Below are 57,671 nucleotides of genomic sequence, written 5' to 3'. Positions count from 1 at the left end.
CGGCACCCTGCTCACTCCCGACAACACCTTCACGTACTACAAGGAGCCGCTGAACCTCCGGCTGCCGCACTGCACGGTGGAGACCCTCCCCCTGGCGCGCCGGCTGGTGAAGTACCCGCTCTCGATGAACGTCGAGGACTTCGGGACCGCCTTCGTCCTCAACGCCGAGTGCAGCGACGAGCAGTGGCGTACCGATCCGATGGGCGTGATGCACCACGTCCTCACCCTGGTGGCGCAGGACCCCAAGCGGCGGATCGAGGAGATCCCCGCCCTGTCGGCCGAGGCCGAGCGCGAGCTGCACGCCCTGGTCCACCCGGACGCGGGTGGCGAGCCGTTCGAGGTGCCGCCGTCCCTGGCCGCCTGGTTCGAGCGGACGGCACGAGCGCACCCGCGGCGCGTCGCCGTCCGCGACGGCGGCGCGGAGCTGACGTACGCCGAACTCGACGAGTGGGCGACCCGCGTGGCCGCGCGGCTCACCGCCGCCACCGACGGCACCCACGTCGGCATCGCGATGCGGCGCGGCGCCGGCCTGATCGCCGTCATCCTGGGCACGCTCAAGGCCCGCAAGGTCTACGTCCCGCTCGACCCGCACTCCCCCGCCTCCCGGATCACCTCGATCCTGGAGAGCTTCCCGGACGGGCTGCCGATCGTGGTGGACGAGGCGTACTGGCCCTCGCCCGCAGCCCGCTTCCTGGACGCGGCCGAGCTGCTCGCGCCGGCCTCCGCCGCCGGCGCCGCCGGTGAGACCGCCGCCGGCCCGGTGGCCCAGGACGACCCGGACGCCTGCGCATACGTCATCTTCACCTCCGGTTCCACGGGCCGCCCCAAGGGCGTCCAGGTGACCCATCGCAACGTGATGCGTCTGATGCGCTCCTGCGAGGGCCACTTCGGCTTCGGTCCCGAGGACACCTGGAGCCTGTTCCATTCGTACGCCTTCGACTTCTCCGTCTGGGAGATCTTCGGCGCGCTGCTGTACGGAGGCCGACTGGCCATCGTCCCGGAGGACTGCGCCAAGTCTCCGGACCAGTTCCGGGAGTTCCTCGTCCGGGAGCGGGTCACGGTCCTCAACCAGACCCCCTCCGCCTTCGGCCAGCTGACGAAGGTGCTCGCCCCGGGCGACGGCGAACGGCTCGCCGTGCGCCACGTGGTCTTCGGCGGCGAGGCCCTGCGGTACGCCTCGCTGAACGCCTGGTACGACGTGATGGGCGAGCGGGCCCGGCTGGTGAACATGTACGGCATCACCGAGACGACCGTGCACGTCACATACCACCCGATCACCCCCGAGAGCGCCCGTACGGAGACCCTGTCGGCGATCGGCCGGCCGCTGCCGGACCTGACGGTCACGATCGTCGACCCGGACGGCAACGTCTGCCCGCCGGGCGTCCCGGGTGAGATGGTCGTCGGCGGCGCGGGCGTCTCGCTCGGCTACCTCGGCCTGCCGGAGCTCACCGCCGAACGGTTCCCCGTCCTCGGCGGGAAGACGGTCTACCGCAGCGGAGACCTCGGCATGGTCCGGCCCGACGGCACGCTCGTCCACCTCGGCCGGATCGACAAGCAGGTGCAGCTACGCGGCTTCCGCATCGAACTCGGCGAGATCGAGACGGCGCTGCTCTCGGTGCCCGGCGTGCGCGAGTGCGCCGTCCGCCTCGACGAACGCGACCCCGACCACCCCCGCCTGCTCGCCTTCGCGGCCGGCGTCAGCCTGCCGGAGACCCGCGCGATCACGCAGCTGCTGCGGGACCGGCTGCCCTCGTACATGGTGCCCGCACAGATCGTCCGCGTCACGGCGCTCCCCCTCACCATCAACGGCAAGGTCGACGACTCGGCGCTGCCGTGGCCCGCGCTCCCCGGACCGGCCGAGCGGGGCACGCCCGCCGTGCCCACCGGGGCCGGCAGCGACACGGAGGCCGCGGTCCGCGCCGTGTGGGGCCAGGTGCTCCCCGGGATCGAGATCGGCCCGGAGGACAACTTCTTCGACATCGGCGGTTCCTCCATGCACGTCGTCGAGGTCCACCGGCTGCTCCAGGAGCAACTGGCCGTGCCCGGCTTGGAAATGATCGAGCTCTACACCCACACCACGGTGCGCCGGCTCGCGGCGCACATCGACGCCGTCCGAGGGGGCAACTGATGGACCAGACCACTCGACCGACGCCTGGAGCGACGAGTGAGGCCGTGGCCGTCGTCGGCATGGCGGGCCGGTTCCCCGGCGCCGCGTCGACGGACGAGCTGTGGCAGGGCCTGCTGGACGGTGTCGAGTCCAGCCGCCGGTTCTCCGACGAGGAGATGGCCGAGGCGGGCGTGCCCCCCGAGCAGATCACCTCTTCCAGCCGCGTCCCGCGAGGCGCGGACCTCGCCGACGCGGACCTCTTCGACGCCGGTTTCTTCGGCGTCACCCAGCGCGACGCCCGTCTGATGGACCCCCAGCACCGCGTCTTCCTGACCTGCGCCTGGCAGGCTCTGGAGGACGCGGGCCTGGCCCCGCACCACACCAGTGGCCCGGTGGGCGTCTTCGCGAGCACGAGCCTGAGCACGTATCTGCTCGCCAACGTGCTGCGCTCGGCGGAGTACGCGGACGCCGCCCTCTCGTACCCGGTGATGCTGGGCAACGACAAGGACTTCCTGGCCACCCGCGTCTCGTACAAGCTCGACCTGCGCGGCCCCAGCATGACCGTGCAGACCGCCTGCTCCAGCTCGCTGACCGCCGTCCACCTGGCCTGCCAGGCGCTGGCACGTGGTGAGATGCGTGCCGCGCTCGTGGGCGGCGTGAGCATCACCTTCCCGCAGACCTCGGGGTACGAGTACCAGGAGGGCGGGATCCTCTCCCGCGACGGCCACTGCCGCGTCTTCGACGCCCGGTCGGCCGGCACGATCAAGGGGAACGGCTGCGGTGTCGTCGTCCTCAAGCGGCTCGCCGACGCCTTGGAGGACGGCGACCGCGTCTACGCCGTGATCCGGGGCACGGCCGTCAACAACGACGGCTCGGACAAGATCGGCTTCACCGCGCCCGGCCCCCAGGGCCAGCGTGCGGTGATCCGCGCGGCCCTCGAGGCCTCGGGGCTCCCCGCCTCGCACGTCGGATACGTCGAGACCCACGGCACGGGAACGGCCGTCGGAGATCCGCTCGAACTCCACGCGCTGACCGCCGCCTACCGCGAGGCCGGCGGCCCCGCTCCCGGCTGCGCCATCGGCAGCCTCAAGGCCAACGTCGGGCATCTCGACGCGGCCGCCGGGGTGACGGGCCTGATCAAGGCCGCGCTCGCGCTCTACCACCAGAAGGTGCCGCGGCAGATCAACTACGACACGCCCAACCCGCATCTGCGGCTCGACGAGCAGCCCTACCAGGTGCCCACCGAATCCCTCGCGTACCCGCCGGCCGCTCCGCTGCGTGCGGCGGCGGTCAGCTCCTTCGGACTGGGCGGCACGAACGCGCACGCCGTGCTCGCGGCCCCGCCCGTCCGGGAGGAACCGCCCGCCGGGCAGCCCGGGGTCCGCTACCCGGTCGTCCTTTCCGCCCGGGACGCCGAGGCGCTGGCCGACCAGGTCCGCGGTCTGCGCGCGCTCCTGGACGGCACCGAGCCGCCGGCCGTCCGGGACATCGCGTACACGCTGCTGACGGGCCGGGCCCTGCTGCCCGTACGGCACGTGTTCGAAGCAGCCACCCATGACGAGCTGCGCGAAGGCCTCGACGCGTACCTCGCCGGCGCGCACCCCGGATCCGAACTGCCCGAGGGCGGCTGGACCCACGGCACGGCCCTCAAGGTCTCCTTGCCGGGCTACCCCCTCCGGCCGGAGCGCCACTGGATCGAGCCCGACACCCGGGCCGGTGCGGTGGCCGCGGCCCCCGCCGGCACCCCCGCGGCGGAGGCCGCCGGGACCGGCGCCGTGGAGGCGGCCGACGACCAGGTGCTCGAGCGTGTGGTCGCGCTGCTCGAACAGGGTCTGGGGATGGACCAGATCGCCCCGGACGACGACTTCTACGAGCTGGGCGGGGACTCCATGCTCGCCGTGGAGATCGTCACCGCCCTGCGCGACATGTTCGGGATCGAAGTGGGCGTCGACGACTTCGCCCACCTGCGCACACCCGACGAGATGGCGGCCCACGTCCGCGCGGCGCTCTCCGGCACGACGGCCGCGCACAGCGGAATCACGGCCGTCCGCGAGGGTACGGGCACGCCCGTCTACCTCGTCCCGCCGGCGGGCGGCACCAACTTCCTGTACTTCCGGCTGGCCGACCGGACCGCGCCGGGCGCGCCGCTGCGCGCGCTGTCCTTCCCCGGCGGCGCGGCCCGCCCCGGCACCCTGCGCGAGCTGGCGGCGCTCTACGTCGAGTGGATCCGGCGGGAGCAGCCGCAGGGCCCGTACCGCCTGGGGGGCTACTCCTTCGGCGGGAACGTGGCCTTCGAGATGGCGCTCCAGCTCCAGCGGGCCGGCGAACGCGTCGAGCTGCTGGTCATGCTCGACGCCCACGTGCCCGAGACCTACGTGGGCGGGCACCTGGACGCGGAGGAGTTCAAGGAGGTCTTCCCCGTACTGTTCGAGACCGCCGCCGTACGCGGCGTGGACCCGCGGATGCTGCGCGAGCAGGGCTTCCTCGACGTGTGGCAGCACAACCACTCCCTGCTGAAGGGCTACTACCCGGACGGCCGCTTCGACGGGGACCTCGTGCTGCTTCAGGCGGAGGAGCCGGAAGGGGAGGCGCTGCTCGACGCGCTGCGCATGAACCCGCGCGACAAGTCCCTGTGGAGCGCCCACATCACCGGGCGACTGGTGGTCGAAAAGGTCCCCGGCGACCACTTCTCCATGTTCGACGAGGGTGACCGGATCGCCCGGCTCGGGGCCGCGCTCGGCACGGCCCTCGCCCGCTGCCACCAGGAAGGCTGACCACGATGCTGAGTTACGGCTCCTACGTGGACGGGCAGGACCGGCCGGGCACCCGGTGGGTGTACACCGTGCGCGCCTCGGCCATGCTGCGTGACTTCTTCGGGTCCGTGCGGACCAAGCGCGGCCTGGAGCAGGGGCGGATCGCCCCCGAGGACGCGCCCCAGGACGTGATCGGGCGCTGCGCGGTCGCCGATGAGCACGAGGTGGGGGCAGCGCTGCAGTCGGCCGCGCGGGCGGCCGCCGAGTGGTCGGCCGCCCCGCTCGCGACCCGGCTGCGGCTGGTCGAGGTCTTCCACGACCTGGTGCGCGAGAAGTACGACGAGATCGTCGACCTGATGATCGCGGAGGGGCATCCCTCGGCACTGGCCCGCTGGGAGGCTTCCGGAATCCTCGCCAACACCGCCCCGGAGACACGTGAGTTCCTCGCGTCCCAGATGGAGCACCGGGTCGGCACCGCGCAGCGCGAGCTGACGGTGCGCCGCGTCGCCGACGGGGTGGTCTGCCTGAACCCGCCGCAGAACGCGACGGTCGCCAACGTGCTACTGGGCGTGTGGGCACTGGCGGCCGGAAACGCGCTGGTCGTCCGGGCCCCGCGCAGTGCGCCGCTGGGGGTGATGCACATCCTGCGGGAGCTCATCGCGCCGGCCCTGGAGGCCGTCGGCGCTCCCGCCGCGGCGCTCTCGGTGCTCTGCTCCGACGCGCCCTCCACCATGCGGACGTGGCTGGAGAGCCCGCTCGTCGCCGACGTCATGTACTTCGGCGGAAGCCGGCAGGGGATCGAATTCGGCGCCCGGTGCGTGGCCGCAGGCAAGAAGCCGGTCCTCGAACTCGCCGGCAACGACATCTGCGTGGTCTGGCACGACGCGGACCTCGACCTGGCCGCCGAGGCACTCACCGAGGCGTTCTACGGCTCCGGGCAGATCTGCATGGTGCCCAATGTGGCGGTGGTGCACCCGGCGGTCGCGGACGAGTTGCTGGAGAAGCTCGCCGCGCGGGCCGCCACCATCCGGCCGGGATTCCCCGAGGAGCCGGGAACGCTGCTCTCGCCCGTGCTGCGGCCCGACCTCTTCAAGGCCGTGCTGGACCAGGCCCTGGAGGGCGGCGCGCACCTGGTGTGCGGCGGGCGCCGACTGGACGTCACCGGCGCGCAGGACGAGGTGGGCGGGCTGTTCCTGGAGCCCACCGTCGTCCGTGTCGACGGCCTCAAGGGGGCCCGCGACCTGGAAGCCGTACGCCACGAGACCTTCTTCCCGCTGCTGCCGGTCGTCGTCCCGGAGCAGCAGGAGGCGCGGGGGCTGCTGGAAGCCGTGGTGGAGTTCGTCAACACCAACGAATACGGGCTGCGCAACTCGCTGTGGACCGGCGACCAGCAGGTGATCGACCGCTTCCTGGCCGGGGTGCGGGGTGGCGGGCTGCTCAAGGTGAACGACTCGCACATCGGGTTCCTCCCGGTCCTGCCCACCCACGGCGGCACGGGCCTGACCGGCGGCCCGGGCGGCGAGGCCAACTACCCGATACTGCGCACCTCCCACCTGCAAGGCGTCAGCGTGGCGCGCGGAGTGCGGCCCGCCGACGCGGTGTTCGCCGATCTCACGAGGAAGGCATCGGCCTGATGCGCACGATGGACCGTGCACGCGAGGCATGCGAGAAGTACCTCCCGGGGCTGGCCGGGGAGCTCCGGGACGTGCCCTTGGCGGCACTCGAGGCGCCGGGCGGGCCGGGTCTCGCCGCCTTCCGCCGCGCCGGCGGACCCGGGCTGCTCATTCCGGCTACGTACGGGGGCGGGGGCGCGAGCGCCCTGGACGCCGTGCGGGTCGGGAGGGCGCTGGGAGCGGTCTCCCCCTCGCTCGGGGTCGCCGCCGCGATGCACAACTTCTCGGTGGCCAGCCTGGTCGCCCTGGTCGCCTCGGAGGACGCGAGCGGCCTGGAGTGGATGCTGATCGAGGCCATCGCCCGCGACCGGCTGCTGGTCGCGTCCGGGTTCGCCGAGGGCCGCACCGGCGCCGGCATCCTGGACTCGTCCGTCACGGCCGTGCCGGTGGAGGGCGGCTTCCTGGTCAACGGCGTCAAGAAGCCGTGCAGTCTGACCCACTCGATGGACCTGCTGACCGCCGGGGTGGCGCTGCCGGCCGCCGACGGGCAGGGCGGCACGGAGCTGGGGGTGGCGCTGGTTCCGGCCACGTCCCCCGGCATCACCCGCAAGCAGTTCTGGGGCGCCCCCTTCCTCGCCGGCGCGGAGAGCGACGAGATCCGCCTGGAGGACGTCCACGTGCCGCAGGAGCTGATGCTGCGGCCCCAGGTCGAACTGGGTTCGGGCCTGGACACGCTGCAGACGGTGGGTTTCGTCTGGTTCGAGCTGCTGGTCACCTCGGCGTACACCGGGGCCGTGGCCCGGCTCGCGGAGGCGGCGGTGGCCGCCGGGCGCGGCAGTGCCACCGACCGGGCCGCCCTGGTCACCGGCGTGGAGGCGGCCGCGGGCCTGGCCGAGAACGTCGCCCGGCAGGTCGACGCGGGCCCTGTGGGCAACGACGAGCTGGCCGCGTCCCTCACGGCGCGGTACGCCGTCCAGGACCTGCTGGTGGACGTCGCGGACCGAGCCGCCGAGGTGCTCGGCGGGATGGCGTTCGCCTCCTCTCCTGACATCGGGAGCCTGCTGGCCGTCAGCCGCGCGCTGGCCTTCCACCCTCCGTCCCGTACGGCTTCCGCGCAGGCGCTGCTCGACCACGGCGACGGTGCTCCCCTGCGGGTCCGGTGAGCGGCGTGAGCGCGGCTCCGCGGGCCCACCGCGCAGGGCAGAACGTGGTCGCCGGGTACAAGGCGCACCTGAGCCGGGGGCGCGGCAAGCTCGGCGAGATGTTCGGCGGCCACGTCGAGGTCTCTTCGACCGGTTGCAGGGTCCGTACGGCCGACGGCCAGGAGTTCCTCAACGCCGGCGGGTACGGGGTCTTCCTCACCGGCGCCTGCCATCCCCGGGTCGTCGCCGCGGTCGAGCGGCAGATCCGGACGCTGCCGCTGGCCACGCGGCTGCTGCTTGAGCCGTCGGCGGCGCGGGCCGCGGCCGCACTGGCCGCGGTCTGCCCGGCGGGGCTCGAGCGGGTGCACTTCACCGGTTCGGGCGCGGAGGCGGTGGAGGCGGCGCTGAAGATGGCCCGCAGCCTCGGCCACCGCCGGGTGATCGCCACGCACGGCGGCTACCACGGCAAGACCCTCGGCGCGCTGTCGGTCACCGGGAAACCCCTCTACCAGGACCCGTTCCGGCCCCTGCTGCCACTGGTCTCCCACGTTCCGTACGGCGACCCGGCCGCACTGGCCGCGGAGATCGGACCGGACGGCTCGGACGCCGTGGTGATCCTGGAACCGGTGCAGGGCGAGGCGGGTGTCGTCATCCCGCCGGACGGCTATCTCAAGGAGGTGGCGGACGTCTGCCGGGCCACGGGGGCCCTGTTCGTGCTCGACGAGATCCAGACCGGGATGGGCCGACTCGGGGCCTGGTGGGGAGCGGACCGCGAGGCCGTCTCCCCCGACATCCTGCTGGCCGGCAAGTCGCTGAGCGGCGGCGTGATCCCGGTGGCGGCGGCGATCGCCACGGAGAAGGCGTTCGCGGTCTTCGACCGTGATCCGTTCATCCACACGTCGACGTTCTCGGCCGCCCCGGTCGCCATGGCCGCCGCCGAGGCGGCGATCGACGTGATCCGGGACGAGGGGTTGACCGAGCGGGCGGCGGAGCTGGGCCGCGTGTTCCTCGGCCGGCTGCGGAGCTCCGTGGCCGAGCACTGCGGGCACCTGGTCCGCGAGGTCCGCGGGGTGGGGCTGCTCATCGGGGTGGAGTTCCACGACGCGGGCACCGCCGGGGAGTTCCTGCTGGAGCTGCTCGACCGCCACGTCATCGTCAATCACTCGCTCAACGCGCACACGGTCGTGCGCTTCACCCCGCCCGCGGTGCTCGGTGACGCGGAGGCGGACGAGCTGTCCGAGGCGGTCGACGGGGCCGCCCGCGCGCTCGGCGGGCGCTTCCCGCGGACCGATGACACGAACAAGGAGCAGCTGAGTTGCGATCGGTAGAACTGGACCACCGCAGCGCCGCCGTCGACGCACGGGCGGCGTACGAGCTGGTGCGCGACTTCGGGCGCTACTCCGAACTGGTCGCCATCGTGCGGAAGGTGGAGGTGCACCCGGCGGCCGACCGTGCGGTGATCGGCAGCGACTGGGAGGTGGACTTCCGCAACGGGGTGCTGTCCTGGTCCGAGGAGGACACCTTCGACGACAGCGCCATGGTCATCTCCTTCCGGCAGACCTCCGGCGATTTCGAGGTGTTCGAGGGCCGGTGGGAGGTCGCGCCAGCGGGCCCGGACGCCCCCGGATGCGTGGTGCGGTTCCAGGCCACGTTCGACTTCGGCCTGCCGAGCCTGTCCGGGATCATCGACCCGGTGGCCGAACGGGTGCTGCGCGAGACCATCGCGGCCATCCTGGAGGCCCTGCTGGGCAGGGAGGGCGCGTAGTGGACGCCGCCAACCGCTTCGAATCGCGTACGACGTACCGGCTGCTGCGCGGCGAGTACCTGGCCGGCCTGCTCATCAGCGCCTGGCTGCTGATCGCCCACTGGGACGAGGTGCGCTGGCCGGTGGCCGTCGGCCTGTTCCTGTACATCGACCTGATCGGGTACATACCGGGTGCTCTGGCCCACCGCAGGGCGAGGGGCGGTCCCGTCCCGCGTGTGTACTACGTCTTGTACAACACGATGCACAGCTGGCTCACCGCCGGCGCGGTCGTGGGTCTGTGGGCATGGCTGTTCGGCTGGGAATGGGCGCTGCTCGCCGTTCCGCTGCACCTGTGCGGGGACCGCGGCCTGCTGGGCAACTTCCTCAAGCCGTTCTCCGTCCCCTTCGAACCGGCACCCCATCCGGCGTTCACCGCGTTCGAGGCGTCCCTGGACCCGAACGGACAGGCCCCCTCGTCCCCGGTCCGGGCGGCACGGGGCGGACAGCCCCGGCAGCCTGCCGGGAGCCGCGGATGAGCGCGGGGCCCGTCTCGGCGGCCGACCGGGACGCGGCCCGGGCCCTGGACCTGCTGCGCGCCCACGCCGATCACCCCAGCGCGATGCTCGCCCTCAACCGGGACACCCGCCGGTACACGGGCCGCAACGCCGACGGACTCGTCGCCTACACGCGGCGGGGGCGTCGCGACGTGGTGCAGTTCGCGGCTCCGTTCGCCGAGCCCGGTGAGCGAGGCGGGCTGCTGGACGAGTTCCTGCTGCACCTGGCGGCCGGTCCCGGACCCGCGCCCCGGCTGACGGCGGCGCAGGTCGGGCGGGCGGACGTGGAGCTCTACGCGGAGCGCGGGTTCACCGTGAACCAGGTGGGCAGCACGTACGGGATCGATCTCGGTCGCTTCACCCTGCGGGGCCGGCAGCTGGCGAAGGTCCGGCAGAACGTCAACCGGGCCCGGCGTGACGGTGTGACCGTCGTGGAGACGGATCCCGGCGATCCCGGAGACCGGCACGAGCTCGACGCCATCGACTCCGAGTGGCTTGCGGCGAAGGGCCGCCACGTGAAGGAGCTGTCGTTCCTGATCGGCGAACGGGGCGGCCCCGGCGCCCCGTTGCGCCGCACGTTCCTCGCCCGGCACGAAGGCCGGACCGTCGGCTACATCACCTACTCCCCTGTGTGGGGTAGCCGGCCGGGATGGTTGTACGACCTGACGCGCCGCTCGCCGCGGGCCCCGGTCGGGACCGTGGAGCTGGTCAACCTGACCGCCCTGGGCCGCTTCCGGGAGGAGGGCGCGCCCTGGTTGCACCTGGGGCTGACCCCCTTCGCCGGCTTCGAGGACCGGCACGAGCCGGCGTGCGCGAGCCGGGGGCTGGCGCGGGCGTTGCGACTGGTCGGGGAGCACGGGCGGCTGATCTATCCGGCGCGGTCACAGGAGGCGTTCAAGCTCAAGTGGGCGCCGCACGTGATCGAGCCGGAGTACATCGCCTTCCAGACCGGGGTGCGGCTGTCCAGCGTCTGGCACCTGCTCAGAACCGCCGGTGCCGTCTGACGTCCGCGAGGGCCGCGAAGCGCCGCGAAGCAAACCACCAGAGGATCCAGAAGAAAGAGGAGGCACTCCCATGACCCCCGCCGCCACCCCCACCCCGGTCGAAGCCGACTGGGACCGCGCCCCGAGCGTGCTCGAAGGCGCCCGGACGCTGGAACTGACCACCGAGGACTGCAACCTGCCGTATTGGCTTCGCCATGTCGCGGGCACCATGCTGCGGCGGCTCTCCGACGGCTCGGTACCCGACGAGGGACCGACCGCGGCGGTCCGCGAGCCGGGCCCGCTGCGCAACGCCCTCGTCGACGAGTTCACCTTCCGCCACCTGGCGGAGGAGAAGGCCGCCCGTGCGCTGTCCTTCCTGGTCTTCCACGCCTCCGGCACCGATGACTTGGAGTTCTTCGCGACGCAGCTGATCGACGAGGCCCGGCACGCCCGTGTCTTCCGTGAGCACCTGCTGCGCGTGGGCCTCTCCGCCGCGCAGATCGAGGCCGAGGTCGCCCGCACTTCCTCGACGACCGCGGCCGCGGTACTGGACCCGCTGGAGGAGTTCGGCCTCCAGGTCCTGCGCGACCAGGGCGACTTCCACGGCGGCGTCCTGGTGCTGACCGTCCTCGTGGAGGGCGTCCTCGCGCCGGCCGCCGAGCTCAGCGAGCGCAAATGGCGCCCGCTCGACCCCTCGGCGGCGCTGGTGGAACGCGGGGCGAACATGGACGAGATCCGGCATCTCGCGGTCGGCAGTTCGGTCGTACGCCGCTACCTGACGGAGCACCCGGAGCAGCGCCCCCGTTTGCTCGATCTGGTCGCGGAGGGCCGCCGCCTGTGGGAGAAGCTCCCCATGGAGGAGGTGCTGTTCCGCCGTGAGTCGTTCTTCCAGGAGGGCCTCGCCCAGCATGCCGAGTTCATCGGCGACTACGAGATCTGGCCCGGCCGGCGGCTGATCGACACCGGTATCGAGGAGCGGATGGAAGCGGCCGGGCGTTGGTCGCAGGAGACTCAGGAGGCCCGCCTGGCGTACATGCTCCTGTCGGACTCCCCCCGATGAGCGGGGCCCGCTGGGAGGTGCCGCTGCCGGCCTACGGCGACGACGGCCCGCGGCGGATCGTCACCCGGGTCACCGAGCCGGCCGGGGCACCCCGCGCGGTGGTGCTGATCTGGCCGGCCATGGCGGTCGACGCCTCGTACTACGCCCCGTTCTGCGCCGAGCTGGCGGAGCTGGGCATCGCCTCCGTCGCAGCCGACCTGCGCGGACAGGGCGAGAGCGGGCCGCGGCCGGACCGCACGTCCCGCTACGGATACGACGAACTCGCCGCACGGGACTGGCCTCGGACCGTGGCAGCGGTACGGGAGCGCTTCGGCGGCGTTCCCCTCTACCTCCTGGGGCACAGCATCGGCGGCCAGGTCTCCGTCCTGTACGCGGCCCGGGAGCCGAAGGGCGTCGACGGTCTGATCTTCGTGGCTGCCGGGTCGGTGGACTTCCGCGGCTTCCCGGGCCTGAGCGGGCTGCGCGTACTGCTGAGCACGCAGCTCGCCTCCGTGATCGCCCGGTTGTGGGGCTACTTCCCGGGACACCGGCTCGGGTTCGCGGGCCGGCAGCCGGCGCGGCTGATCAGGGACTGGGCCAGGATCGCCCGTACCGGCCGGTTCCAGCCCTCAGGCTCCGACATCGTGTACGCGGAGCGGTTGGCGTCGGTGCGCCTTCCCGTACTCGCCGTCTCCGTCACCGGGGACTCCCTCGCTCCGCCGGCGGCAGTGGACCGCCTGTGCGCCGCACTGCCCTCGGCAGTCGTGGAGCGATGGCATTTCGAACCGGACGAGGGGGTTCGGGTCGACCACGTACGCTGGGCCCGCAAGGGGGCACCGGTGGCGGCGCGGATCCGCGCATGGGTCGACGGACTCTGATCGCCGGGGACGGTGGGGAGTGGACCGGGCGGCGGGCGCGCTGGTGCTGTGTACGGAATCCGCGGGCGTTCCGCGGGCCCTGGCCTCCGTGCGGGCCGCCCTCGCGGAGGCCGGGCAAACACGGGCCGCCCGGCTGCGCCCCGGCGGCGTGCCGGTACGGGCGGGCGGCCGATGGGCCGCCCGGCGGGGGACGGCCGGCGGGTCGATTGCGGGACCGCGGCAACCGCCGGCGCCCCGGCGCTCCTTGGATTCGAAGGCGGGGAAGTGGTTCAATACGACGCATCCGCACAGAACGAGTCGGATCGTTCAGCTGGCTCGATCTTCGGCAGCAGCTGGGCCTCGGCTCCGAAAGACGTGAGAAATCCATGGGACAGAACAGGAACCTACATCAGGTGTCGGACCGCTCCGGCACCCACATGCGAGATTTGGACGCGCGTGAGCGAATCCTCTCCGCGACCCTGCGGATACTGGCTCAGGTCGGCTATTCCAAGCTCACCATCGGCGGAGTCGCCGTGGAGGCACGTGTCGGCAAGGCGACGATCTACCGTTCCTGGCCCAGCAAACCGGCCCTGGTACTCGATGCCGTGCGTGAGGAGCTGCCCGCGATACCGAACGAGGACACGGGCGACAGCGCAGCCGAACTGGTCGCCGTGGCCCGCGCTCTGGCGGACCTGTACTCCTCGCAGAAGATCCGAGTGGCGCTGCCGGCCCTGATGGCGGATGTCGCGGACGACTCGGGCCTGCGCAACTTCCTCACCCACAACCTGATCGAAGGCCGCAAGGCCTCCTCGCAGCAGGTCCTCGCGCGCGCCGTCGAACGCGGAACCCTCCCCCCGGACACGGACATCTCCCTGGTCCTCGACTCGTGGGCAGGAGCCATCCTCTTCCGCAGCCTGTTCTTCGAGGAGACCGTCGACGAGCACACCGTCCGACGGATGGTCGCCGCCACGATCGCCTCACCCCCGCGACTCCCCGAGAACTGAGACGGTGTCCTACGTGGTGAGGCGGACGAGCCGCTCATGGCGCCACAGGGCCGCGGCGAGTCCGAGGAAGGCCGGGTAGTTGCGGGGATCGCGTTCGTAGCGGGGGCTGAGGCGGCGGTATCCGGACAGCCAGGGCATCGTCCGCTCGACGACCCGGCGGCGCCGTCCCGATCGCTTGCCGGGCTCGATGCCCTTGCGGCGATGCGCACGCCGATGCGCTTGCCCCGGAGTCATCTGCCCAGGTCAGCACGATCGTGAGTTTTGTCCGCATGCAGGCGCTGAGGCTTGGGGTGCCGGTCGCGGTGGGGGTCGTGCCTCGTGTGGTGACCCTCCACCATCGGCTTCAGTCCTTCGCTGTCGCGGGTGTCGGCCGCGGTGACGCCGACGAGAAAGGGCAGTCCGTTCGCATCCGGCGGGACGTGCGTCTCGGAACCCGGCTTGCCCCGGTCCACGGGACTCGGACCGGTGCGGTAGCCCCCTTTTTCAGCCCTCACGTGGGTGGTGTCGAGCACGACGCGGGTCACGTCGAGGAGGCCGGCGTCGTCGAGACGGTGCAGAACGGCCTCGTGCGGACGGCCCCAGGCACCGGCTCCGGACCAGATCGGGAACCGCCGGTGGGCGGTCGGCTTCGAGATGCCGAAGCACGGCGGCAGCGCGCGCCGGACGCACCTGGACACCGACACGTGGATGATCACGGCGAACAGCGCCTCATCAGGTGCGTCCCGCGTTCCGCCGCCCTGCGGCCGCACCTTCGACGGCGGGATCAGCGGTTTCGCGATCTCCCACGACCCGTCCGGAACGATCCGATTCCACGCACCCCGCTCCCTACCGAGCTCGACGACGCCTCACCACATAGGACGCGGCCTTGGATCGATGCGGTCATGCGTCGCGATGGTTGCGGAACCACTGCGTCACTTCCTCGGCGTGGGTGTCCGGTGGGAAGACCGGGTAGAAGACGTGCTCGATGGTGGCGCCGCGCAGTACGAGGGTCAGGCGGCGGTACATCCTCTGCCCGTTGGCCTCGAACGTCGGGAGCTCCAGCGCGTCTGCGAGCGTGAGCCGGGGGTCGGAGAGCATCGGGTAGGGCAGATGCAGGCGCTCCACGAGCGCCTGCTGGTAGTCGGCCCGGTCCGAGGACAGGGCAAGGACGCGAGCGACGCCTTCGGCTCGCAGTGCGTCCAGGTTGTCGCGGAAGCTGCACGCCTCCTGGCTGCACCCGCGGGCGCCCGGGATGTCGTTCCAGCCCTCCGGGATGTCGGCGGCCGGGTCTCCGGTCAGCGGGTAGAAGAAGAGCACCCAGCGGCCCTCGGAGACCGCGTCCAGGCGTATGTCGTCACCGTCCGTGCCGGTGAACGACAGAGCGGGGAGCACACGGCCCGGAAGGTGGGCGGCGGCGCCGTCGTCCACCGGGGCCGGCAGGCCGGAAGGCAGGGGGTCGGCCTTGGGCAGCGTCATGTCGGGCTCCTCGAATGGCTCGGTGATGGAGGGGAAACCTCGCCGGGCCGCCGCGTCCCGGCGGCGGATCAGCTCTTCCCGGCTGTGGGCCAGCCGGGCGACGAGGAGGTCGAGCGCCTCGATCTTCCGCTGGTAGGCGGCCAGGGACTCCGCGCAGTGGTCGCCTTCCTCGTGACCCGCGCGCAGGCACGTGAGAAACGGCCTGGTCTCCAGGGGAGTGAGGCCGAGCGCCCCGAGGCTGCGGATCTCCTCCGCCAGCCGGACGTCCTCCGCGGTGTAGTCGCGGTAGCCGTTGGCCGCACGGCCGGGGTGGAGCAGACCGCAGTCCTCGTAATAGCGCAACGCCTTGATCGTCACGCCGGCGGCCGCGGCCGCCTCGCCTGCACGCATGTGCACCTCCTCGTCGCAACAGAACGCTAAACCCGGCCCTTGGGGGACGGGTCAAGCCGGCCCTGCATACCGACGCCCACCACTCATCCGCTGGAACGCTCAGCGCGTCAGCTCGCCCGCTCATCCGTCACGACGAGAACGGTTCGCTATCGGCAAAGTCGCGCATGGTGCTCCTCTCCCCTCTCGGTCCAAGCGGTCGCCGTGCCGGCAGGGTTCGTCGGTTTTCGTGGCCGATGGAGCAATCGCCCTCTTCCATGTCCCAGGCCGGGAGATGCAACCGGCAGCAGGTGCCGCCCCAGCATGCCCGGCGGGGAGGTCAAGCCGCCGCCGGGCCGGACCCTGCCACCGCGGTTCACCGCCGTCGCCCCCGCCCTCGACGTCGAGGGCGACGACTCCTGGCGGGAAGGTCTCGCTGTGCTGAGTCCTTGTTCACCTGATCGAGGGGGACGCCCGCCACACCGGCCACGCCGGCCTGCTCCGGGAGCACATCGACGGATGCCGTCGGCATGCGGCGCGGCACGCATGCGGGGCCGCCCGCCCCGCCGAGTTCTGGCGGGGCGGGCGGCCCGGTCGAGCCGGGGTGGCCGTATCGACCCTCCCGTCAGTTCGTGACCACGAGCTTGGTCGGGAACCCGACAGCCTTGCCGCGCTTGTAGAGGTCCTTGATGTCCTCCGGCTTGAGCTTGATGCAGCCGGCGGACTTGTAGTCCCCGTTCCCGTCCCAGCGGGTGGCTTCGGTGCTGCCACGGCCGCCGTTCCTGGTCATCTCGCTGTGGATGAAGAGCTCGGTCCGCGGGGTGCGTCCGTCCTTGCACTTCGTGTCGTTGAGCTGGAAGGCGTACCCCTTGATCAGGCTCCCGTTGTACGTCTTGTGCCACTTCTTGATCGTGTACGACTTGGTCGGCAGCCAGCCCTTCTCTCTGGCGCACTCGTTCTTCGTGACGCCGGAGCCGGCCCGGTACTTCTTGATCACCTTGTCCGGCCCGGGGACGCTCTTCATCAACGCCAGCGAGGAGTTGGTGTTGGATCCCTTGTCGAACTTGAGGTAGTAGGTGGCGGCGGCTGACCCGGCCTGGGTCGACGGGGCGGTGACGGCCGCGAGGCTCGCGGCGGCCGGCCCGGCCTGGGCCGGTGGGGCGGTGGCGGTCGCGAGGCCGCCGACGAGGGTGACGGCGAGGAGGGCAGTGGCGAGGCGCGCCCGGGTGGTAGTGGTTGCTCCGGTTGTCATGAGTACTCCGATCTTGTGTCGTCAGCTGGTTCTTCGGTCCGTGCCTGAAGCGACGTCCGCATCGTCATGCGTTCGAGCGGACGCTGTATGCCGGCGCCGATCCCCCTTGCAACCGACCCCCGTGACCGTCCAGCAGTCCGTCGTCAGGCGGCTTCCCGGGGGCTCGCACCATCGAGTTTCAGTGCCAGGCACTGTCAGCACAGTCCCCGCATGGGCTTGGGCATTTCATGGCCGGTTCTTGAAATCCCTGCTCTCAGCGCGAATGCGCCGGCGCGACACGGGCTACGGATCCGGGCATGACGATGCTCATCAGCGTTCTGGGGCCTGTGGAAGCACGCTTCGACGGTCGGGAAACAGACCTGGGTCATGTACGGCAGCGGAGCGTCCTGGCGGCACTGGCCGCGGAGGCGAACCGGACCGTCCCTCCGGCGGAACTGATCGCCAGGGTGTGGGGCGAGGATGCGCCACAGCGGGCGCGTGCCACGCTCCACAGCTACCTGTCCCGGCTGCGGCAGAAGGTCGAGGACGAGCACACACGGATCCTGCGGCGGAGTGGTGGGTACGTCCTCGAGGCGGAGGAGTCCGCCATCGATCTGCTCCGCTTCCGTGTCGCAGTGGCCGAGGCACGGAGAGGGCCCGCGAGTCACTCCGCAGCACGTCTGACGGAGGCGCTCGGTCTGTGGCGCGGTGAGCCGTTCGCGGGCATCGAGTCACCCTGGTTCGATGGCCTGCGCGAACAGTTACTGGCGGAGCAGCACGCGGCCCGTTTGGACCTCAACGACGCCTTGCTCGCCCTGGGCCGGCACGCGGAGGCACTCCCTGATCTGTTGGCTCAGGTGGCACGCCAGCCGTTCGAGGAACGCCTGGTCGCGCAGGTCATGCTGGCGCTCCACCGGTGCGGTCGGTCAGCCGACGCGCTGACGCAGTACGAGACCACACGGGTGACTCTCGCCGAGGAGTTGGGCATTGACCCGGGACCCGCCCTGCGGAAGCTGTACCACGGGATCCTCGTGGGGGACCCGGCGCTCGGCGCCTCCGCCGCCGTGGTGGCGCCCGTGGCCGCCGGCACGGCTCCTGATGTCGTTCCCTTACCGGTGCCCCGCCAGCTTCCCGCCGCGCCGGCGGCCTTCACGGGCAGGAACCATGAACTGGCGGCTCTTGACGACATGCTGAAGGCACCGTCCGACGGGAACCCCGTGCTGGTCATCTCGGCCATCGGCGGCGCCGGCGGGATTGGCAAGACCTGGCTGGCGCTGAAATGGGCACACGACCACCTCGACGGGTTCCCGGACGGGCAGTTGTACGCGGACCTGCGCGGATTCGACCCTTCCGCCGAGCCCGTGAGCGCGGTGACGGTGATTTCCGGCTTTCTCACCGCACTCGGCACGACTCCTGAGGTGACTCCCGCGGACCCCGCAGCTCAGGCAGCGCTGTACCGGTCGCTGGTCGCCAACCGCCGCATGCTGATCGTTCTGGACAACGCCCGCGACGCCGACCAGGTGCGCCCGCTGCTGCCGGGCAGCGTCACCTGTGCTGTCGTGGTCACCAGCCGGCACCAGATGACCGGTCTGGCCACCACCCATGGCGCCCGCTGCCTGAACCTGGAGCCGCTTCCCGACCAGGAGGCACGCGAGGTGTTCACCGGAGCTCTCGGCCAGGACCGGGTGACGGCCGAGCCCGAGGCCGTGACCTCCCTGCTGCGGCAGTGCGCCGGGCTTCCCCTGGCCCTGGGGCTTGTGGCGGCTCGTGCCGCCGCACGGCCGGACTTCACCCTCTCGCTGCTGGCCGAGGAGCTCGACGACGTGAGCACCCGGCTCGACGCGCTGAGCAGCGGCGATCTCACCACCGACGTACGTGCGGTCTTCGAGGCGTCCTATCACACACTGGACGACGCGGCCGCCCGCCTGTTCGATCTCCTCGGGCTCGTAGCCGGGCCGGACGTCAGCCTGCCCGCCGCCGCCAGCCTCGTCGCCCTGCCGCTCGCCCGCACCCGGATGCTCCTGCAAACCATGGAGCGGGTGAACTTGGTGCAGCAGCGTACCCAGGGCCGCTACCGCATGCACGACCTGATCCGTCTCTACGCCGCTGAGCGCGGGCGTCTCCAGCCCGCTGCGACCAAGGACGCGGCACTGGCCCGGGTGGCTGCCTTCTACCTGCACACCGCGTATGCGGCCAATCAGGCCCTCGACCTCGAGTGCCCCCGGTTCCCTCTCATGCCGCCACCGGCTGGCTGCCTCCCGCTCGCCTTCCGTGAACGCGGGCAGGCGATGGCGTGGTGCGAAACGGAACACGACAACCTGACCGCCACCGTCAAGTGGGCAGCCGCAGCGGGCGACCACACCACCGCCTGGCAGTTGCCGACCGTGCTGGTGCCCTACTTCACTATGCGCAAGTCGTGGGGCGACGCCGTCGCGGCCAACGAGACAGCGCTGGCCTCCGCACGCCATCTGGGCCACCGACCGGCCCAGGTCTGGGCCCTGCTCAGCCTCGGCTTCGTCGAGCAGCAGTCGCAGCACCGCTTTGACCGAGCCGTGACCCGCTTCGAGTGCGCCCTGGACATCAGCAGGACCATCGACGCCCCCTGGGAGCAGAGCACGGCCCTCATCGCGCTGGCCGAGGCCCGTCGTCACCTGAAGCGATTCGACGAGGCGTGCGGCGCCCTTCGGGAATGCCTTGAGCTGTGCCGCCGATTTGGCTTCCGCCGGCTTGAGGCATGGGCACTCAAGGAGCTCGGCCACAGCCTTCAGGAGTCCGAACGGGTGGAGGAGTCCGTCGAACACCTGCAGCACTCGCTCGCCATCCTGCGGGAGGGCCACGACCGGTACAGCGAGGCCATCACCCTCGAGTGCCTCGGCCAGGCCCACCGCATGCTGGGGCACTTCGACCAGGCCCTCGCTTGTCTGCGTCAGGCCCTCGCCATCTGCCAGGCAGACGGGTACCCCTGGACGGAGGCGCAGACGATGGCAGCCCTGGGGCAGACCCTCGATTCACTGGGTGAGACGGACGCAGCCCGCCGCGCGTGGCAGCGGCAGTTGTCCATACTGGAGGACCTCGGACACCCCCACGCCGAGCGTCTCCGAGCTCGGCTCACGGCCGCTCGCCCTCGTTGAACGCGCGTACCCTGAGACCGCCCTCGGCAGGGGGTACTCCCCCCTGCCGTCGTGGCCGCGTGCCTCGCGCGGGACTGCGGCGGCTCGATGGTGCCCCTCTCACCCTGGGTCTCTGCTCCACCGCGCGCGTGTTTCCGCCCATGTCGGGTTTTCAAACCCCCGCTGTTCAAGCGGACCGTCTCTTCCGCCGCCCGTGCGGAGCGGCCGGCCCCTGTCCGACAAAGGATCTTGGGTGGGTTCGCGGAGCCGGAGGATGGGTGCGGCAAGGTGGACTCCGGCCTTGTGGCGGGTGGCGAGATCGTCGAAGCGGGTGGCGATGTCTTGTCGACCTTCGCCTCCATGGTGTCCGCGAACACGAACGCGAGGGGCACCGGGCCCTCCCGGCCGGTCGGCGGACAGACCCGCCGCCACAGCCGATACCCGTGGCCGATCAACTGGTCGATCGTGTCCGGCCGGGAGTGGACCAGGTCCACGGTGTGCTTGTCCGTGTCCCGTGGCGGCAACCGGCTCCACTTCCCGTACCGGCGCAGCTTGGTCACCAGGTCGTGCGCGTCCTCGGTGTGGCGGTCGATCTCCAGCAGTAACATCGCCATCCCCGCCGTCGGTGTCCGCATCACCAGGCCCGCCCGCTGCGCGTACCCGTCCGCGAGCCGGTACGGGATCTCGGCGGCGAAGCCGAGCCGGTGGCCGGTCCCGGCACGGTGCAGTTCGGCGGCCGTCGAGGTCACAGCCGCGACGTGGTCGTCGCAGCCGGCGCCGAGCAGCTGGCCGGTGTCGGGGTCGTACTTCTCCTCGCGCAGCGCCGAGATGCGTATGCCCTTCGGCTCCAGCGGCTTCTTCGCCTCGCGGTGGCCTCGGGCGGTCAGCACCCGCACCTGTCGCCGGCCCTCCCGGACCGAGTCGATCCTCATCAGCCGGTGATCCAGAAGGGTGTCCCACGTGAGCTTGTCGTGCCGGTTGTCCGGGCGGGTCGACATCCACAACCGATCGGGCGTAGCCCTCTGGAAGATGCCCAGCGCTTGCAGCGGCTTCCTCCGCCGGGGCTCCGTCGAGTTCTTCCTGTGCGTGGGGCGCCTTGGGGCATGAGGGTTGTCGGAGCTGCGACGACCTCCTTTCCGCCGATGCTGACCTGCGGAAACTCCCGGCCCTTGGCGACGGGGGGCGGAGGGGGCCTCTCCGATCCGGTCAGGGGGCTGCTCGAGCTCGTCTGCGGTGCTCGCCCCAGGGTGCTCCTGGAAGGTGGGGCGGGACCATCCCGCCGTCCGCCTTCCACAGGTACGGCCTTCGGCTCTCGTGTGACACCGACCTCGAAGAACCCCTCCGCCGTGACCGCATCGTGATCAATCCGTGTGTCCTCCGACTCTCAACCTGGACCGATTGCCAGCGAAGTCGGCCAACCGCTACGTTCCTGCCATTGATGTCGGACCGCGAGGGCTGGGGCAGGGCGGGGCACCGGCTCTTGCGTACGAGGGCGCCGCGGTCTTTTTCCCTTGATCTGGACTTCCTTGAGTGGGGACGTCGGCGACGGCAGCCTCCGGGCGAGGTGCGAAGGCCGACCGGCCGACGGAGATACCAGGGGGGATCATGGTCGCCTTCCACGCGTCCGCACTGGACGGAGTCGCCCGCAATCCGGCGCTGCCGACACCGCTGCTTCTGCGTCTGCTCGCCTCCAGCGGCGGTGGCCCGCCCCGTCACGTCCTGCAGCGGGCCGGGCTTCCCGAGCAGGCCGTCGCGATGATCGTGACTCATCCGAACCCGGGTGCCCGGATCGACTTCGCGACGAGCGCCAGGGCCGAACCCGCGCAGCGGGCCCGGCTCGCCGACGACCCCTCCCCCAAGGTGCGGGCCGCTCTCGCGTACGGTCCCGAGTGGCGTGACCCGCGTACGGTGGTCATGCCGCTGCCGGACGGCGTGTGCGCCCGCCTGCTCGACGACCCCGACCCTTCCGTACGGGCGGCCCTGCTGGACTCGCCCCACCTGGTGCCGTCGTTCCTCGCCTCGCTGGCCGCCCACCACGATCCGGCGGCCCGCCGGAGCGCGGCGCGCGCATGGCGGATCCTGGCACCGGACGAACGGTCGGCTCTGCCGGCCGACCCCGACCCCGTGGTGCGGCGGGCCGCCGCGCTGTGGGAGTGCCGACGGGACGCACGCGTCACCGCCGAACTCCTCCGCGACCCGAAGTCCGCCGCCGAGGCGCTGCGACATGGACTCCTGCGCCGCGCCGACGCCGAGCGGTGCGTCGCCGAACGGACGCATCCGGCCGCCCCCGCGGAGAACCCGTCGTTGCCCGCCGACCTCGTGGAGCGGCTCGCCGTCGACCCTGACGAGGCCGTACGGCTCGCGGTCTCCCTCAGGCCGGAACTGGACGAGACCCGGCGCATGGCGATCGACTTCACGGTCGGGGACCTGGACAGGGGAGACGGCGTGCGGTGGGTACGAGAGGGGCTCGCCGACCCCGAGGTGTTGCGTCGGGCCGCGGCTTCCGCCCACCCGCTGCTTCAGCGCGCCGCCGCCCGGAGCCCCCATCTGCCGCCCGACCTCCTGCGTCTGCTCGCACGCGCCGAGGACCCGGTGGTGGAGAACCTCCTGAGCATTCACCACCCCGACACCCCGGAGGAGGTCCTGATGCGGGTGTACGCGCGGCTCGGTGGCACGTTCTCCGCCTGGATGGCGGAGACGCACCCCCGTTTCCCTCGCGAGGGCCTCGCCGCGCGCTACGCGAACCACCCGGACGGGAACTACCGCCGGCTGGCCGTACGGGACCCGGCCGCCACACCGGGGCTGATCGAACGTCTCAGCCACGACCCCGAGGTCTGGACGCGTCAGGCGGCGGCCGGCGACCCGCGCCTCCCGCCCCGCCGGCTCCGCGAAGTGCTCCACGTCCCCGAACTGGCCTCCAGCGCGGGCGCCAACCCGGCGCTCCCCCAGGACGAGATGGCCGCCGTCCTGGACAGGGCGGGCGTTCCCGCCTGACCGCCGAGCACAACCGCCCAGCCCCGGCGCCGCCTTCCGACGGCTCATCCGGGCGGACCGCGGGCACGAGGGCCGTAATCGGTCCTCCAGGCAGCATCGATCCCGGCCGGTCACAGCCGGCCATTTCCTCGATCCCTCTTCCAGGAGTGCGAACGCGGCGCGGACGGCCGCGCCATACGCGTTCACGCGCACCGTGGTCGGGAGCTGGCGGTGATTCAAGGCTGCGAGCAGCAGCGGATCGGGGCGTCACACGGCGACTGGGTAGGAATGTCGGGGGCGAACGGCTCGGGACGGGCGGCGGTGAAGGCGGTGCCTCATCGCGACCGTTCTTTCCAAGGCCGGCGCTCGGGCTCCTACGGCCCTGCGGAGAGGATTCTGACGGGAATTCATCATGGCAGGTACATGACGGAAACGGAGGGAAGGGCATACCATCGCAACGCCCCGAAGGGGCGGTCGACGGTGCGTCCGGCCCTCACCGGACCACCCGTCCCACTCCTTCGCGCACCACCCGGCCCCTCCGAGGCCGGATCCCCCCCCACAGATGAAGGAGCAGCAAATGCCCCTCGGTATCTGGCTCAAGGCGGGCACTTCCGCCGCGGCGCTCGTCCTCGCCATGGCGGGCGCCGCGACCGCCGCCCCCGCTCCCGCGGGTGAATCATCCACCGCGCAGGCCGCAGTGGTGACCCTTCGCTACGACGACAGCCGCGCCGCGGGCTGGGAGACCGCGATCGCGGCCGGGGTCGCCTCATGGAACGCGAACGTGAGCAACGTCCGTCTGGTGGAAGCGGCACCCGGCACTGCGGCCGAGATCGTGATCGTCGCCACCACGGGCTGGCCGCAGGCCACGCTCGGCCCTGTCCGTCCGGGCCGTCAGGTCCGCGTCGAACTCGGCAGCCAGGCCGTGGCCCAGGGCTACAACAAGACGCGGATCGCCGCTCACGAGCTGGGGCACAGCCTCGGCCTGCCGGACACCAAGCCCGGCCCCTGCTCACAGCTGATGTCGGGGTCGAGCGCCGGCACAGCCTGCACCAACGCCACGCCGAACACCACGGAGCGCTCCCGCGTACAGTCCACCTACGCGAGCGGGACCGCCGCGCTCGCGCCCACCCACCGGATCCTCATCGACGCTCCCTGACCCCACACGGCCGTCGAACGGGCGGGCGTCCCGGGGGTCTCGGTGAGATCCCCGGGGCGCCGTGAGCAGCCCGCGGGCGACGGCGGTACCGGGGGAAAGGATCCCCCACTCCCCTCCTCGCCCACGTGACCCGTTCCACCCCGCCGGCCAGGCCGTCTCCTTCGGATCGTCTGATCGCTGGTCGATGTGTGTCGTCGACTGACGACCGGTGGGCGGGGACCGAACCGTTGCCGCCGGACCGGAGGCCGAAGCGGGGAGGGCGGTGGTGTGATCACCGGCAGGTGATCGACGCGATCGCGTTCGAGTACCGCGCCGGCATTCCGTGGACGGGCCTGTCCGAGCGCTCCGGCTCGTGGAAGGGTGTTCGGAACCGGCTGCGGAAGGCCCCCGGGAGTGCGTGTTCACCGCCCTGCGCGCCCGGGCCGACGCGGAAGGCGACCTCGACTGGGCCGTCGTGGTGGACTTCACCGTCGTCCCTCGCCGGGCGGAAAGATCCCGGGACCGCGAGGTGCTTCGGCCCCTGACACCCGGCCCGGGTGTCAGGGGTGGGTGTAGTGGGCGGCGTACTCCTCGGTGGGCGGGACGACGGTGATGACGTCGATCAGTACGCCGTCCGGGGCGGCGACGATGAAGTGGCGCTGGCCGAACTCCTCGGTGCGCAGCGGCAGTACCTCGGTCAGGCCGGCCCCGGCCACCAGCCGCCGGTGCTCGGCGTCGACGTCGTCCACCTCGAAGTTCAGCAGCAAGCCTCCTCGGAGCGCGGCCCGGTGGCCTTCGGGGACGGTCGGGTGGGTGTGGTCGAGCAGGGCCAGTTCGTACTGCGGGGCGTCAGGGCGACGCAGGCTGACGTACCAGTCCGCCTCGAAGGTCGCTTCGAACCCGAGGTGGCGGGTGTAGAAGTCGCGGGAGGCGGCCACGTCCCGGGTGGCGAGCACCGGATAGAAGCCGCCGAGCACGGCCGTGGGCAGGATCGCGGGTTCGTTCGTCATGACAGGGGTCCCTCCACTCCCTTTCACATACCGAGGGTATGCGAATCGTGGCGTTAGCATACCGTCAGTATGTGAAAGGGAAAGGGCGGTGGGTTCGATGGTGGTCAGCCGGGCGGAGCAGCGGGCGGTCACGCGACAGGCGCTGCTGGCCGAAGGGCGGCGACGGTTCGCCGCCGACGGCTACCACCGGGTGGTGTTGGCCGAGGTGGCGCGGGCGGCCGGAGTCACCAAAGGGGCCGCATACCACCACTTCGACAGCAAGGCCGGGCTTTTTCGGGCCACCGTCCGCCAGGTGCAGCAGGAGCTGGGCGAACGGGTCGCGTCCGCGGCCGAACGGCACGAGGACCTCTGGGAGCAACTGCGGGCCGGCTGCCGGGCCTTCCTCGCCGCGGGAACCGACCCGGCGGTGCGGCGGATCCTGCTGGTCGACGCGCCGGCGGTGCTGGGCTGGGACGAGTGGCGGGCGCTGGACGAGGAGTCCTCCGCCCGGCACCTCACGGAGGCCCTGACGGCGCTCGCCGAAGCGGGGGTCATCGACGATCAGCCGGTGGAGCCGCTGGCCCGGTTGCTCTCGGGGGCGTTGAACGAGACCGCGCTGTGGATCGCGCGGGGCGGGGACCCACAGGCCGCAGAGCAAGCGCTCGACCGGCTCCTGGCGGGGCTGCGCACCTCGGCCTGACCCCCCGCTCGGGCGCTCGACGCCTTTCGAGCCGACACGGGAACGAAAGAAGCACGAGGCCCATGAGGGGAACGACCGTGCCGAGCGGGTGACGGGGCTGCGGGACGTGTACGTCGCGATCCCGGCCGCCCCGAAGGACGGCCGCCGGCGTCCGGGTGACGGGCATGGCCGGGAGGCGGTGGACGTGGTGATCCTCGGCCACCCCGGAGAACGACCGCCGGCAGACGGCGAGGGTCGGAGGCCGGGGCGGCTTCCTCCCGTCGGCGCTTCGTGTCGTACCGGACGGTGTTCGAGGCCGTACGCAGCCTGATCGGGTGATGTCGGCGTTGTTTGATCGGTGCAGGTCACCGGCGCGTGCGGGGCCATGGTTCCGACGTGACTCAGATGACGCCACCGGCCCCCGAAGAGGGGAACTCCGCGCCGGAGCCTCCGTTCCTGTCCCTGCACACCGCCGTCGTCCTGCTCACCGCGTTCGTCATCGGGATCACGGTGGGTTGCCTGACCGCCCTGACCCAGGTGCCCGTGGCGGGCGCCGCGCTGGCGGGCCTGACTGCGTCGGGTTCCTCCGTGCCCGCGCTGCGCTCCTTGATCGGGCGTCCTCAGTGAGCGGCACCAAGCTCGACCAAGCCCTGCTAAGTGATCTTGTTCAAGAGCCGGTCCACGAAAGCATGTCGCTTGGCGAGCTTCGAGCAGCGGGCCAGCTCCCTTCGGACCTTCACGGTCCGGTCGGCCTGCGGACCCATCCGCCTCTCGAGGATGTGGACCAGCTCGGAAAGGGCGGCTGCCGCGCCGGCGAAGTCCCCGGCCTTGCCGCGCCATGCAGCGATCTCCTCCCAGGTGCGGAGCGTGTCGGTATGTTCCGGCCCCAGTACTTCCCGGCGCACGGAAAGCAGCGCGGCGAGTTCGGCTGCCGCGCCGGTAGCGTCCCCGGCCTCGCCACGGTAGACGGCGATGAAGTACCGGGTGCGGAGCGTGTCGGGGTGCTCGGGCCCCAGCACTCGTCGGCGTACGGCGAGCAGCTCGTCCATTTCGGCTGCCGCGCCGACCGCGTCCCCGATCCTCCTTTTCGTGTGGGCCAGGTACTCCCGTTCGGTGAGGGCGCGCGGGTCCTCCGGGCCGAAGTGGTCAGTCGCTTCTTCGACGGCCGCGGCGGCCAGCTCCAGCGCCTTTTGGTGGTCACCTCGATCGGCCGCGGCCATGATGGATTCCGAGTGGTCGGGCAGCGAGTGAACGGCAGCCTTCCGGTCGTCCGGATCGGCCCCGGTGTCCCTCTCCTCGGCGAAGTCGCCCGTGACGTGCGGCAGTACGCGGTCGTCGTGGTCGTTGCCGATCGAACCCCGGGCCGGTGCTTCGGCGGCGGCGTACAGCGCGATCGGGTCCGCGGTAGCGCCCGTTCCCGCGGGCTGAGGTGCCTGCGGCTCGGGGGTGTCCGCAGGGGGAAGCGCGGGGCGGCGGCGGGCGGCCGCGCGCAGGGCTTCGAGGGTGTTCCAGTGCTCCCGCCACGGCTGTAGCCGGGGGTCTCGCCGCTCGGGCGGGTCGACCTCTTCGCCGTCGTCGTACGACAGCAGCGTACGCACCAGCCACAGCAGCCGGTCGAGCGACGCAGGGCCGCGCCGTCCGGTGAAGATCTCGCTCATCGACGCTTTCGACACTGCCGAGTGTGCGCCGAGATGCTTCTCCCCGCGGGCGCGGATCCTGTCGTAAGAGGGGGCTCCGCGTCGCCGTTTCAGGTCGACGAGCGCCTCTCCGAGCTCTCGGAGCGCCGCCTCGTAACTTCCGTCGCTCTTCCGGCCGCTGTCCGCCACGCCGCCCCCCGGCTTGATGCTGTGGGCAGCAGGGTAGGCCCGCTGCCCCCGCGGCGTCGACACGACGGCAGACCGGGCCGGTCGGCCCGCAGTGGCACCGGGGACGAGGAGGGACCAATGGCGTGACAGGTGAGGCCGGGTGACGAAAGTCGGAGGCATCGAGCGGGAGAGCGCGCGACAGGGACGGGGAGCACAGCGGGCAGGTTGCCGGGGGTGGCCTGGTCGAGGGTGGGCCGGCCGACGCAAGGGGCGAGGGCACCGGGTGCCCGCCGCTGCGGTCCGACGCACCGGCCCGGGTCGGAGCAGGCGGCCTGGGGCGACCGCGGATCCGGGCGCCGTCGGCTTCCCGGCACTGCTGCCGGGAAGCCGACGGCGCCCGTGCGAGGTCAGCGCTCTACCGTGCCGTCGCTTCCATAGGAACGGCGCACCGCGTCGGCACCCTTGTCGGTCTGGGCGTCGTACTTGTCACCCGTACGCTCGTCGATTGCCCGTTCGGCACCGGCAACGCCCTTGTCGGCCTGGTCCGGGTGGTCCTTCGCCATCTCCTTGACCTTGTTCGCCATGTCTCCCAGCTTGCCCATGGGTACCTCCCGTAGGTCGTGCGTGCGTCGTACCCAGCCGCGCGTACCCTCCAGGTTCCGCTTGTCACCTACCGATGTCCGGCAGGAAGGCTTCGGCCCGCGCGCGGCAAGGACGCCGGCCAGGACCGCCAGCGCCGGCGGCACGGGGCCACGCCCGGCGGGCGGCGGGCGGCGGCTCCACGTGCTCCGGGCGGCGGTCACGGGCTCACCGTGGGCGGAGGCGCGCCCCGCGTTCAGGGGCGGACCGTCCGGGCGATCGCCAGTGCTCGAGGAGCTCGTCCGCATTCCCCTGGGGCGTGTACGAGCCGTTGTCCGCGTGGAAGTCGGCCGGGTGCCCGGCTCGTCAGGCAAGGAGGACGGCCGGCAGCCGCCGCGTGGTCGCTTCGGCGTCGGTGGCCTGTCCGGGGCTGCGGGTCATCAGCAGGTGGTGGGTCGTACCGACGAGCGCGAGCGCGATGGTGCCGGTGTCGCTGCCGGCGGGGATCCGACCGGCGTGCTGTTCGGCCTGGAGGTAGGCGGTGACGGCGTGCTGAATCGCGTCGAAGGCGGGCGAGGCGGACGACCTGCCGCCGTTCGAGAGGGAGGACCGGCTCACACCGGCCGGCCGGAGCCTGCGAACGGCGTTCAGAACGGCCGCCCCGGCTTTCCGCGGAAGATCCACCACAGGAATGCGTTTCAATACCTCGACCGGAATAGGCGGACGCGGCGAGGGGGCTCCAGCCGGTAACAGGAGCCCCCTCTCGCCCCTGCTGACGTACTGCCGCACCCAGGAAGGGGAGGCGGTGCATTTCGAGGGCAGGGGTTCCGCTTTTCAGCTCACCACCCTGGCGGCCACCGTGCAAGGTCTTCCGTGTTCGGAACGGGTTCCGAACCGTTCCGAACAAGAAAAGCGCAGGTCAGAGGTACAGCGACAAGCACGCTGGGGCTCCGTGCCCTTCCTCGCGGCGGGCGTCCGACCCGAGCGGGACAGAGAGCGACGGACGAGTCGCCGGGACGCTTCCGCACGCTGCGGTATTCGAACGGAAAAGAACACCGAAAGCTCCGACAATGAGCGCCGCCTGACCGGGCTGAATCCGATTCGGCAAAGAGGGTTTCCGCCTCTCCCCGGCAGGGCCAGACTGGATGATGACCGCACCACAGCCGGTAACTGCTGGTGCGGTCGTCTTCGCCGCACTCAGGGAGGGGAAAACAGCCATGTCAGTACATGTTGCGCGATCCCGACGCCGGCGGGCCGCGTCACCGGATCACGCGCTTTGCGGCGCGGCCTTGACGCCGGTCCAACGGATCACCGTCTTCACGATCGTCCTGCTGGTGGTGATCGTCCTCGTGTACATCGGGCAGCCCGCCTGTGAGGCCGTCGCACTGGTCACGGCGGCCGGAGCCGCCGCCGCGCAGATGGGGCCCTGGCTGAGCGGACAGCGCACGGCGGCCGGCTCTGCCGGAGGCGCGTGATGGCGCAGTTCGAGGACGCGCAGGAAGACGCGGAGAGCGGCCAGAGCAGGCAGCCCGGGCGCATTCGCGAGCAGAAGGAGTTCCGTGAAGCGCTGAAAAGGCTGCGGGGGAAGAAGAGCTACAACGCGGTGGCCAAGGACGGTGACCTGGCTGTCAGCACGATCTCCCAGACGCTGGACAAGGACAAGCTGCCCAGCCGTGAGTTCACGGTCAAGTACCTGCGCGGCTGCGGGCTGGGCGACGAGGACCGCAAGGTGTGGCTGAAGTGCTGGGACACCCTGGACTCCCAGCCGTCCACCGGAGGCGGCAGGCGCTGGACGTTCCCCGTGGGCGGTGGCCCCGGGCGGCTGCGCGCGGGCCTGGCTGCCGGCACCGCGCTCGCTCTCGCCATCGGCCTGGTGGCGTGGCAACTGCATCAGCGCAGCGAGGAGGACGCCTTCAAGAGGAGGCACTGCGGCACCATGAATCCCAGCCTGGTGACGGAGACCGACGGGGAGTGCACGGGCGTCACCGACGGCAGCGACGGCGCGGCCGTCTTCGGCAATGACCTGAAACCGGTCATGACCGCCATCGGCGCGGAGAACCAGAACGTGGTCGAGGACGGTGACTACGTGACGTTCGCGTTCCTGACGCCGCTGACGTCCAAGGACGCGAACAACCTGACGGTGGGCCAGTACGTCGCCGAACTCGAGGGCGCCTACACCGCCGTCGCGGAGGAGAACAAGAAGAACAGCAGGCCCAAGATCCGGCTGCTCGTGGCCAGCATGGGCAGCGCGCAGCGGCACTGGGAGCGTGCCGTCGACCAGCTGGTGGCCCGCAAGGACAGCGACCGCCTGGTGGCGGTGACCGGCATGGGCCTGAGCCAGCAGGAGACGGTCGACGCCGCCCGCAAGCTCAGCAAGGCCGATCTGCCCATGGTCGGAGACCTCATCACCGCCGACGGCTTCGACGCCACCGGCGCCGTCGACGGCAAGGGAAGGATCGAAGGTCTCACCCGCGTCGCCCTGTCCAACAGCGACCAGCTCGACGCCATCAGCGAGCAGCTCCCATCCGGCCGCCGCACCGCGGCCCTGGTCAGCACGTCCGTGACACCCAATGGCACCAGGGACCTCTACACCGAGTCCCTCAGCCGGGGCTTTCGCACCATCGAGGGCCTCAAGAAGCACCTCGACGACCACTCCGACTTCGTCTTCGACCCCCGCGGCGGGCCCGGCGCCATCCTCCCCGCCATCAGCCAGAACTTCTGCAACACCAACAAGACCATCGACACCGTCTACTACGCCGCCCGCGTCAAGTACCTGCCCGACTTCCTCGACGCCCTGACCAAACGCAGCTGCCACGCCCAGCACATCACCGTCATCACCGGATCCGACGCGTCAGCCCTCGACCCCAAGACGGAGGCGCTCAACGACCCCCACTCGCCGATCACCGTCCTGTACGCGTCCTTCCCCAAGGCGGAGCAGTTCCGCGCCCCCGGCAACCCCGCCCGCGGCCTGTACGAAGCCTTCGCCGGGGCCTTCACCTCGCCCCACCACGGCCAGCAGTTCCTCGCGGAGCACCTGACCAGCAGCTACTGGGGCATCGTCGCCTACGACTCCGTCATCACCGCCGCGACCGCCCTGCACAATGCCGCCGCCCACAACCCGTCCGGTCTCCCCAACCGCTACGCCGTCAGGAACGAGCTGTACGCGCTGCGCAACAACGCCGTCGCCGGCGCCAGCGGTCACTTCGGCATCGACAAAAACGGCAACCGCACCAACACCGACACCATCACCACCGTCCACCGCCTCGGCAAACCCCTGTCCAAAACGACACGGCCGGCCGGCTGACCGGCCGCCGCGCCCCACGGGCGGGGGTCGACCCCACCGGGTCCACCCCCACCGCACCGTCAGCGCCCTCGGCACCTCCGGCCGGCTGGTCGGCCAGTGCCGTCGACACGCCGGCTCGTGGACACACGGAGTGCGGGGTGGCACCCGATGCGGGTGCCACCCCGCACTGCTCGTGAACGTCAACGCGGGGACCGGCAGTACGTGACCAGGCCGTAGCCGCCGGCAGCGGCGCAGCCTCCCGGCGCGGCAGGGCCAGGCCCACCGGGGGCAAGCGCGCCGTACCCGGCCTTACGTCCGTGCCTGCCGCGGCAGGGTGAGGATCTCCGCTCCGTCGTCGGTGATGGCGATCGTGTGCTCGCTGTGTGCCGTCCTGCAGCCGGTGGCGCTGCGGAGGGTCCAGCCGTCGGCGTCGGTGACGAGTCGGGCGGTGTCCGCCATCACCCACGGCTCCAGAGCCAGCAGCAGTCCGGAGCGCAGTGTGTAGCCGCGGCCGCGCCGTCCGGTGTTCGGGACGTGCGGATCCTGGTGCATCGTCGAGCCGATGCCGTGACCGCCGAACTCGGTGTTGACCGAGTACCCCGCTTCGGTGAGGACCGTGCCGATGGCGTGGGCGATGTCGCCGGTCCGCGCCCCGGGCCCCGCGGCGGCGATTCCCGCGGCCAGCGCGCGTTCGGTCGCGCTGATCAGGGCGACGCTCTCCGGGGGCCTCGTGTCGCCCACGAGGAAACTGATGGCGGCGTCGGCGGCGACTCCGCCCAGGGAGACGGCGAGGTCGAGGGTCAGCAGGTCGCCGTCGGCGAGCGGGTAGTCGTACGGCCGCCCGTGCAGGACCGCGTCGTTGACGGCGGTGCAGATGTAGTGGCCGAAGGGGCCGCGTCCGAAGGACGGGGCGTAGTCGACGTAACAGGACGTGGCCCCCGCCTCGATGATCATGTCCTTGGTCCACCGGTCGATGTCCAACAGGTTGGTGCCGACCGTGCTCCGGCTCTTCACCGTCTGCAGGATGTCGGCGACCAGGGCACCGGTGTCTCTCGCCCGGGCCAGCAGCGTGGGGTTCAGGATCTCGATCATGTGGCGTTCTCCTCGCGGCACCAATAACTATACCGGCCATACTGTACCGGTATAGAAATTCGCGCCATGGTCGGGTCGCCGCTCACTCCCGAGAAGGCCGAACGGTGAGCGGGGCCCGACGCCGCCACACCACGGGCAGTTCGAGGGTGGTGGTGAGGGCCACGACCACGGCCGGTTCCGGGAGCGGACGCGTGGTCACGACGTCGACGGGGAGCAACGTCGGCAGCAGCGCGTCCACCGCCATGGGCGGCAGCCGGGAGCCCCGGTGCCGGACGGCGCCCGCCAGGCGCGCCGCACGTGCGGGGACCGGGGCGGCGTACCTCGTCAGGTGACGCGCCGGGGGGCCTGGCCGGGCCCTGCGGCCGCCTCGGTCATCACACGTCCCTGTCGACCCGACGCCACGGTGGGCCCCACCGGGACCGCCACCGCGTACGGCCGAAGCCGGGTCGGGTACGGGGAGCGAAGCCCCAAACCGTCCCGGCGTGCGCCGCGGCCCCGCCACGGTAGGCCGCGGTCCCGCGGAACACATGAACCCACCGTCTGACGGCACCGTGCCGGGGTACGACCGTAGGAGGAGCCCCGCCACCTCCTGCGGTCGCAAGGCAACCGCCGACCGGTGTTCCCGATTGCGACTCCGGTCGTACGCGGATGGCGACCGGGGAACGATGCGGCAGCGCGTACCCCGCACCGAGGATGGCCGGGTGAACGAGATCATCACGAGATCGCCCCTGTCCCCCCTGGAAGGCCTTGCCTTGCTGGGTGCCGTCGCGCTGGTGGGGGCGCGCTGGTTCCCTCCCGCCGCCCGCCCCCGCGTCACGCTCGCGGCGGGAGCGGTCTTCGCGCTGTCCGCGGTTGCGCTGGGCGTGGCGGGGATCCGCTGGCAGATGCTGCCGGTCCTGGCAGGCGCCGCCCTCGCTTTGCCGTTCGCCGTCTCCCCCCTGCTGCGACGACGTGCCGGCCGGCCGGTGAGGCGGGCCCGATGGTGGTGGGCGCTGCCGGGATCGGTGGCCTGCGTCGCCCTGATCGCCGCCGGTCCTGCGGCCGCCTGGGCCTTTCCCGTACCGGTGTTCCCCGAGCCGTCAGGCCACTTCGCGGTCGGCACCCACGTGGTGCAGTGGACGGACCCGCACCGCCCCGAGACCGCCACCGCCGAACACGGCGACCGGCGCACGGTCGTGGTCCAGCTCTGGTACCCGGCCCGGAAGAACCCCGCAGGCGCGCAGCGGGCCCGGTACCTCGGACGCACCGAGCACGAGGCGCGCACCGTCTCCGACGCCCTCGCGCGCTACGCCGGCCTGCCCGGCTTCCTGGTCGACGGCGTTCCGCGGGCCCACACCCATGCGGTCTTCGACGCCCCCGTGGCCGGCGGGGGCGGACGGTTCCCGGTCGTACTGTTCTCCCCGGGGCTGGGGGGAGTGCGCACCCAGAACACCGCCTGGGCGGAGGAACTGGCCAGCCACGGCTACGTGGTCGCCGCCCTCGACCACCCGTACGACTCCGCCGCCGTCGTCCTCACCGACGGCCGAACGATCGACACCAAGATCGCCTCCACCGGCGACGACGGCAAGGACGACGAGCTGGCCGTCGAAACGACGAGGATCCGGGCCGCCGACCTCGGCTTCGTCCTCACCCAGCTGGAGCGCCTGGACCGAGGTGAGGTGGCGGGCCCGCTGACCGGACGCCTGGACACCGGCCGAGTCGCGGTGACCGGCCACTCCCTGGGGGGCGGTGCCGCCCTGCAGGCGGCCCGCCAGGACCTCCGGTTCGACGCCGTCATCAACCTGGACGGCTACCCCCGCGACCCCGACCTGCGCCCCTTCCCCCAGCCCGTGCTCGCGCTGACCCAGGCCGTCACCCCCGAAACCGACCCGCGCTACCTGCCTCGCCTCACCGAGGTCCTCGCGTTCAGCACCGCGACGAGTTACCGGCTCACCCTCCCCGGCACCGCGCACCTCACCTTCATGGACGGCCCCCTGTACCTGCCACCGGTGCCCTCCATGGTCGGGTCCCTCGGCCGTACCGAGGGCCCGCGCACCGTCGCCGCGGCCACTCTCGCCTTCCTGGACAGCACCCTGCGGCACGAACCCGGTGACCTGGCCGGCGCCCTGTCGGCCCACGGTGACCTCAGCGTCCACCGCCCGGGCGTCAACCGCTGACCAGGTGCGCCACGGCAGCCGGCGGCACGGCCGCTCCCCTCCCCCAAGTGCCGTACGCAGTGCGGCTCCCCCCGCGGGCGGCTCGGCCGAGGGCGACCCGGCGGTGCGGGCACCGCCGGCCCCGCCGACCGGGCGCCCTCGGCGTGCGGGTGGCCGGACCGGCACGCCCCGGTCGAGATCGCCGCAGTCCGGCCGGGGAGGAGGCGGCCCCGGGGAGCCGCGGGTCAGGAGAGCAACTCGACGTAGCCGTCGGTACCGTGGACGCGGATCCGCCGGCCGTCCTGGATCAGGCGGGTGGCCTGTTCCACGCCCACGACCGCCGGGAGGCCGTACTCCCGGGCGACGACCGCGCCGTGGGTCATCAGGCCGCCCACCTCCGTCACCAGGCCCGCGATCCCGACGAACAGCGGCGACCAGCTCGGGTCCGTGTAGGCCGTGACCAGGATGTCCCCCTGTTCGAGATCGGCCTGCGCCATGTCCAGGACCACACGGGCCCGCCCCTCGACGGTCCCGGCGGAGACCGGCAGGCCCAGCAGGGCGCCGGCCGGCGCGTCGTGGCGCCGGTACGCCCCGTCGAGGGCTTCACCGTCCGAGGTGAGCACCCGGGGCGGGGTCAGCGTCCGGTACGCGCGGAACGCGTCCTTGCGCCGACGGATCAGCTCGGCGTCCGCCCGGTGCAGGCGCGCGGCCTCGTGCAGTTCCTGGAAGGTGAGGTGGAAGGCGTCCTCCTGCTCCGCGAGCACGCCGGCCCGCACGAGCCGTTCGGCCTCGGCGAGCAGGGCCCGCCTGTAGACGAAGTAACGGCTGACGATGCCGTACTTCGGGTACTCCCGGTACCCGATGAAGGTGCGCACCCGGTCGATCATCCGCTTGGTCTCATCGGCCTTCCGCTGCCCGTCCGGCAGGGCCCGCAGACGGGACAGCACGTCCTGTTCCTTCCGCAGCGCCTTCCGCCGGCCTGCCTCGAAACGCCGTGCGGCGGCGCCCGGCGGGAAGTTCCGGACGTTGTCGAGGATCGCGGGCACGAGGGTGGCGGGCCGTTCCCGCCACCGCGGTCGGGTGATGTCGATCTCGCCCGCGCAGCGCATCCCGTAGCGGTCGAGATAGGCCTCGACGGCGTCGCGCGCTTCGCGTCCGCCCGGGAGTTCCGCCAGGTCGTCGAGGAAGTCGTCGTCCTTCACGTCCTGCAGGAACGCCACCACCTCCGGATGCGGGCGGACGGCGTCCGCGACGTCCAGCAGCGCCAGGCCCATCTCCGAGGTGACGTTGCCGGGAGCGGACAGCGTGAGCGTGTCGGCGGCGTTCTTCTCCCCCAGCCAGTCCCGCAAGTGATCGTTGAGCCACCAGGTGGCCTCCATGCCCGCCATGATCACCTGCATGCTCGACGGATCACCGAGGACGCGTTTGTGGTCCTCGAAGGCCTCCAGCAGGAAGTCGAACAGCTCCGGTCCGGTCTTCGTGCGGATGTCGCGCTCCAGCGCGGCGACGGACGCCTCGCTGCGTTCGACCAGTTCGGTGACGAGCGCCGGATCGGTGTCGATCGGGGCGGGAGCGACGCCGGCCGGTGGCCCGCCGGGGCCCGTGTCGGGGAGTGACGGGACGAAGTCGCCGCGGTCGAGGAGCGTCCGCAGCGCGTCCGTGGTCAGCGGGTCGCTCCGCCCCATCATGTCCAGGAGGGCGGCGCGGCTCGCGGGTGCGGCCAGGCGCGGGGTGACGTCCACGAACAGCCGCCCGCCGGCCTCCTGCATCGGGACCATGGCCGTCATCCGCCACAGTGAGAGGCCGAGGGGCTTCATGGCGTCGGTCATCATCTGCTGGTGCCCGACGGAGACGTAGACGTGGTTCTCCTGGTCGTCGGCCTCGGGGACGGGGAACAGCGTGGTGACGGGCCGGCTCTGCACGATGTGGAAGCCGTCGCCGTCCAGGCACCATTCGATGTCCTGGGGGCCGCCGAGGTGCGCTTCGATCCGCCGTCCGAGCCGGACGAGCCGCACCACCTGGTCGTCCGTCAGCGCCGGCTGTTCCCGCCGCCGCGCGTCGACGGCGACGTCCCGCGTGCCGCCGGTCGGCAGGGCCTGGACGGCGCGCTGCTTGGCGACGATCGTCCTGTCGACGATCTCGCCGTGCCGCACCTTGAAGAGGTCCGGGTTCACCAGTCCGGAGACCAGGGCCTCGCCGAGGCCGAACCCGGCCTCCACGGTGGCGGTCTTCCGGTGGCCCGTGAGGGGGTCGGCCGTGAACAGGGTGCCGGACGCCTCCGGGAAGACCATCCGCTGCACGATCACGGCCATGTGGACGGTGCGGTGGTCGATGCCCTTCCCGAGCCGGTAGGTGACGGCGCGTTCGGTGAACAGCGAGGCCCAGCACCGGCTCACGTGCTCCAGGACCGCCGCCGGCCCCACGACGTTCAGGTAGGTGTCCTGCTGGCCGGCGAAGGAGGCCGTGGGCAGGTCTTCCGCCGTCGCGCTGGAGCGGACGGCGTAGGCGGCCCGCTCGCCGAACCGGGCGAGGGCGTGGAGGATCGCCTCCGCGACGTCGTCCGGGACGGCGGCTCCCTCGACGGCACGGCGGAGCCGCGCGCCGAGCGTGCGGATCGTCTCCCGGTCGTCCGGGTCGACTCGCGCCAGCTCGCCGAGCTGCTCGTCGATCGACGGCACGTGCGCCACGGCCCGCCGGAAGGCGTCCGTCGTCACGCAGAAGCCGGCCGGCACCCGGATTCCCTCGATCCGCGACAGCTCGCCCAGGTGCGCCGCCTTGCCGCCGACGACCGCGAGCCGGGTCCCGGCGATCTCCCTCAGGTCCACCACGTACTGCTCGTTCATCGCGCCGCCTCCCAGGACCGTCGCACTGCCGCTGCCCCACACGTCGACCACCGCACGCGCACGCCGTGCGCCTCGTTCCACGGAACGTCGGGTATCGGCCGCCGATTCTCCGCTCCGGTGGGGGCCTTGCGGCAAGCCCCCCGGTGCGCTATAAGTTGGGTGTGGCAAGGAGAGCGCTCTCCTTGCCTTTCGTGTTTCTCCAGGGGACGCGTCGCAGGCGTCGCGGGTACGGGAAGCCGCCGTACCGCGCGTCGGTCACGGGCTCGGCCCGCGTCGCCCCGGGGCGCCGTCCCCGGTGCCTTCCCGCGGGGCGGTGTGCTCCATGAGCGGGTCGGGTGCCGAACGGGTCATCGAGGACGGGTCCGTTGGCGACGGGCTCGGACACGGCGGCCGCTTGGGGAGCGCCACCGAAGGCGAGGGGGCAGGCCAGTGCCAGAACCGTGACGAGGGCCCTGGTGAAGCCGCGCCCGCCCGTGCCGTTTCGGATGCGAAGCGCGCGTGTCTGCGGCATGGGTGAGGTCCTGGGCATGTGTCCCCCGGATCCACGCACCGTACGGAGCCTGGACGCGCTTGACGGAAATGGCCGGTCGACATCCTCGCCGGGCCGTGCGGCCTCGTCTTCGGCGGTGGGCGCCACGTCGCCGGCGCCTGGCGCCAGGATTCGCGACGGCGCGCGGCCGCCTCCCGCGCGGGGCGGTGACCCCGGCCTTCGCCGGGGCGATGCCGGCCGCATGCGGCGTAGCGGTACGGCCGGCCTCCGAGCGGCCGCGGGAGCGGTCCGCCCGGTCGCGGCGGGCGGCGGGTGTCGTGCGTCGCGTTCCCGAGGCTTCAGCCCGGCTCGCGGTGCTTGGGCCGGGCGCCGGTCGTCGGCGCCGTCACCCGGCCGGCGGTCACTCCGAGGACGCCCGGTGCCCGCGCGGTCGGAGGAGTCCCGCGACGCCCGACCGGTCGGCGGTGCCCCTCCACGGGCGAGGGGGCTTCGCCTGGGTCACGAGGTGGTCGAGGCGGTACGGGAGGCGTGGCGCCGTGGGCGGGTGACGATGAGGGAGACGTTCTGCCCGCCGAAGCCGAAGGAGTTGCTGAGCACGGCCTGCTGGGGGGCGTCCCGCCGCTCCGCGACGACGTCGAGGTCGATGTCGGGATCGACGCCGGCCGTGGTGAGGTTGCGGGTCGGCGGGATGACGCCGTGCTCCACGCTGAGGACGGCGATGAGCGCTTCGATCGCGCCGGCCGCGCCGAAGAGGTGGCCGAGCGCCGCCTTGGGGGCCGTCACGGCGGCGCGGCCGAAGACCTCCCCGATCGCGTGCGCCTCGGCGGTGTCGCCGACCGGGGTCCCGGTGGCGTGGGCGTTGACGTGGCTGATCTGCTCGGGATCCAGGCCGGCTTGCGTGAGGGCTTTCCGCATGGCCGAGATCTGACCGGAGCCGTCGGGGGCGGGCGCCGTGATGTGGTGGGCGTCGGCGGCGATGCCGGCGCCCGCGAGCACCGCGTGGACGCGCGCGTTCCGGGCGTTGGCGTGTTCGGCGCTTTCGAGCACCAGGACGGCGGCGCCCTCACCGAGGACGAATCCGCTGCGGTCCGCGGAGAACGGCCGTGACGCCGAAGCGGGTTCGGCGGTGTACCGCGACAGTGCTTGCGCCTGGGTGAAGCCGGCGACGGTGATCGGGGTGATCGCGGCCTCGGTGCCGCCCGCGATGACCACGTCCGCTTCGCCGGCGCGGATGAGCCTGGCCCCCAGGGCGATCGCCTCGGCACCGGAGGAGCACGCCGAGACGGGCGTGTAGACGCCGGCCCGTGCGCCGTACTCGATGCTGATCAGCGCCGCCGCGGCATTGGGCATGAGCATCGGGACCGTGCGCGGTGAGACGCGCCGGGCCCCGGCCCCCTCCAGTACGTCGTCTTCCTTCAGCAGCGTCCCCACGCCGCCGATGCCCGTGCCGATCGCCGATGCGAGCCGGTCCGGGTCCACCTCCGGGGCGCCGGCATCGGCCCAGGCCTCGGCCGCCGCGATGAGGGCCGCCTGCTGCGAGCGGTCGAGCCGCCTGGCCCGCACCGGCGGCAGCGACTCGGCGGGGTCGGTGGCCATCGTCCCCGCGGGGATGTCGGGAAGGCCGGCGTCCTCGTGGCCGCGCAGGGCGCCGCCGCGGATGCCGGACTCGCCGGCGAGCAGGGCCTCCCAGGTGGACGCCACGTCTCCACCGAGTGGGGTGATCGCGCCGAGTCCGGTCACGACGACTTCAGTCCGTTGCATGCGCTTCGACCTTTTTTGTATGCGATACAAGCTGGCGAACCATGTTGTATCACATACAATCCGGGGGTGGAGAAGAAGCGAACCGAAGCCCGGGTCACGCCGACCCCGGCGCTCGACCGCGGCCGCGCGACGAAGCGCCGACTCATCGAGGCCACGGCCCGGCTCTGCAAGGAGCGGCCCGGCGCCGAGGTGAGCGTCGCGGAGATCGCGAACGCGGCAGGTGCCTTCCCCAACCAGGTCACCTACCACTTCGGGTCCAAGGACTCGCTGCTCGTGCACGCCGCCTTCCTCGGCCTGCTGCACGACGCCCGGCGGATCGAACGCCTTGGCCGCCAAGCCCCCGACGCGGCGACGTTCCGGCGCAACATCGCCCGCGCCGTACTGGCCATGCCCTCGCTGCCGTCGGTCGCGCGGGCACTCGCGGCCGGGATCTCCAAACCCGAACTCGCCCCCGTGGTCGACCAGCACCTGCGGATACTGTTCCGGCAGTCCGAGCGCTTCGTGAGCCGGCTCATCGACGCCCGCGGCTGGGAGGCCCGTCGCCCACTCGACGTGGAGGCCAGGACGTTCTGGAGCACCGCGCTCGGCGCGGTGCTGCTCGTGCGCGCCGGCGCGCACGGCACCGTCGCCGACCTCGACCTCGCCGGAGCACTGACCATCCACGACGAACCGGAATCCGGCCGACTGGCCCCGTGACGGTGGCGTGCGCGGTTCCCGTACGACGGCGGCCCTGGTGCGGTAGGCAGGTTCGCTGTAGCCGACGCATTCCCCTCCTGCCGCCGGGACGAGGCGTCGGGAACCGGCTCGTCCGCGGCACCCGGGGGCCGGCCGTCCCGTCACCGGTCACGGGGCGCCCCCGGCGGCTCGGAGGGAGCGGTGCCGAGCGTGCGCAGCGGCAGGGTCGTCAGACCTGTCGGTGCGGGCCGTCTCCGGTCAGGTGCCGGCGGCGGCCGGGACGGGGTCCGGGCCGGGGGCGGAGTCGATGATCTGCGCGAGCAGGTCGAGGCCGGGACGGTCCACGGGTCGGGTGGTGGCGTTGAGGACGACGACTGCGGCTCGGTGTTCGGGAGCCACGGCCAGCAGGCTGCGGTAGCCGCCGGTGCCACCGGTGTGGAACAGGATCCGGTGCCGGCTGCGGGGCAGGCGGGCCGAGATCCAGCCGGGGTGGACGGCGGTTTCGGCGTTGATGCGGTGGGCGGTGGTACGGGTGAGGGCGACGGCCTCGGCGAGTTCCTCGGGTGCGGGGCCGATCTGGGCGCGGGCCAGCGCGAGCAGGTCCGGCACGGTGGAGTGCAGGCCACCGGCGCCGGCGAGGGCGGCCAGGTGCCAGGGCGGGCGGGGGCGGCCGGTGCGGGAGTGGCCGGCGGCCAGGCGCGCGGTGCGTCCGGGGTCAAGGACCACGCGGGTGTCGGTCATGCCGAGGGGCCGGCAGATCTCGGTCTGGACGAGCGTGTCGTAGTCGGTGCCGGTGTGGCGCGCCAGGGCGAGCCCGAGCAGGCCGGCGCCCAGGTTGGAGTAGCGGAAACGGGTACCGGGCACCGACCGCAGGCGGGTGCGCCGCAATCCGTCCAGCAGGAACTCGCCCGTGCAGCCGGCGTAGGGGTCCGACCGGAACAGGCCCCGCGGCAGGATGCCTTTGGGCAACCGGGGCAGGCCGGAAGTGTGGCAGGCCAGGTGAGCCAGCCTGATCACCTCACCGCCGCGTTCCGGAGCTGTGATGTCGCGGGGCAGCAGGTCGCGAAGCGGTTGGTCCAGCCCCACGGCGCCACGCGCGGCGAGCCGGGCCAGCGCCAGAGCGGTGAACGTCTTGGTGACGGAGCCGATCTCGAACAGGGTGCCGGGGTCTGCGCCGTGCAGTGCGGACTGGCCGCCCCGGACGGCGCCCACAACGACGGCGCCACGCTGTCGGGCGCCGAGCCGTTCCGCCGTTCGCCGTACCGGATCGTCGAGGAGCGAGGTCATGATCGTCAGTCCTCCGCCCGGCCGAACAGGCGCCGTCCGCCGTACTTCTTGTGCACGGCCTGCTTGGAGACCCCCAGCGCCTCGGCGATCTGCGTCCACGTCCTCCCCGCCACCCGCGCCCGGTGCACGAGGACTTCCTCCTGCCCTTCCAGGCGGCGGCGCAGCGCGGCCGTCTCACGGAGTGCTTCGAGGGGATCGGTGTTCCCGGTGATCGACGAGATGTCAACTTCAACCATGCGTCAACTTTAGTTGACTCGCTTTCTTTTCGTCAACATGAGTTGACGGCATCGGTGAGGCGTCGAGGGGCCCCGGAAGTCGCCCGCCGTGAACGGCCGGCCGGACATGACGGTGGGGCACGAGGGCCTCCCCGGCGAGACGGCGCGCGGCCCCTGTGCCGGGGAGGGGATGCGTCATCGCTCTCCCCCGGTCCGGTCACGTACGGGCGGGTGAGGAACGGCGACCCCGCGGGACGGACCGAGCACGGCCGATGCTCCGGACGGCAGTACTCCGCCGCGCGCACGGGTCGCGGTGGTTCCCCTCGCGAGGGGAACACCGCCAGGCCGCGGCCACCGCTTCGCGCGCCACCGGCCGTCGGGAGTGCGGGCGCGGCCCGCTCAAGCGGCGGATGGCAGCGTGCACACGAGGACGTCGCGGGGGCCGTCGACGGCAACCGACACGGTCTGGGTTCCGTCCGGATCGGCGTTCAGCCGGTAGCGGTCGACGCCCGGTCGCCCGAGCTCCTCCCACCGCCCGTACGCGCTCGCCACCTCGTCCCATAGGGCGCGGGGGCCCGCCTGGGTGACGGCGAAGCGGTCGGAGCGCCGGCCGTCGTAGTCGACGCCGGCCCAGGACAGGCCGGTGGTGTCGCTGATGTGGAGGCGGGTGTGCGCGTGTTCGCCGCTGGTGTCCCAGGCGAACGAGGCGCCCGGGACGCCGAGCCCGATGTGGAACTCCGCGTCGAGGTCACCACCGGCGACCGCCCAGGGTGACAGGCCGGTCGACGTCGTCACACCAGCTCCGTCCGACACGGCGGCCGCGTGCGCGCCGCCGGGGCCCTGGAGCTGCGGAGCGCGCATGGGCATGAACGAGGCGAACGAGTGGAAGCGGCCCCGTGCCGTGCCGCCGGGCCCGGTGCTCAGGGCGAGGGTGCCGTACGAGCACCAGGCCGAGGTCCACGGGGTGACGATCCGCCCACCGAGTCGGGTCTGCTCGATCCAGGCGGGCGGCACACGATCGACGGAGAAGGTCGCGACCACCCTGTCGTACGGGGCGCCCGGCACCCACCCGCCGGCCGCGTCCGCCGTGACGACGAGCGGGCCGCGTCGGGCGGACTTGAGGTTCACCTCGGCCTGGGCCGCCAGGGCGGGGTCGATTTCGACGGTGGTGACGTGGTCGTCGCCGACCAGGGCGGTCAGCAGGCCGGCGCTGAAGCCGGTGCCGGTGCCCAACTCCAGGACCGGTCGATGCGGCGCGGGGCCGGCGAGCAGCAGGGTCCGCAGGACCATGGAGGGCATCGAGGCGGCGCAGGACGGCAGGCCGTCGGTGAACCGGGTGACGAGCGTGACGTCCGCGTACGCGGCACGCATCCACGCCTCGGGGTCGGTCGTACGGTCGCGGGGGGCGTAGCCGCCGGAGCCGTCGCGCAGCCACAGGAGGGAGGGCAGGAACAGGTGCCGCGGCACCGCGCGCACCGCCTCCTCGTACGGCGGGGGCAGCGGCCGGCCGAGGTGCTCGGCCACCGCGGCGAGGAGTTCGTCGACCGGCGATGCCCCGGCCTGCTCCGGCGCGGAGTCGCTGGTGGTCACGGGCGGTCCTACTTCTGCTCGGGTGCGGGCGCGGGTGGAGGGGGCGGTGGTACGGGCCGGTTCGGTTGGTGCCCGTCGTCTCCGATCGGTGACCGGTGCTTGCCTTCGACCACGTTTTCCACGTGCGGCCTCCTTCACCAGGGTGCGTCCTGTCCGATGCTCCAGCGTAGAAGCCGCACCACCCGGACCACAGGGCGCACGCACCGGAGCCCGGGGGCACGAACGCGGCGACCCCGGAGTCGTGTTCACCCACCCGGGCCCACAGCCGTGGGGCCCCCGGATGGTCCCCTCGGAACAGGATCGGCGTTTCGGCCACCCCTCGTTCCTCACGCCTCTGTTGCGGAGAGCGGGTCGATGCATCGCTCACGTTCCGCCACCCGCTTGGTTTCGGGGGTTCGAGAGCGACCGAAACACACGCGTTCGATACCTCGGCTGGGTCGTTGGGCTTCACGACCACGTCAAAGGACCACCGAAGGGGGCCGCGTCGGCCCGGTCGGCCGGCTGACTCCCGCGCGGGGCGTTCTGAGACCCCCCTCCCCCTCGCACATCCCGATGGAGGACACCGTGAACCCTGTACTCGCCCTCGTGTACCGGCCTTTCGGATGCGAGCAGCGGCACCCTGCCGCGGGCCCTGTCCCCCTCCCCGCGCAGCGGGTCGGCTCCCCCGTCCGCCGCTCGGCACGGCCGAGTACGGGGCGGGCGGCATGAGCGAGCCCACCGATGCGTCAGCCGGCAAGGTGCCCGGGCCGCGCACCGCCCCCGCGGCACTTCCGACCGCGGCGCCGCCCGGCGAACCGCGAAACCGACCCGACGACCGCCCCGAGGCCCAGCCGGGCGCCCCCGATGCGGCTGCCGCAGAGCCGCAGATGCGCTACGTCGATGTGACCGGCAGCCGTGAAGCGGCCGGCCGGTCCATCCGGACGCGCGACATGGCACGGCGTCTGCCCCGGCTGGTGCGCCGCTCGCTGGCCCTGGCCTGGCGGGTCGACCGCCGGGCGACCATCGGCCTGCTGCTGTGCCAGGCTGCCGCCGGTGTGATGCAGGCCCTGGGTCTGATCGCCATCAGCGGCACCCTGACCGCGCTCCTCACCAGCGGAAACATCTACCACCGGCTCCTGGAGGCCTGGCCGTCGGTGGCCCTTTTGGCCGGTGCTTCCGCAGCCCGCGCCCTTCTCGGGATCACCGTCGGCTGGCTGTCCTCCCGGCTGAGCCCGCTGATGTCGCGCGAGGCCGAGCAGATGCTGCTCGCCGGCTGCGCCGAGGTGGAGCTGTGCGCCTACGACGAACCCGACTTCAACCGGGACCGCGAGGCCGCCGACCGCGGGGCGCAGGTCACCGGTGACCTGATCGACGAAGGCCAGGACCTGATCGCCTCGAGTGCCAGTTTCCTCGCCGGGGCGATCGTGCTGGCCGGTGTGCACCCCGTTCTCCTGCCGCTGCTGGTGGCGGCCAGCCTGCCCCAGGCCCTGGCCCAGGTCAGCGCCGCCCGCGTGCGCTACCTGGCGAACCTGCGCAGCAACGGTGACCAGCGGATGCTGTCGGTGCTGCGCTGGCACATCTACACCAGGGAGGCCGCCGACCAGATCCGCGCCGGCACCATGGCCGGCTTCCTGTCGGGCCGGTACCGGCAGACGGTCGCCCGGATCAACCGCGAGGACCGGGTCGCCGCCGACAAGGGCGCCCGTATGTCCCTGGCCGGGGCGCTGTGCGGGGGGCTGGGTTCGGCGGTGGTGTGGGCGGCGGTGGTGTGGCTGCTCGCCACCGGCCGGATCACCGTCGGGCACGCCGGGACGGCCGTCTTCGCCCTGCAGACGACGGGCCAGTCGGTCCGCGGGCTGGTGGCCGTCGGAGCGCGCGCCGTGCGCACGGGCCTGTACATGGACAACTGGAGCGGCTTCCTGGACAAGGCCGGAGGGTTTCGCATGCGCCGCGGCCCGCACCGGCCCGGGCCGCCGAAGACGATCGAGGTCACATCGGTCACCCACCGCTATGCGGGCAAGGACCGCGACGCGCTGTCCGACGTCTCGCTGACCTTGCGGCGCGGCGAGGTCACCGCCCTGGTCGGCTTCAACGGGTCGGGGAAGTCCACGCTGTCGAAGCTGGTCAGCGGCCTGTACCTGCCCACCAGCGGGCAGGTGCTGTGGGACGGCGTCCCCACCGGCGACGCCGACCCGCAGGCCTTGTGGCAGCAGGTCGCCCTGGTGCCACAGGACTACGCGCGCTGGCCGCTGAGCGTGCGGGAGAACGTCACCCAGGGGCAGCCCGTCGCGCGGGGCGACGCGGCGGTGCGTGAGGCGTGCGAGGCGGCCGGTGCGGACGAGGTCGTCGACCAGCTCGGTGCCGGTCTGGACACCCTCCTGGCCCGCGAGTGGCTCAACGGGGAGGAGCTCAGCGGCGGGCAGTGGCAGCGCATCGCCCTGGCGCGGGCGTTCTTCCGTCAAGCCGGGCTGCTGGTCCTCGACGAGCCGACTGCGAACCTCGATCCCCGTGCCGAGTACCGGATCTTCCAGCGGCTGCGGGGCCTGGCCCGGGACCGGATGGTACTGCTGGTGACCCACCGCATCACCAATGTCGCCGTCGCCGACCGGATCGTGGTCCTCGACGAAGGCAGGATCGTCCAGGAAGGCACCTACGCCCAGCTCGCCCGGCAGCCCGGCTTGTTCCAGAGGCTGCTGTCCTACCAGATCACCTCCGAACCGGACGGCGAGAGGCACGGGAGACGCACCTGAGCCCCCTGCGCGAGCCGCGCTCCCGGGGGCGGACGCGGGCCGCGGGTAGGTCACCGGGACGGCCCGGGAGGCGGCCGGGTCCGAGGTGGACCCGAGGTACGCAACGGTCACCCGGGCGGTGAAGACGCAGGCGGTGGGGCGCTCGCCGGTTCCTTGCTCGGGGCGGTGGCGATCCGGGCGTGCGCGCCCTGCGGGACGGTCCGGGCTCCCCGCGCTCAACGCCACCCGGTCGGCGCGGCGGCCGGGGCCCTCCGGGGGCAGCGTCCCACCCACGACGAGCCGCACCGGGAGGCACCCCGGCGAACCGCCGTTCACCTGTGTGACCCGCCGGTGGACGAGGGACGGGGCAACCTTCGCGAGGCCGTGTCGGTCTGCTTACCGGGTCGTGCTGTGCGAAGCGGGGGCGGCGGACGACATCGTGGACGGCGAGGGGGAAGCGTGAGCTGGTTCGACACTCTGCTCGACGGTTTGTTCGGTGACGATGAAGGATCCGAGGCGCAACGGGCCTGGAGAGAGCACGAGGAGGCGGAACACGAACGTCACCAGGCCCGGAGCGAACTGCGCGAGGCGGAAGAGCGGTACGCGGCTGCGGTGAGCCGGCTCCTCGCCACTGATCCGGTACCGGTGCTCAGGGAGGCACTGGACACGGGACGGCACTCGCTGAGGGCCCTGAACCTGTTGCGGCAGGTGGGAGCGGACCACCCGGATCTGGTCCGGGCCCTGCTGCCCGAGCTGTACGGGTGCTGCCTGAGCATCGGCAAACCCGGGATCTTCGGCCGCGAGGTCGTGCGGACCCTGAGCAGGACCACGGATCTGCACGACGACCTCGCCCCGCTGGTCGCCGCGACCCTGCGGGACGAGGACGAGGTCACGGACGTCTTCGCGATGCGCGGCCTGGTGATGACCCTCGACGACATCGGCGACACCCGCCTCATGGACCAGTGGCGCCGCGCCGCGCTCGCCTCCACGGACCCCGACGTACGCGAGATCGTCGAGGAGTACCCGCCGGACGAGGCCCCCACCACGCCACGGGAACCGGACGCACCCCAGTGATCCGGGGCGGAGTCGGCGAGGACAGCGGCTGCTGACCCGATGGGTCGCCCCCGCCTGCGCCCCGTACCACGCGGGCCCGCCGCCGCGGGTGTGGCAGGCCGGGAGCGCCGCCGGACGACGGCGACGTCCCTCCCGCCGGGGCGGGAGGGGGCGGAGAGGACGCTGAGGCGGAGTGACGGAACAGGGCCGGTGTCGCCGGTGGACCGGCCTCGGGCGGCTTCAGGAGAGGGCGGTCGGCTTGCGGGGCGGCGGGACGGCGCGGAGCAGTTCCCACAGAGGGCGTGAGCCGGACGCCCACACCCCGAGGGTGTGGCGGTCGACCACGTGGAGGCGCTGCTGCTGGGCGAAGGTCACGGCCGGCTTGGTGACCCGGCCGTTCGTCACGATGACCGCGACGTCGGCGCCGTGGACCTGGCGGGCGGTGCCGTTGAGGACCTGCAGGTCCGGGGTTCCCACCGCGGAGCCGGCCGAGCCCTTGCTGCGGTGTTTGCACTGGATCACCCAGCGCCTGCCGTAGGGGTCGGTGGCCTTCACGTCGGCCCCCAGGTCCCCGCCGCCCCCGACGCGGACCGCGTCCCGGCAGCCGTCGCGGCGCATCAGGTCCCGCACCGCCTCCTCGAACCGGGCATGGTGCAGGGCGTCCAGCTGGGGCAACGCGTAGCGCAAGCCCTGCGCACGGACCGCTTCCCACCGTGCTTGCTGCCGCTTGTGGTGGAGCCAGGCGCTGCCGGCCGGCAGCGCGAGCGCGCCGATGACGACCAGGACCCACCAGTGGGTCAGCAGCCAGTCGACAACGGCCGCCACCAGGGCGACGGCCAGGACCGTGGCGACGAGGAAACCCACCAGCCGGTCGTCCCCGCGCCGGCGTCGGCTGCCGGGCGTACGGGGCCGCCGCGCCGGCGGGCGCCCGGCCGCCGCCCGGCCCCTGCGCGCGCGGGGGCTCACCGGCTCGCCTGCGCGACGCCGCCCACGAACTCCCCCAGGATGTTCAGGATCCCCTGGCCCACCGGGGTGGGGGCGAGCAGGACGCCGAGCGCCAGGACGATGACCACGGTCAGTTTCTCGTCGCGTCGGCTACGGGCCTCGGTGCGCCGCCGCAACCGGAGCACCACGATGACCGCGAGCAGCACCGCCACGTTGATCGTCAGCAACCGCCGGACCCCCCACCCGATCCACCGGCCCCCTCGTGGTGAGGAGGCCCAACCGGTGTTCTTGTGTAGGGGGCGCGCGGGGGCGCACGGGCCGGATTGCCGGCGAATGGCAGCAAAGCGACGTACTGGCCGAATCTCATGCACGGGAAGGCGACTCGCCTACCGCATGGACGACGCTCCTCGGCGGCGGCCCGCACCCCCCTCTCGGGCGGTGGGCCTCGTACGGTGCGCGTCCGGCGTGGCCCCGCCGTCCACGCCGTCCCCGCTCCCGGTGGCCGTCTTGGCGCAGACGCCGGGACGGCGGCGCCGGCCTCGGCGAGGACGGTGGGGGCCGGGTGCCCGGGTGCGGTCGGGTGGGGGCATCGCCGCCGGCGCGCCCGTCGCGGTGCCGGGGCGGGTGGATCCGCACGGGTCGCGATCCACCGGCCCCGGGCCGTCCGCTCCTCGCCGGGCAGGCCGCGGAGAACCGGACCGGGCCGCGGGTGGTGCCCGGTCGAAGAGGCGCTCACCGGGTCGGTCGCGTGGTGGGCGGTCCTCCGCGTGGCAGCGGGAAGGGTGCGGGTTTCCTCCTTCCGCCTCCGGGAGGCGTCGAGGTCGGCTTCGTCTGCTACGAACGGGTCGCGCCGCCCCACAGTTCGGTGCTGTGGGCGTCGATGAGGGCGCGGATGTGGGCCAGGGCGTCACTGACCGGTTGCGGGTCGAGTCGTCGACCGTCGCGCAGACGCAGGGCGACGAGGTCGCCGGCGGCTTCCGCGGCGCCGATGACGGCCTGGTAGGGAACCAGGCGGGCTTGTCGGATGCGGGCGCCCAGACTGCCGCGTTCCGGCCCGGCGGTCTCCACGCGCAGCCCGAGGTCGGCGCACCGTTCGGCGAGCGCTTCGGCGTGGGGCGATTGGGCGTCGGAGACGGGGAGGACCACGAGTTGGGTGGGGGCGATCCAGGCGGGGAAGGCGCCGCCGTGCCGTTCGATGAGATGGGCGACGGCTCGCTCCACACTGCCGATGATGCTGCGGTGGACCATGACCGGGCGGTGCCTGGCGCCGTCCGCGCCGATGTAGCGCAGGTCGAACCGCTCGGGTTGGTGGAAGTCGACTTGGACGGTGGAGAGGGTGGACTCCCGGCCGGCGCCGTCGGTGACCTGGACGTCGATCTTGGGGCCGTAGAACGCGGCCTCTCCCCTGGCCTCCTCGTAGGGCAGGCCGGAGCGATCGAGGACCTCGGTCAGCAGGGCGGTGGACCGTTGCCACTTGTCGGGCGCGGCGACGTACTTGCCACCGGGGCCCGGGAGGGAGAGCCGGTAGCGGGTCGCGGTGATGCCGAGCGCCTCGTACGCCCGGCGGATCATCTCCAGCGCCGCCTGCGCCTCCTCGGCGACCTGGTCCAGGGTGCAGAAGATGTGCGCGTCGTTGAGCTGGATGGCCCGGACGCGGGTCAGTCCGCCGAGCACGCCGGAGAGTTCGGAGCGGTACATGCCGCCGAGTTCGGCCATGCGCAGGGGCAGTTCGCGGTGGCTGTGGGGGCGGGAGCGGTAGATGACCGCGTGGTGGGGGCACAGGCTCGGCCGCAGGACGACCTGCTCGCCACTGATGTCCATCGGGGGGAACATGTCGTCGCTGTAGTGCGCCCAGTGCCCGGAGATCTCGTACAGCTCCCGTTTGCCGAGCACCGGCGAGTACACGTGCTGGTAGCCCGCTCGCCGCTCGGCGGAGCGGATGTACTCCTCCAGGGCGTGCCGCACGGCCGCGCCGTCGGGCAGCCAATAGGGCAGCCCGGCGCCGATCAGCGGGTCGGTGTCGAACAGGTTCAGTCCACGGCCGAGCCTGCGGTGGTCGTGCACGGTGGTCATCGCGGTCTCCTCGCTGGTGGCGGGGCAGGTGACCGGGCCCATGACGAAGCCCCGGGGCACTTGCCCCGGGGCTTCGGATCAGGTCGTCTGTCAGCGCGCCGGGACACTCTCCGGCGTCGTCGTGATGGCAGCGCGCTTCATGTCGACCACCGTAACAGGGCTCCCCGTCTCCTGGCGGTCGTTTTCCGGCTGTCGTGCGAGGGCGGTGGGAAGGGCCTCGTTCCCCTGCTTTCCGGGCCGGAGGCCGCTGGGGCGGGAGATGCCGCGCGCACCCTGCGGGACTCGCCGTGCGTCGTTTCCCGGTGGGTGGCGGGGGTGCTGTCCTTGGTCGGTGGCTGCTTGTTCCGCGCGAGCGCGATGTCCGGGCGCCGGCGGACGGGCGCCGTCGGGGCGGGCCGCGGGCGGGGCAGTGCCCGGTCGTTCGGGAACGACCGGGCTCGGCGGCGTCGTGCCCGGGTGGACGGGAACGTCAGAAGGCCAGGCTCCAGCCGTCGAGGTAACCGGGGTCGACGGTGAAGATGCCGGGGGTGTTGTCGGTGACGCGCAGCTTCCACGTGCCGTCGGCCGGCACGGCCGACGCGTCGACGGTGAACGTGTCGTGGAGTTCCCTTCCCTAGTCGGCCCGGTGGCCCGCTCCACCCCCGCAGGGCAGGACCGCGGTCCCGGCCGGGGGCCGACACGCCTCCCCCGTCCGCCCTTCGCCTACCGCGCCGGGGCGGCACGCTCCCGCGTCAGGGTGCCGAGCACCCGGATGTGGGGGCGGCCGTCGGCGTCCGGGTCGGTGACGGCGGCGCGTACGCCGTAGACGTCGGCGATCAGGGCCTCGGTCAGCACCTCCCCGGGGGTGCCGGCGACGACCACGCGGCCCTGCCGCAGCACCACGACGTGGTCGCAGTACATCGCGGCGAGGTTGAGGTCGTGCAGGGCGACGACACTCGTGACGCCCAGTTCGCGTACGAGGTGCAGCAGGTCGTGCTGGTGCTGGAGGTCGAGGTGGTTGGTCGGTTCGTCCAGCAGGAGTTCCCGCGGCTCCTGGGCGAGTGCCCGGGCGATCTGGGCGCGCTGGCGTTCGCCGCCGGACAGGGTGTGCCAGGTGCGGTCGGCGCGGTCGGCGAGGCCGGTGCGCTCCAGGGCGTCGTGGACGGCCCGTTCGTCCGCCCCCGACAGGGGTGCCCAGGCGCGCCGGTGCGGGGTGCGGCCGAGCCGTACGACGTCGGCGACGGTCAGTTCGACGAGGGTGTCGGCCTGCTGTTCGACGACGGCGACGCGCCGGGCGACGTCCCGGCGGCGCAGGTCCGCCAGCGGCCTGCCGTCCAGGGTGACGACCCCGGACGCGGGGGCCAGGACTCCGCACAGGACGCGCAGCAGGGTGGACTTGCCGGAGCCGTTGGGGCCCAGCAGCCCCGTCACGGCTCCCGGCGGCGGGCAGATGCCGACGCCGTCGAGGATGAGCCGCCCGTCGGCGGCGCGGGAGACGCGGTCGGCGGCGAGGGTCATCGACGGCTCCTGCGGGTCCGGTACAGCACGAGCACGAAAGCGGGTACGCCCACCAGCGAGGTCATCACGCCGACCGGGACCTCCTGGGGTTCGATGACGGTCCGGGCCACGGTGTCGATCCACACCAGGAAGACGGCCCCGCCGAGCGCCGCGGCGGGCAGCAGCCTGCGGTGGCCGGGACCGACGAGGGCGCGGGCGGCGTGGGGCAGCACCAGGCCGACGAAGCCGATGGCTCCCGCCGCGGCGACCAGGGCGGCGGTGAGCAGCGCGGTGGCGCAGAGCAGGACCAGCCGGGCGCGGGTCGTGTCGACGCCGAGGGTCGACGCCGTGTCCTGGCCGAAGGCGAAGGCGTCGAGGGTCCCGGCGTGGCCGAGGCAGACGGCGAGCGCGAGGACCAGGACGGCGGAGCAGATCCACACGTCGTTCCATCCCGCGCCGCCGAGCGAGCCGAGCAGCCAGAACAGCACGCCCCGGGTGGTCTCGGCGTCGGCGGACGTGACCACGATGAAGGAGGTCAGCGCGGAGAACAGCTGCATCGCGGCGACGCCGGAGAGCACGACCCGGTCGGTGGTGCCGCCCAGGGTGTGGCTGAGCAGGAGCATGGCGGCGAACGAGCACACCGCGCCGGCGAAGGCACCGCCGGACACGGACAGCGCGCCGCCGCCGACCCCGAGGACCACCACGGCGACGGCGCCGGTGGAGGCGCCCGAGGAGACGCCGAGGACGAAGGGGTCGGCGAGGGGGTTGCGCAGCAGCGACTGCATCACCGCACCGCACACGGCCAGCCCCGCGCCGCACACCGCGGCCAGGAGGGTGCGCGGGAGGCGCAGGTTCCACACGATGCCGTCGCGGATCGGGGTGAGCCCGTGGGCGTCGCCGCCGAGGTGGCCGGCGACGACGGACCAGACGTCGGTCACGCCGATGTCCGCGGGGCCGATGGTGATCGCCAGGGCGACGGAGAGGAGGAGCGTGCCGAGTCCGGCCGCTCCGCGCAGCAGGGAGGTGGTCACGCGCTCGGGCCGAACGCGCGCAGGGCGGCGGCGACCTGTTCGAGGCCCTCCACCGTACGGATGGTGGGGTTCATGGCCTGGCCGCTCAGCAGCACGTACCGCTTGTCGCGTACGGCGTCCATGTTCCGGGTGACCGCGTTCGACTCCAGGAACTCGATCTTCTTCGCCGCGCTCTCCGCGGTCTGCGCGGTGCGGGTGAGGTCTCCGATCACGAGGAGGTCCGGGTTGCGGTCCGCGACCGTCTCCCAGTTGATCTGGGGCCATTCCTCCGTGGTGTCGTCGAAGACGTTCTTCGCGCCCAGCTCACGCGTGATGACGCCGGGGGCCCCGCAGCAGCCCGCCATGTACGGTGACCGGGCGTCGGAGAACCAGTAGAGCAGAGTGACGTCCGACGCGTCGACGCCCGCCTTCGCCTGGGCGACTCTCGCCTTCAGCCGCGCGGTGAGGTCCTTGCCGCGTTCCTCGACGCCGAAGATGCGGGCGAGGTCCCGTATCTCTCCGTAGACGGTGTCCATCGTGAGCGGCTCGGTGCGGACGCCGTCGCCGCCGCCGGCGTTGTCCTTGCCGACGCAGTCGGACGGGGAGAGGTAGGTGGGCACGCCGAGCTTCTCGAACTGCTCCCGCGAGGCCACGCCGCCCCTGCCGAGGGTGGAGGCGAACGAGGCGGCGACGAAGTCGGGTTCGGCCTCCAGGACCTTCTCGAAGGAGGGGTTGTCCTTTGCCAGACGCGGCACCCCCGCGTTTGCCTTCTCCAGGCCCTTCATGACCGGGTCGGTCCACGTGGCCGTCCCCACCATGCGGTCGGCGAGCCCCAGGGACAGCAGGATCTCCGTCGTGCCCTGGTTCAGGGACACGGCCCGGCGCGGGCCGTCCCCCGTGATCTCCACCTTCCGCCCGCAGTTGTCGAGGCTCCGCGTCGCCTCCGGGGGCGACGCGGAGGGGGCGGGCGCACCGCACCCGGCGAGCAGGAGCGCCCCGCACAGGAGCACGGCGAAGGAAGCGGTCGAACGCGTGACGGTCACGGCATGGTCCCCAACGTCGTGGGCCCATCCGCGGGGCCCGCCCGTACGAATGCGCCAGCAGGTCTTCGGACTCGGGATCGTCCGGACGAGGCGCCTTCCCAGGCCGGTGGTGCGGTCCAGTGGCTTCGTGTGCCTCGCCCGTCACCCTCACCGCTGCGCGTCAGCTCCGGATTCCCACCGGATTCCCTGACCCACGTACGTGCGGGACGTACGGAGTGCGACTGGCTTGCGGAAGTTACCACAAGCACGTCCGCGCCCCAAGATCCGGCCGGAACGCCGTCACGCCGGTCGGCCGGAACCAGGCGTCCTCGCCGTCGGGGCGGGCCTCAGCCTTCCCCGCCCCGCCGCGGCCCGGGGCGATCGGGCCGGCCCGGAAGTCCGCGCAACCGCCGTCCGGGCGTCCGCCCCGACCGGGGAGGCGGCCGGCCGCGGCGCGCTCGGGCCCCGCCGGTCCTCCGCCGCCGGGTGCCGGCGTCCGGGCGGAGGGCACGGATTAGGGTCGGCGCATGAGCGAGCCGTCCTCCGCCCCCTCCCCGCTGCCCCTGAACTCCTTCGCGACGTGGGCGCCCCTGCTGCGCGCGTGGGCCGGCGAAGGCGGGGAGGAGCCCGTGCGCCTGGCCGGTGCCGTCGGCCGGAACGGCTGGAGGTCGTCGCCCGGGGCCCGGCCGCACGGGCGGGCTTCGGCCGCGGAGCGCGAGGCCGTCGAGCGCGTGCGCGACGCCCTCGTGGTGGCCGGCGTCGAGTCCGTGACGTTCTCCGCCCGGATCGCCCCTTCGGGAAGGACCCGGCTGCGGGTGACGGGCCCCGCCGCCGCCGTGGAGTCCGGACCGGCGGGCGGCGCCCTGCTCCTGGTCGAAGGGGCCGTCCCCGAGCCCTGGCGGCGCCTGCCCGACCCGGTTCCCGACGCGCGGCCGGCCCGGTCAGGGGACGCGGCGGCGCTGGAGCGGCGGCTGCGTGAACGTCTGCCCGGCGCCGCCGGGGCCGGCGAGGAGGAGATCGCCGCCACCGAGGAGCGGCTCGGCCTGAGGCTCCCCGACGAACTGAGGGCCCTCTACCGGGTCGTGCGGGGCCGGCGGGAGGACTGGGGGCAGGACGTCCGGGCGGGGGACGCGGCGTACGACGCCGTGGGCTGCGAACTCCTCCCCCTGGACGACCTGTACGTCGCCGACGCCGCGTCCCGGCCGGCCCCCTGGAGGTTCGCCGCCTGCGAGGCCGCCGTCACTCCGCCGGGTGCCGCCGTTCAGCACCTCGTCGGCTCGCCCGGCTGGATCGTGTTCGGCGACAACGGCGGGGGCGACCGGCTGGCGGTCGACCTGACCCCGGGTCCCACCGGACACACCGGGCAGATCGTGCTGCTGAGCCACGAGTCGTTCCTCGGCGCCGAACTGGTCGCCGACTCGCTCACCGACCTGGTGAGGGGGGTCGAACCGCGGGGCCGGCGGCGGCTCCGGTCCTCCGAGCGGGGCGGGGGGCCGGCCGTGGCCCACGTCAACGTGGCGCACCTGCGCAGCGTCGAGGCCGCCGCGCACCCCGGACTGGAGGTGCTCTGCGTCGGGGTGTGGGACGACCCGCCGGTCGACCTCACCCCCGTGGTCGGACTGCCGCGTCTGCGCACCCTCACCGCCTATCCGGGCACCCTCGCCGACCCGCGGCAGATCGGCCGGCTCACCGGACTGGAGTACCTCGAAGTCGGACCGGCGGAATGGCGGGCCCTGTTGGACGCGAAGGCCGTCCCCCGCGGCCTGGCGGCGGTCGGCATCACCACGCACGGCCTGCGCGACCACGAGCGGCTCGTCGACCTCTCCAACGAGATCCTGGCCCTGTGGGGCCGTCCGCCGATCGTCCGCACCGTCGTCGACGGGGACCTGTGGCCGGCGCCGTCCGCCTGACCGGGCGGCCTTCTCGGCCCCCTGTCACAGGACGCGCCTCGCGCACACCCGCCCGCCGAGCACGCCGACGGGGCCGACGGGGCCGCTTTGGAGGACGGGGGGTGCCGGTGTCAGTGCCGGAACTGGCGCCGGTAGGCCGAGGGGCTGACGCCGATGACGTCCCGGAAGTGGTGGCGGAAGCCCGCGCCGGTCAGGCCCACGCGGTCGGCCACCTTGTCGATCGGCTGGTCCCCCGCCTCCAGCAGCCCGGCGCCGGCGCGTACCCGTTGACGGATGAGCCAGCGTCCCGGCGGCGATCCGACCGCGTCGACGAAGCGGCGCTCGAACTGCCGTACCGACAGGTGGGCGACACCGGCCAGTTCGTCGACGGTGAGCCGCCGGTGCAGGTTGTCCAGCGCGTACCGCATGGCGCTGCTGATCGGGTCGTCGGACGGGGCCTCGTCCACCGGGTGCTCCGCGAACTGGGCCTGGCCGCCTTCGCGGTGTGAGGCCACGACCATGCGGCGGGCCACGCGGGTGGCGACGTCGGCGCCGTGGTCGCTGCGGATGAGGTGCAGGCAGACGTCGATGCCGGCGGCGGTGCCGGCGCCGGTGACGACGGATCCGTCGTCGACGTAGAGCACCGACGCGTTGACCTTCACCTGCGGGTGGCGTTCCCGCAGCAGGCGGGCGTGCCGCCAGTGCGTGGTCGCCTCCTTGCCGTCCAGCAGGCCGGCGGCGGCCAGGGCGAACGCACCACTGCATATGGACACCACTCGCGCTCCTCGCCCGTGCGCCTCACGCAGCGCGTGCACGACCGCCGGGGAGACGGGGCGGCGCACGTCCGCGACCGCCGGGACGACGACGGTGTCGGCGTACCGGAGCCGGTCCAGGCCGTGGTGGACCACGATGTCGAAGCCGCCCACGATCCGGTGGGGTCCGGGCACCTCGGCGCACAGCTCGAACCGGTACCACCATTCCACGTCCAGCTCCGGCCGGGGAACCGCGAACGCCTCGGCGACCGTGGCGAGCTCGAAGGGGGGCATCCCGTCGAAGGCGAGGCAGGCGATCCGATGAGGACCCATGACGGAATCCTAGCGGTGCACGTCGTTTCCGACACTTCCGGACGATGCCCACGCGGCCTGACCCTTGCCCTATGCACGTGGATACCACCGCTCCGCTGACGTTCGGGATGCTCGTCTTCGACGAGGTCGAGGTCCTCGACATGGGAGGCCCCTTCGAGGTCTTCAGCACCGCCGGCCGCCTGGCCCGCACCGAGGACGGCCCCCTGCTGAGAGTGCTGACGGTCGCGGCAGCCGATCGCCCGGTCCGCTGCCGCGGAGGGCTGCGGGTCGTGGCGGACCACACCCTCGACGAGGATCCGCCCTTCGACGTGCTGGTGATCCCCGGCGGCGTCACCGCGGCGGTCGAGGCGGACGCGAACGTCATCGACTGGCTGGCCCGGCGCCGACAGACCTCCGTGCTGACGTTCACCATCTGCACCGGGGCCTTCCTGCTGGCCTCCACCGGGGCCCTGGACGGCCGCCCGGCCACCACCCACTGGGAGGACCAGGAAGAACTGGCCCGCCGCTGGCCGGCCGTCCGGGTGCGCACCGACGTCCGGTGGGTCGACGACGGCGACATCGTCACCTCGGCGGGGATCAGCGCCGGCATCGACGCCAGCCTGCACATCGTGAGCCGGCTCGCCGGCGAACGGCTCGCCCGCCGCACCGCCACCCAGATGGAGTACACGTGGGCGGCCGGGCCCATCGCCCGAACCGTTCCGTCGGGCGGGACCCCGCCACGCTCGAGCACTCCCTCGAACGGCTGACCGGGTGCGTCGACGGCCACCGGCGGCGGGAGCCGTTCGTCCCGGTGCGCGCCCCGGTGCCGCCGGAGCGGGCCGCCGCCCTCCTCTCAGGCGGTGACCGGATCGGCCGGCGAGGAGCCGGACGCCGCGGTCTCCTCTCCGGCCCACCCGGGCGCGGGGGGGGGGGGGGGGGGGG

At 72.7% G+C, this 57,671-nt stretch carries 46 protein-coding genes, 3 pseudogenes and 1 riboswitch (1 of these 50 only partly in view); of the genes and pseudogenes, 26 read left to right on the top strand and 23 right to left on the bottom strand.

Annotation, left to right across the window (positions count from 1 at the left end):
• The 11 genes from IE106_RS07430 to IE106_RS07380 form a co-directional block, all read left to right on the top strand.
• Window positions 1-2,128, top strand: partial view of a non-ribosomal peptide synthetase gene (locus tag IE106_RS07430; protein ID WP_189531074.1) — the 3' portion only. Its footprint begins 998 nt before the window's first position; 2,128 of the gene's 3,126 nt are visible here — the last part of the coding sequence; its start codon lies off the left edge, out of view; its stop codon occupies window positions 2,126-2,128.
• On the top strand, window positions 2,128-4,881 hold the full coding sequence (locus IE106_RS07425; protein WP_189531072.1) for a beta-ketoacyl synthase N-terminal-like domain-containing protein: 2,754 nt from the start codon (window positions 2,128-2,130) through the stop codon (window positions 4,879-4,881). Before IE106_RS07430 ends, IE106_RS07425 begins: the two co-directional genes overlap by 1 nt.
• Before the next feature lie 5 nt (window positions 4,882-4,886).
• The gene (locus IE106_RS07420) at window positions 4,887-6,494 is read left to right on the top strand and encodes an aldehyde dehydrogenase family protein (protein ID WP_189531070.1); all 1,608 of its coding nucleotides are present in this window, start codon (window positions 4,887-4,889) and stop codon (window positions 6,492-6,494) included.
• Window positions 6,495-6,502: 8 nt separating this feature from the next.
• The gene (locus tag IE106_RS07415; protein WP_308427863.1) at window positions 6,503-7,636 is read left to right on the top strand and encodes an acyl-CoA dehydrogenase family protein; all 1,134 of its coding nucleotides are present in this window, start codon (window positions 6,503-6,505) and stop codon (window positions 7,634-7,636) included.
• Between the two features lie 5 nt (window positions 7,637-7,641).
• Window positions 7,642-8,943, top strand: a complete 1,302-nt coding sequence (locus IE106_RS07410) for an aspartate aminotransferase family protein (RefSeq protein ID WP_229840125.1) — start codon at window positions 7,642-7,644, stop codon at window positions 8,941-8,943.
• Window positions 8,931-9,380 (top strand): type II toxin-antitoxin system RatA family toxin, encoded by a 450-nt coding sequence (locus IE106_RS07405; RefSeq protein WP_229840124.1) that lies wholly within the window; start codon window positions 8,931-8,933, stop codon window positions 9,378-9,380. Before IE106_RS07410 ends, IE106_RS07405 begins: the two co-directional genes overlap by 13 nt.
• A complete protein-coding gene (locus IE106_RS07400) occupies window positions 9,380-9,895 on the top strand; it encodes a hypothetical protein (protein ID WP_189531066.1) in 516 nt (171 codons plus the stop codon). Before IE106_RS07405 ends, IE106_RS07400 begins: the two co-directional genes overlap by 1 nt.
• Window positions 9,892-10,917, top strand: coding sequence for a DUF2156 domain-containing protein (locus tag IE106_RS07395; RefSeq protein ID WP_189531064.1), 1,026 nt, complete (start codon window positions 9,892-9,894; stop codon window positions 10,915-10,917). The genes IE106_RS07400 and IE106_RS07395 overlap by 4 nt, the downstream gene beginning before the upstream one ends.
• A gap of 70 nt (window positions 10,918-10,987) precedes the next feature.
• Window positions 10,988-11,956 (top strand): VlmB-like protein, encoded by a 969-nt coding sequence (locus tag IE106_RS07390; RefSeq protein WP_189531061.1) that lies wholly within the window; start codon window positions 10,988-10,990, stop codon window positions 11,954-11,956.
• Window positions 11,953-12,813 (top strand): alpha/beta hydrolase family protein, encoded by an 861-nt coding sequence (locus tag IE106_RS07385; RefSeq protein ID WP_189531059.1) that lies wholly within the window; start codon window positions 11,953-11,955, stop codon window positions 12,811-12,813. The genes IE106_RS07390 and IE106_RS07385 overlap by 4 nt, the downstream gene beginning before the upstream one ends.
• Window positions 12,814-13,178: 365 nt before the next feature.
• Window positions 13,179-13,796, top strand: coding sequence for a TetR/AcrR family transcriptional regulator (locus tag IE106_RS07380; protein WP_189531057.1), 618 nt, complete (start codon window positions 13,179-13,181; stop codon window positions 13,794-13,796).
• Window positions 13,797-13,805: 9 nt separating this feature from the next.
• On the opposite strand, the pseudogene IE106_RS07375 reads toward IE106_RS07380, so the two are convergent.
• The 3 genes and pseudogenes from IE106_RS07375 to IE106_RS07365 form a co-directional block, all read right to left on the bottom strand.
• A pseudogene (locus tag IE106_RS07375) lies at window positions 13,806-14,599 on the bottom strand (IS5 family transposase).
• Window positions 14,600-14,675: 76 nt separating this feature from the next.
• Window positions 14,676-15,641 (bottom strand): MerR family transcriptional regulator, encoded by a 966-nt coding sequence (locus tag IE106_RS07370; RefSeq protein WP_189531055.1) that lies wholly within the window; start codon window positions 15,639-15,641, stop codon window positions 14,676-14,678.
• Between the two features lie 601 nt (window positions 15,642-16,242).
• Window positions 16,243-16,869 carry a L,D-transpeptidase gene (locus IE106_RS07365; RefSeq protein ID WP_189531053.1) on the bottom strand — a complete coding sequence of 209 codons (627 nt, stop codon included), beginning with the start codon at window positions 16,867-16,869 and terminating at the stop codon, window positions 16,243-16,245.
• A 296-nt stretch (window positions 16,870-17,165) separates the two neighbouring features.
• Between IE106_RS07365 and IE106_RS07360 the strand changes: the two genes are divergently transcribed.
• Window positions 17,166-19,979, top strand: a complete 2,814-nt coding sequence (locus IE106_RS07360) for an AfsR/SARP family transcriptional regulator (protein ID WP_189531051.1) — start codon at window positions 17,166-17,168, stop codon at window positions 19,977-19,979.
• Between the two features lie 210 nt (window positions 19,980-20,189).
• Here IE106_RS07360 and IE106_RS07355 read toward each other — a convergent pair.
• Window positions 20,190-20,297, bottom strand: a pseudogene (locus tag IE106_RS07355) (IS5/IS1182 family transposase); the annotation flags it as partial.
• A gap of 162 nt (window positions 20,298-20,459) precedes the next feature.
• Between IE106_RS07355 and IE106_RS07350 the strand changes: the two are divergent.
• From IE106_RS07350 to IE106_RS30930, 4 genes are all read left to right on the top strand, one after another.
• Window positions 20,460-20,900: a hypothetical protein gene (locus tag IE106_RS07350; protein WP_189531049.1), complete on the top strand. Its 441-nt coding sequence runs from the start codon at window positions 20,460-20,462 to the stop codon at window positions 20,898-20,900.
• A 663-nt stretch (window positions 20,901-21,563) separates the two neighbouring features.
• Window positions 21,564-22,952, top strand: coding sequence for a Mucin-2 (locus IE106_RS07345; protein WP_189531047.1), 1,389 nt, complete (start codon window positions 21,564-21,566; stop codon window positions 22,950-22,952).
• A 556-nt stretch (window positions 22,953-23,508) separates the two neighbouring features.
• Entirely contained in the window at window positions 23,509-24,087 is a 579-nt protein-coding gene (locus tag IE106_RS07340; protein WP_189531045.1) for a snapalysin family zinc-dependent metalloprotease, read from the top strand.
• A gap of 125 nt (window positions 24,088-24,212) precedes the next feature.
• A complete protein-coding gene (locus tag IE106_RS30930; RefSeq protein WP_189531043.1) occupies window positions 24,213-24,611 on the top strand; it encodes a transposase in 399 nt (132 codons plus the stop codon).
• Between the two features lie 15 nt (window positions 24,612-24,626).
• Here IE106_RS30930 and IE106_RS07330 read toward each other — a convergent pair whose 3' ends face one another.
• Window positions 24,627-25,076 (bottom strand): VOC family protein, encoded by a 450-nt coding sequence (locus IE106_RS07330; RefSeq protein WP_189531042.1) that lies wholly within the window; start codon window positions 25,074-25,076, stop codon window positions 24,627-24,629.
• Window positions 25,077-25,173: 97 nt separating this feature from the next.
• On the opposite strand from IE106_RS07330, the gene IE106_RS07325 reads away from it, so the two are divergent.
• Together IE106_RS07325 and IE106_RS07320 are read left to right on the top strand one after the other, a co-directional pair.
• Window positions 25,174-25,755, top strand: a complete 582-nt coding sequence (locus tag IE106_RS07325) for a TetR/AcrR family transcriptional regulator (RefSeq protein WP_189531218.1) — start codon at window positions 25,174-25,176, stop codon at window positions 25,753-25,755.
• A 384-nt stretch (window positions 25,756-26,139) separates the two neighbouring features.
• Window positions 26,140-26,361 carry a hypothetical protein gene (locus IE106_RS07320; protein ID WP_189531216.1) on the top strand — a complete coding sequence of 74 codons (222 nt, stop codon included), beginning with the start codon at window positions 26,140-26,142 and terminating at the stop codon, window positions 26,359-26,361.
• 26 nt (window positions 26,362-26,387) lie between these two features.
• Here the strand turns inward: IE106_RS07320 and IE106_RS07315 are convergent, their stop codons facing one another.
• The 3 genes from IE106_RS07315 to IE106_RS07305 form a co-directional block, all read right to left on the bottom strand.
• Window positions 26,388-27,392: a tetratricopeptide repeat protein gene (locus IE106_RS07315; RefSeq protein WP_229840123.1), complete on the bottom strand. Its 1,005-nt coding sequence runs from the start codon at window positions 27,390-27,392 to the stop codon at window positions 26,388-26,390.
• 554 nt (window positions 27,393-27,946) lie between these two features.
• The gene (locus IE106_RS07310; RefSeq protein WP_189531037.1) at window positions 27,947-28,141 is read right to left on the bottom strand and encodes an antitoxin; all 195 of its coding nucleotides are present in this window, start codon (window positions 28,139-28,141) and stop codon (window positions 27,947-27,949) included.
• A gap of 343 nt (window positions 28,142-28,484) precedes the next feature.
• On the bottom strand, window positions 28,485-28,736 hold the full coding sequence (locus IE106_RS07305) for a hypothetical protein (RefSeq protein ID WP_189531035.1): 252 nt from the start codon (window positions 28,734-28,736) through the stop codon (window positions 28,485-28,487).
• Between the two features lie 671 nt (window positions 28,737-29,407).
• Here IE106_RS07305 and IE106_RS07300 point away from each other — a divergent pair.
• Window positions 29,408-29,593, top strand: a complete 186-nt coding sequence (locus IE106_RS07300; RefSeq protein ID WP_229840121.1) for a hypothetical protein — start codon at window positions 29,408-29,410, stop codon at window positions 29,591-29,593.
• On the top strand, window positions 29,593-31,422 hold the full coding sequence (locus IE106_RS07295; protein ID WP_229840119.1) for a hypothetical protein: 1,830 nt from the start codon (window positions 29,593-29,595) through the stop codon (window positions 31,420-31,422). The genes IE106_RS07300 and IE106_RS07295 overlap by 1 nt, the downstream gene beginning before the upstream one ends.
• 288 nt (window positions 31,423-31,710) lie before the next feature.
• Here IE106_RS07295 and map read toward each other — a convergent pair whose 3' ends face one another.
• Window positions 31,711-32,493, bottom strand: coding sequence for a type I methionyl aminopeptidase (gene map / locus IE106_RS07290; protein WP_189531033.1), 783 nt, complete (start codon window positions 32,491-32,493; stop codon window positions 31,711-31,713).
• 82 nt (window positions 32,494-32,575) lie between these two features.
• Complete coding sequence (locus IE106_RS07285; protein ID WP_189531032.1) at window positions 32,576-32,737, bottom strand: hypothetical protein; 162 nt, start codon at window positions 32,735-32,737, stop codon at window positions 32,576-32,578.
• Between the two features lie 421 nt (window positions 32,738-33,158).
• On the opposite strand from IE106_RS07285, the gene IE106_RS07280 reads away from it, so the two are divergent.
• A complete protein-coding gene (locus tag IE106_RS07280; RefSeq protein ID WP_189531031.1) occupies window positions 33,159-34,649 on the top strand; it encodes an alpha/beta hydrolase family protein in 1,491 nt (496 codons plus the stop codon).
• Window positions 34,650-34,873: 224 nt separating this feature from the next.
• On the opposite strand, the gene rph is transcribed toward IE106_RS07280, so the two are convergent.
• Window positions 34,874-37,471, bottom strand: coding sequence for a rifamycin-inactivating phosphotransferase (gene rph / locus IE106_RS07275; RefSeq protein ID WP_189531210.1), 2,598 nt, complete (start codon window positions 37,469-37,471; stop codon window positions 34,874-34,876).
• Between the two features lie 988 nt (window positions 37,472-38,459).
• A complete protein-coding gene (locus IE106_RS07270; protein WP_189531030.1) occupies window positions 38,460-39,722 on the bottom strand; it encodes a beta-ketoacyl-[acyl-carrier-protein] synthase family protein in 1,263 nt (420 codons plus the stop codon).
• Window positions 39,723-39,788: 66 nt separating this feature from the next.
• On the opposite strand from IE106_RS07270, the gene IE106_RS07265 reads away from it, so the two are divergent.
• Window positions 39,789-40,418, top strand: a complete 630-nt coding sequence (locus IE106_RS07265; RefSeq protein ID WP_189531029.1) for a TetR/AcrR family transcriptional regulator C-terminal domain-containing protein — start codon at window positions 39,789-39,791, stop codon at window positions 40,416-40,418.
• A gap of 237 nt (window positions 40,419-40,655) precedes the next feature.
• Here IE106_RS07265 and IE106_RS07260 read toward each other — a convergent pair whose 3' ends face one another.
• The 3 genes from IE106_RS07260 to IE106_RS07250 all read right to left on the bottom strand — a co-directional run bounded on the left by IE106_RS07260 (window position 40,656) and on the right by IE106_RS07250 (window position 43,489).
• Window positions 40,656-41,684, bottom strand: coding sequence for a serine hydrolase domain-containing protein (locus IE106_RS07260; RefSeq protein WP_189531028.1), 1,029 nt, complete (start codon window positions 41,682-41,684; stop codon window positions 40,656-40,658).
• A 5-nt stretch (window positions 41,685-41,689) separates the two neighbouring features.
• Complete coding sequence (locus IE106_RS07255; protein WP_189531026.1) at window positions 41,690-41,920, bottom strand: hypothetical protein; 231 nt, start codon at window positions 41,918-41,920, stop codon at window positions 41,690-41,692.
• Between the two features lie 378 nt (window positions 41,921-42,298).
• Complete coding sequence (locus IE106_RS07250) at window positions 42,299-43,489, bottom strand: protein-L-isoaspartate O-methyltransferase family protein (RefSeq protein ID WP_229840118.1); 1,191 nt, start codon at window positions 43,487-43,489, stop codon at window positions 42,299-42,301.
• 866 nt (window positions 43,490-44,355) lie between these two features.
• Between IE106_RS07250 and IE106_RS07245 the strand changes: the two genes are divergently transcribed.
• Window positions 44,356-46,218 (top strand): ABC transporter ATP-binding protein, encoded by a 1,863-nt coding sequence (locus tag IE106_RS07245; RefSeq protein ID WP_189531022.1) that lies wholly within the window; start codon window positions 44,356-44,358, stop codon window positions 46,216-46,218.
• Window positions 46,219-46,656: 438 nt separating this feature from the next.
• Complete coding sequence (locus IE106_RS07240; protein WP_189531020.1) at window positions 46,657-47,271, top strand: hypothetical protein; 615 nt, start codon at window positions 46,657-46,659, stop codon at window positions 47,269-47,271.
• A 219-nt stretch (window positions 47,272-47,490) separates the two neighbouring features.
• Here the strand turns inward: IE106_RS07240 and IE106_RS07235 are convergent, their stop codons facing one another.
• The 7 genes and pseudogenes from IE106_RS07235 to IE106_RS07205 all read right to left on the bottom strand — a co-directional run bounded on the left by IE106_RS07235 (window position 47,491) and on the right by IE106_RS07205 (window position 53,797).
• Window positions 47,491-48,117 carry a restriction endonuclease gene (locus tag IE106_RS07235; protein WP_229840158.1) on the bottom strand — a complete coding sequence of 209 codons (627 nt, stop codon included), beginning with the start codon at window positions 48,115-48,117 and terminating at the stop codon, window positions 47,491-47,493.
• Window positions 48,118-48,212: 95 nt separating this feature from the next.
• Window positions 48,213-48,422, bottom strand: a complete 210-nt coding sequence (locus IE106_RS07230) for a hypothetical protein (protein ID WP_189531015.1) — start codon at window positions 48,420-48,422, stop codon at window positions 48,213-48,215.
• Between the two features lie 607 nt (window positions 48,423-49,029).
• Window positions 49,030-50,259 (bottom strand): threonine--tRNA ligase, encoded by a 1,230-nt coding sequence (gene thrS, locus IE106_RS07225; protein WP_189531208.1) that lies wholly within the window; start codon window positions 50,257-50,259, stop codon window positions 49,030-49,032.
• 478 nt (window positions 50,260-50,737) lie between these two features.
• Window positions 50,738-50,863, bottom strand: a pseudogene (locus IE106_RS07220) (proprotein convertase P-domain-containing protein); the annotation flags it as partial.
• Window positions 50,864-50,970: 107 nt separating this feature from the next.
• Window positions 50,971-51,765 (bottom strand): ABC transporter ATP-binding protein, encoded by a 795-nt coding sequence (locus IE106_RS07215; protein WP_189531014.1) that lies wholly within the window; start codon window positions 51,763-51,765, stop codon window positions 50,971-50,973.
• Window positions 51,762-52,775 carry a FecCD family ABC transporter permease gene (locus IE106_RS07210; RefSeq protein WP_189531012.1) on the bottom strand — a complete coding sequence of 338 codons (1,014 nt, stop codon included), beginning with the start codon at window positions 52,773-52,775 and terminating at the stop codon, window positions 51,762-51,764. The genes IE106_RS07215 and IE106_RS07210 overlap by 4 nt, the downstream gene beginning before the upstream one ends.
• Window positions 52,772-53,797, bottom strand: coding sequence for an ABC transporter substrate-binding protein (locus IE106_RS07205; RefSeq protein ID WP_189531009.1), 1,026 nt, complete (start codon window positions 53,795-53,797; stop codon window positions 52,772-52,774). The genes IE106_RS07210 and IE106_RS07205 overlap by 4 nt, the downstream gene beginning before the upstream one ends.
• 39 nt (window positions 53,798-53,836) lie before the next feature.
• Window positions 53,837-54,038, bottom strand: a riboswitch (cobalamin riboswitch).
• 265 nt (window positions 54,039-54,303) lie between these two features.
• Between IE106_RS07205 and IE106_RS07200 the strand changes: the two genes are divergently transcribed.
• Entirely contained in the window at window positions 54,304-55,686 is a 1,383-nt protein-coding gene (locus IE106_RS07200) for an SMI1/KNR4 family protein (RefSeq protein WP_189531007.1), read from the top strand.
• A gap of 110 nt (window positions 55,687-55,796) precedes the next feature.
• Here IE106_RS07200 and IE106_RS07195 read toward each other — a convergent pair whose 3' ends face one another.
• Complete coding sequence (locus IE106_RS07195; protein ID WP_189531004.1) at window positions 55,797-56,750, bottom strand: helix-turn-helix domain-containing protein; 954 nt, start codon at window positions 56,748-56,750, stop codon at window positions 55,797-55,799.
• A 71-nt stretch (window positions 56,751-56,821) separates the two neighbouring features.
• Here IE106_RS07195 and IE106_RS07190 point away from each other — a divergent pair, with 71 nt between their 5' ends.
• On the top strand, window positions 56,822-57,496 hold the full coding sequence (locus IE106_RS07190) for a DJ-1/PfpI family protein (RefSeq protein WP_189531002.1): 675 nt from the start codon (window positions 56,822-56,824) through the stop codon (window positions 57,494-57,496).
• Window positions 57,497-57,671 lie beyond the last annotated feature (175 nt).

Source organism: Streptomyces roseolilacinus (assembly GCF_014649335.1).
Lineage (GTDB): Bacteria > Actinomycetota > Actinomycetes > Streptomycetales > Streptomycetaceae > Streptomyces > Streptomyces roseolilacinus.
This window is presented reverse-complemented; position numbering and strand designations above follow the sequence as displayed.

Coding starts and splice junctions, on each gene's coding strand:
- IE106_RS07425 (WP_189531072.1), top strand. CDS start 2,128: ATGGACCAGACCACTCGACCGACGCCTGGAGCGACGAGTGAGGCCGTG.
- IE106_RS07420 (WP_189531070.1), top strand. CDS start 4,887: ATGCTGAGTTACGGCTCCTACGTGGACGGGCAGGACCGGCCGGGCACC.
- IE106_RS07415 (WP_308427863.1), top strand. CDS start 6,503: ATGGACCGTGCACGCGAGGCATGCGAGAAGTACCTCCCGGGGCTGGCC.
- IE106_RS07395 (WP_189531064.1), top strand. CDS start 9,892: ATGAGCGCGGGGCCCGTCTCGGCGGCCGACCGGGACGCGGCCCGGGCC.
- IE106_RS07390 (WP_189531061.1), top strand. CDS start 10,988: ATGACCCCCGCCGCCACCCCCACCCCGGTCGAAGCCGACTGGGACCGC.
- IE106_RS07385 (WP_189531059.1), top strand. CDS start 11,953: ATGAGCGGGGCCCGCTGGGAGGTGCCGCTGCCGGCCTACGGCGACGAC.
- IE106_RS07380 (WP_189531057.1), top strand. CDS start 13,179: ATGGGACAGAACAGGAACCTACATCAGGTGTCGGACCGCTCCGGCACC.
- IE106_RS07370 (WP_189531055.1), bottom strand. CDS start 15,641: ATGCGTGCAGGCGAGGCGGCCGCGGCCGCCGGCGTGACGATCAAGGCG.
- IE106_RS07365 (WP_189531053.1), bottom strand. CDS start 16,869: ATGACAACCGGAGCAACCACTACCACCCGGGCGCGCCTCGCCACTGCC.
- IE106_RS07360 (WP_189531051.1), top strand. CDS start 17,166: ATGACGATGCTCATCAGCGTTCTGGGGCCTGTGGAAGCACGCTTCGAC.
- IE106_RS07345 (WP_189531047.1), top strand. CDS start 21,564: ATGGTCGCCTTCCACGCGTCCGCACTGGACGGAGTCGCCCGCAATCCG.
- IE106_RS07340 (WP_189531045.1), top strand. CDS start 23,509: ATGCCCCTCGGTATCTGGCTCAAGGCGGGCACTTCCGCCGCGGCGCTC.
- IE106_RS07330 (WP_189531042.1), bottom strand. CDS start 25,076: ATGACGAACGAACCCGCGATCCTGCCCACGGCCGTGCTCGGCGGCTTC.
- IE106_RS07325 (WP_189531218.1), top strand. CDS start 25,174: ATGGTGGTCAGCCGGGCGGAGCAGCGGGCGGTCACGCGACAGGCGCTG.
- IE106_RS07320 (WP_189531216.1), top strand. CDS start 26,140: ATGACGCCACCGGCCCCCGAAGAGGGGAACTCCGCGCCGGAGCCTCCG.
- IE106_RS07315 (WP_229840123.1), bottom strand. CDS start 27,392: ATGAGCGAGATCTTCACCGGACGGCGCGGCCCTGCGTCGCTCGACCGG.
- IE106_RS07310 (WP_189531037.1), bottom strand. CDS start 28,141: ATGGGCAAGCTGGGAGACATGGCGAACAAGGTCAAGGAGATGGCGAAG.
- IE106_RS07295 (WP_229840119.1), top strand. CDS start 29,593: ATGGCGCAGTTCGAGGACGCGCAGGAAGACGCGGAGAGCGGCCAGAGC.
- map (WP_189531033.1), bottom strand. CDS start 32,493: ATGATCGAGATCCTGAACCCCACGCTGCTGGCCCGGGCGAGAGACACC.
- IE106_RS07285 (WP_189531032.1), bottom strand. CDS start 32,737: ATGGCGGTGGACGCGCTGCTGCCGACGTTGCTCCCCGTCGACGTCGTG.
- IE106_RS07280 (WP_189531031.1), top strand. CDS start 33,159: ATGCGGCAGCGCGTACCCCGCACCGAGGATGGCCGGGTGAACGAGATC.
- rph (WP_189531210.1), bottom strand. CDS start 37,471: ATGAACGAGCAGTACGTGGTGGACCTGAGGGAGATCGCCGGGACCCGG.
- IE106_RS07270 (WP_189531030.1), bottom strand. CDS start 39,722: ATGCAACGGACTGAAGTCGTCGTGACCGGACTCGGCGCGATCACCCCA.
- IE106_RS07260 (WP_189531028.1), bottom strand. CDS start 41,684: ATGACCTCGCTCCTCGACGATCCGGTACGGCGAACGGCGGAACGGCTC.
- IE106_RS07255 (WP_189531026.1), bottom strand. CDS start 41,920: ATGGTTGAAGTTGACATCTCGTCGATCACCGGGAACACCGATCCCCTC.
- IE106_RS07245 (WP_189531022.1), top strand. CDS start 44,356: ATGCGCTACGTCGATGTGACCGGCAGCCGTGAAGCGGCCGGCCGGTCC.
- IE106_RS07215 (WP_189531014.1), bottom strand. CDS start 51,765: ATGACCCTCGCCGCCGACCGCGTCTCCCGCGCCGCCGACGGGCGGCTC.
- IE106_RS07200 (WP_189531007.1), top strand. CDS start 54,304: ATGAGCGAGCCGTCCTCCGCCCCCTCCCCGCTGCCCCTGAACTCCTTC.
- IE106_RS07195 (WP_189531004.1), bottom strand. CDS start 56,750: ATGGGTCCTCATCGGATCGCCTGCCTCGCCTTCGACGGGATGCCCCCC.
- IE106_RS07190 (WP_189531002.1), top strand. CDS start 56,822: ATGCACGTGGATACCACCGCTCCGCTGACGTTCGGGATGCTCGTCTTC.